The sequence below is a fragment of the Cytobacillus sp. OWB-43 genome, assembly GCF_034651445.1.
Taxonomy (GTDB): Bacteria; Bacillota; Bacilli; order Bacillales; family Cytobacillaceae; genus Cytobacillus; species Cytobacillus kochii.
In genome coordinates, this window is the sequence record NZ_JAYEFF010000006.1 from 115,343 (window position 1) to 173,013 (window position 57,671).

Below are 57,671 nucleotides of genomic sequence, written 5' to 3' on the forward strand. Positions count from 1 at the left end.
TGACCATCTTTTGTATGGGTTGAAAACATTGTAAACATGAGCTGAGCTTGGCTACGAATTGTTTTTGAAATGAGGTGGGGTAGCCTACTAGAGGCTGAACTTCTCCCAATAATTAAAACACCTAATAAACCAATGATACTGCCTATAAAAACATCAATTATTCTTGCTTGTGCGAAATAAGTAAAAGCAAAATCACCTGGCGTTACTGTTTCTGCCATCAACAGCGCATTAGGTGTAAAAAAGATTGCCGCTAATCCATAGTTTTTCACAATAAATAATTCTGTAATAAAGGTAAGTAAAAAGATTAATAAGGCAATGACAAGTCCAGTAGGGTGAAAACTAAGTATAAAGCTAGCGATTAAGATTCCCACTATTGTTCCAATTCCACGTTGAATTGCACGATGATAAGTGGCAACGACTGTTGCTCCAGACATGACAGCTACACAAGAAAGAGGTACCCAAAATGAACGTTCAAAATGAAATTGGTAAGCGATAATCCCTGCAATGATTGTCATAATTCCAATTCTCAAAGCAGACAGTAATACAATCGAGTTCTTATCAAATGAATGAAGTAAAGCTTTTCTAACAGTGGGCTTAGAAAGCTCTATTTCTTCTTTCACATGCGAAGAAATATCTTCTGTATCCCAATCGAGGCGTTTAATAATTGCATATAATTGCTTATACTTGGCGTGCCAGCCTCTTACTTCATCTTCTTCGATTTCAATTATATCCAATCTATTTTTATCAACTGAATTCGATAAAACTTGAAGCTGTTCTATTAATTTTTGTGGTGGCGCTGTTCTTTCATTTAAAAAGTTTTTAATCACCTCTAGAAAAATGCGATTCAAATGATCATTTAACACATATAAACGATCATATCTCTTCTTCCTTCTAAGAGGTAGGTAGCCAGCAATTAAGATATCCTCGACATCATTTAAGGAGGACATGACTTTATATCTCTGTTCATCAAACTGCTCTGTACCAATGCTTTTTATCAAAATGGTTAATTCATTATAAGCCCTTTTAACGACATCTGTTTCAGGTCCAAAAGGATTCACAAACCAGCCTGCCATCGCAATCAACCATGACAGTGCACCACCTAAAAACACAAACCCAGCACGCTGAAACGCTAGCTCAGGCTCTGTAGGCATTCCAGAAGTCATTGCGAACACTAATACAAAAAAGATCGCACTTGGCCCGGTAAAGCGTAACGCTCCAAAGACAAACGTGGCCATTGCAGCAATTATACCCATAATGATTGCAACAGCAAGTGGAAACGGTGCAGCAATTGTCCCTAAGAAGGATGATAAAGTAATTCCTATGGCAACGAAAAATAGTTTTTTTGCTCTTTGGGCATAAGGGATATTAAATACATAAAGATAGGTAAACCCACCCATACCTGTTAATAAACCATACTCTAGCTCTCCAAAAAGGATACCAATAATAACTGGAAGACCTGCAGCTAATCCAGCTAGAAAAGCCTTTACCCATGGAAAAGGTTTTTTGTTCACCTTTAGAGCTTGTTGAAGAAGGGATGCATTTCCTTTATCTGTATTTCCACTCATTTATAAAACCTCACTTAAAACCTTAAAATAAAAACAATAAAGAGCATCTATTCACACTAGATGCCCATGTTCTATAGAACGTAAATAAATCCCTTTAAAAGGGAATTTCCTGACATATATATTAGTATAACATATTGCCAAAATACTTATGTGGCAATCCTCATGGTACATTTTCACTTTACTACTTGTATGAATATTTCGTATACTTTTATTGATTGTAGAAAAAGTAAGGAGTGTGGTTGCTGTTGAAAGTACACCAAGCGTTGTTAGCTGATGTAGATGATATTCTTACTTTGCAGAAAGGGATCGTTGAAGAAAATCGATTTTTCATTACTACAAACGAAGAATTTTTAGCAAATATAGATGAAGAAAGAAAAAGATTATCTGCAATCATCACAAATAGCAAAAAACACTCGGTTGTCTTTGTCGCTAAGTCTGATCAAAGAGTCGTTGGATGTATTATATTTCGCTCATCATCCATAGCCCGACTAGCTCATCATGGTAGTTTTAGTATATATGTTGACTCAAGCTATCGTAAAAAAGGCATTGGTATGCAATTATTGCAAACACTGATTAAATGGGCTGAAGAACATCCTGTCATTGAAAAATTATCTTTAGGAGTGTTTTCTACTAATTACCCTGCTATCCATCTTTATGAAAAAATGGGCTTTGTGGAAGAAGGACGAAAAATAAAAGATATTAAACTTAGTCATGATGTGTATGTTGACGATGTTTTAATGTACAAGATGGTTTAAAAATATTACGAGGTGATTCCGTTGATAAGACGTCATACTGTTCTTATGAATCAATTACACACGTATCGTGAGGAAGTGCTATTAATCCTCAAGAATGTATCTGCATAGCAAGCAGAAATCATTCCTGCCGGTTTCCGCAATAACATCAGATGGCATATGGGGCATATTTACCTTGATCAGTTTTTATGGATACAATCGTTAACAAGAGAGGTTAGCATAGACTTATCAGCCTATCATTCATTCTTTGGTTTCGGTACAACACCAACTGATTTCAATGAATGCACCCCTTCTTATGAAGATCTTATCAGATTACTTCGTGACCAACCGACAGTTATTGAACAGCATTATGGTGATATCTTAAATCGCGAATATCAACCTATTGATATGGGTATGTGCACCATTGAGGATGTCCTCATCAGAACCATCTGTCCTGAGGGAATCCACATGCAAACAATCAATATAATTATCCGTTTAATTAAGGAAGGTTCCTATGACCAATATTCGAAAAATTAAGCAGAAAGATAACTTAAAGATTGCAGCAATTATAAAAGAAGCATTAGAGTCAGCCAATTTAGCTATTCCAGGAACGGCTTATTACGATCCTCAATTAGATTCGCTCCATCAATACTATGAAGAAACCCCAGGCTCAGCCTATTGGATTGTTGAAATGGAAAAAGAAATCATTGGAGGTATCGGCATTGCTCCTTTTGACTTAGACGAAGGAATATGTGAATTACAAAAACTATATGTATCACCTAAAGCTAAAGGACTGGGCTTATCCAAAAAGTTAATGGATACTGCGCTGACATTCGCAAAACAACATTATCAATATTGTTATTTAGAAACACACAATACACTAACAATTGCGGATCGCCTATACCAATCATATGGGTTTGAATTACTTCATGAGCCACTAAAAGGGTCAGAACATTCAGCTATGGATCGTTGGTACATAAAGCCACTGTAAATGAAAAAACGAACAAATTGTTCGTTTTTTCTATTTCACCAAACTAACCAGCTTTTTCATTCTGAAACCCATCTCTTATAAAGTAATAAATACTATGTGTAATCTTTATATCGTGAAGAATGATAAGCAATACAAGTGTGACTGGACCAATAAATAAGCCAAATGCTCCGAATAATTGGAGACCAACAAAAAGAGAGATTAACACAGCAACCGGATTTAAATCCATGCTGCTCGATAAAACTTTGGGCTCTAACAATTGTCTTACGACTAATGTCACACCATAAACAATGGCAATGCCAACCCCAAGTCTGACATCTCCTGTAATGAGAAGATAAACACTCCAAGGAATGAGGATTGTCCCTGTGCCTAAATAAGGTAGAAGTTCTGCGATACCTATAATAACCGCTAGTGTAAATATATTTTCTACTCGCAAAATAGCTAGACCAATGAAGACAATAATTCCTGTTGCGATCATTAGAATAAACTGCGCTCGTATAAAACCAAACAGTCGGTTTCTTATGGCAAAGTTAAACTCTTTTGCCTTCACTCTCACACGAAAAGGGAGGATTCTCCTGAAAAAACTTCTATATTGTCCCCAATCTTTTCCCATAAAGTAAATGCTTAATAAGAAAAAAATAAAGGCAACAAAAAAAGTAGGCAAGCTGAGTAGCAACTGAGATAACCAATCAACAACCCCTTGACCAATATCTCCTAAAATAGAACCAACCTGTGAACCAAGTTCCATTATTCCTTGCTTCATGGCCTGATTATTACCCGAACCAATTGAGTTAAATAACCCTGACGCATCTTGCCAAAAAGGTAAAATAACCGTATTAAAAAAGTGTTGCACATTAATAGAAGCGCCCTCTATCCAGTTAGGGATTTGCAAGAAAAAGGTTTTAAAATTGGCAATTAGTAAGAACAGTAGGCCAGTAATCATACCGCATATAACAAGAACACCGCCTAACAAGCCAACGAAGCTTGCCCATCCTGAAGAAAAGCGTAATTTACTTTGTAATAACCGAACAAGGGGCTGTAAAAACCAGGCAAATAAGGCAGCCAACCAGAAAGGATAGGTAAGGGTGAATGTTTTTATGACGAACCAGCCGACCAACACCAAAGTGAGTATAAGCACGCCAGCTCGTACAATCATCCAAGCATGACTTCTTTTCATAAAACATCCTCTTTTCATTCAATTCTACTGTTTATTTCATGTCATAATTATATACTAGTCCTCTGAAAGAACAAAAAGTCTACACTCGAAAACCATGAAAAATTTGGTACGTTTTTTTGAAAAGTGCTGGATATTTAGAGATATTAAAGTTAGTAACTTTACAATAATGTCCTTGAAAGTGAAAAATTCCTTGAGCATCTCTATGCAGCTAAAGAAACAGCCCCACGCCCATTCTTCATATTCATGAAGACGATTAATGATTTGTGTGCAATCAAGAAAGGTATTAGCTGACTTTATTCATGAAAAGGCCCTGCTAGCAATAAAAAAGCACCTCCACTTGTAGATACCGTCTAACAAGTGGGGTGCAGTTTTTGATATTACTTATGGTTAGAAAGAATTCTACTTCCCTTTATATTGATATCCCTTACACTGTCGTTGTTAAGCTTCCGCATTCGCTTTCAATCGCTGCATCAAATAATCCTTGAATTCTCTTTGTTAACACGCCAGGTACACCTTCACCTACTTGTTTTTCGTTTATTTGAATGATAGGTGTAATTTCTGAAGTTGTGCTAGATAAAAATACTTCATCCGCTGTATTTAAATCATTTAACGAGAACGGCTCTTCCACTACCGGAATACCATCCTTTTCACAAACCTCAATCATTTTACGACGAGTGATGCCATTTAAAATCAGATTGGAAGCAGGATGTGTGTAAAGTGTTCCATCTTTAATAATAGAAATATTAGATGAGCTACCTTCTGTTACAACTTCGCCACGATGTTGAATCGCTTCATAACATCCTTTTGAGATAGCCTCTTGTTTAGCCATTACATTACCAAGTAAATTTAAGCTTTTAATATCGCAAAGTAACCAGCGAATATCTTCTTTTAATATGGCTTTGACACCATTTTCTAAATTCGCAAGCGGACGCGCTACTTCCTTCGTATAAGCCACAAATGAATGAGCTACATCAGAAGAGGGGTATGGATGATTACGTGGAGCTACTCCTCTTGAGAATTGCATATAAATCGTTCCATGCTCTAATGAATTTTTTGTTATTAATTGTGTTAACAGCTCTTTCATTTCTTTAACAGTATAAGTTAACTCCATGCCAATTTTTTTTGCGCTTAAAATAATTCGCTCCAAATGTTCTGTCGCTGTAAACATTTTGCTATTATAGACGCGAATGACTTCATACACTCCGTCACCAAATTGGTAACCACGGTCTTCAATATCAACATTTGCTTCCGATCTTTCAATGATATTGCCATTAAAAATGACATAATTCATGATAGAGCATCTCCTTCAACGATTTCATTTTTCCTTTAAAGTGCTAAACTTCAACGCTATCTTATCAAGGAAAACAGCATTTATCAATAGATTATTTTGTTAATTCGTATATTGCTTCTGCATAGATGGCTGTTGCTTTCAATAAATCTTCAATATACATATATTCATCTTTCTGATGGGCTACATCTTCTCTCCCAGGGAATAACGCACCAAAAGCTACTCCAGCTTTTAATGAACGCGCATAGGTTCCTCCACCTATCGAAAGTAATTCAGCTTCTTCCCCAGTCTGTTCTGTATACACTTTTTTTAATGTTTGAATGAGGAAAGAGTCACCATCTACGTGATGTGGTCTTGAATCATCTAGGTTTTCAAATAGCATCCCCAATGTTTGAGCTTTTTGTTCAATTTTCTTCAATGTAGATTCAATATCAGTAGTAACTGGATATCTCATATTTAAACCCAATCTACCTCCAGTTTGTTGTTTGTAATAGATTTTACCTACATTGATTGTCAAGTCTCCCGTGATATCGTCCGAGAAGGCAATACCTAACTGATTACCTCTAGAATCATTAGCAAAATGCTTCGCTATGAAACCGATAAATTGGTCTGCTTGTTGATCTAGCTTTAAACTTGAGAGAAAATCTGCTAATAATAGTCCGGCGTTTTTACCCAAATTCGGCTCCATCCCATGTGCAGATACACCTTCAAGCTCAAGAATAAGTTCACCATTGTCCATATAATATTTACCTTGAAGTTCTTTTTCCTTTAAAAAGTCAACATACATTTGTACAACTTCAGTTGGCTCATATTGAACCATAAGTGATGCTTTAGCAAAGTCAGGAACCATATTGTATCTTTTACCTGACTGGAGTGAGAGCACTTTTACTTGTGAGGAAGCGACACCGCGAATAATTTCTTTTTGCACAAGGTCAAAGTCAGCAATGCCCTTTTCTGCATAAATAATAGGAAAATCTGCATCTGGGGCAAAACCTAAAGTTGGCATTTCTTCTACTTCAAAGTATCGATCCACACAACGCCAATCACTCTCTTCATCCGTACCAATAATCATCCTTACTCGCTTGTTCATATCCAGGCCTAACTCTTTGACAATTTTCATTGCATAATACGCAGCCATTGTTGGTCCTTTATCATCAATCGCTCCACGAGCAAAGATTTTACCATCTCTTATTTCGGCACCATAAGGATCACTGGACCAGCCATCTCCCTCAGGAACAACATCGACATGACAAAGAATACCGAGTAACTCTTCACCTTGTCCAAACTCTAGGTGACCAGCAAGATTCTCAACATTTTTTGCTATAAATCCATCGGATTCACCTAAATTCAATAGATAGGTTAACGCTTCTTTTACCTCTTTACCGAGCGGTGCATCAGATGTGGCATTTTCCTCATCTAGCACACTTTTAATTTGCAATAACTTTTGTGTATCTTTAATTAAGTCGTCCTTCCTTTTCATAACTTCTTCTTGCCAATTAATATCACCCAATGTAAAAACCTCCTGCTATATGTAATCAACATCCTTCTCTTTTAAAAGGATTAATAAAGTAAGTGCTTTCATGGTTATTATAACACTACCCTTAAAAATATAACGATAAGTACGGTGTTCTTATATTCATTATTGATTATTTCTTTAATAAACGTTAATAGTCCGAACAACACATCACATTGTTCGGACTTTCTTATCTTTCTTGTTCGCTACTGGATAAGACCTTTCTCTTTTAAATATTCTTCTGCTACTTCTTTGGCACTTATCCCATCAACATTTACTGCATAATTCATTTTTCGCATCTCATCGTCTGTTATCTCCCCTGCCAACTGATTGAGAGGATCAACAATTTCCGGATATTTCTCAATTGTTTCTTGTCTCAATAACGGTGCACCTTGATAAGGAGGAAATAGTGATTGATCATCTTCTAGAACAGTTAGTCCATACTCTTCTAACTCAGAATCAGTTGAGTAGGCATCAACAAGATTGATTTCACCATTTTCCAAAGCGGTATACCTTAATTTAGGCTCCATTGTCACCACTTCAGAAAAACTTAAGCCATACAACTCCTGAATACCGATGTAACCATCTTCTCGATCAGAGAATTCGAGTGTAAATCCTGGTTTCATCATGCTTTCAATTGCTTTTAAGTCGGATATTGTTTGAAGTTCATGTTCTTCGGCAAATTCATTAAGCACAGCTAATGCATAGGTATTATTATATTCCATTGGTTCTAATAGAACTAAATCGAATTCCTCTTGAATTCCTTCTTTCGCTTGTTCATAGACGGCTGTTTGGTCTGTGCTTACTGCTTCTTCCTTTAAAAACTCAGCAATCACTGTACCAGTGAATTCAGGATAAATATCAATACTACCGGAAGTTAAAGCTTTAAATACAAAAGAAGTCTTACCCAGTCCTGGCTGGAGCTCAACCGTTAAGTCTGTTTCTTCTTCAATCAATAATTTATACATATTGATAAGAATCTCAGGTTCTGATCCAAGTTTTCCGGCAATCTTCAAGTCTTTCTCTTGTTGAAAGATATAAGGAGACACCGTTACAAACAAGGCAATTATAGCTCCAATACTGACACCGACCATCGCTTTCTTAAATGATAATTTCTGGAACCTTCTTAAAATAAAATCAAATAAAATAGCTAAAAGGGCCGCTGGAATAGCGCCAATCACAATTAGTGTAGAATCATTGCGGTCAATCCCTAGTAAAATAATATCTCCTAGGCCTCCTGCACCTATAAGTGCTGCTAGAGTTGCCGTTCCTATAATTAGAACCATACCTGTACGGATTCCAGCCATAATGACAGGTATCGCTAGAGGGAGTTCGACTTTCATCAACCGTTGTGCAGATTTCATTCCCATCGCACTGGCCGCCTCTATTAAGGCTGGATCAACTTCTTTAATTCCTGTATATGTATTTCGTAAGATTGGTAAAAGAGCATAGGCAACTAAAGCAATAATAGCTGGGATCTTACCAATACCTAATAAGGGAATTAATAAGCCAAGTAAGGCTAAAGAAGGGATTGTTTGAATAACTGCCGCAATGCCAAGAATGGGTTCTGCTACCTTTTCATTCCTCGTTAAGATAACCCCTAATGGGATTGCAATAATCACGGCAAATAATAAACTAATAAACGAAATTTGCATATGCTCAATTAATGCACTGAGCAATTGGTCTTGTCTCTCTGATAAAACGTTAATAAGTTCATTCATACTCTCCACCCACATCTTTCGCTTGAGTGGCTAAAAACTGAATGACACTCTCCCTTGTAATCATCCCAACGATAACACCATTTTCTTCCACTGCTATTTTTTCATGTGTGACCAGTTGATCTAGCACTTGCTCTTTACTTATGTTTGACGTTACTGTTTCAGTGATTGATACATCGCTCGTATCAAAAGGAATCATCACATGATTAATGGCAAATCGATCAACTGTTTGGTCAGTTGAAGTGATGAACTCTTCAACAAATTGACTTTCAGGTTGATACCTCAGCTCTTCTGGTGTACCAATTTGGACCATTTTTCCTTCATTCATAATAGCAATGCGATCACCTAGCTTTAGCGCTTCTTTCATATCATGTGTCACAAAGACAATTGTTTTATTTATATTTCTCTTCATTAACAATAAATCATCTTGTAGCTTCACTCTCGTAATCGGATCAAGCGCACTAAATGGTTCGTCCATTAATATCACTTCAGGATTGGCAGCTAAAGCACGGGCGACACCTACTCTTTGTTGCTGACCACCAGATAGCTCAGCTGGCTTTCGGTTCCGATACGTACCTGCATCCAGTCCCACTAAGTCTAATAATTCTGTCACACGTTGATGAATTTTGCTTTTTTTCCATTTTTTTAATTCTGGTACAATGGCTATATTCTCTTCTACTGTCATATGCGGAAAGAGAGCTATCTGTTGCAACACATAGCCGATGTCATAACGTAAATCATGAAGAGCATAATCACTAATATTCCTTTCATTTATTGTAATTGATCCACCACTTGTTTCTTCTAAGCGGTTAATCATCTTTAGTGTTGTTGTTTTACCACAGCCGCTTGGACCTATTAATACAAATAGTTCGCCTTTTTCTATGGAGAAATCCAAAGAAGTGACGACTTCTTTTTCTCCAAAAGCCTTAGACACACCAGCAAATGTAATCATGAGTTTCCTCCAACTAGATAATTTCAATCTATAATAACTTCCCTAACATTTCATTCTTTAAACCAATAAAAAAGTTTTTTCTTTTATTTTTTTTGAATATTTAGAACATAAAACAGGCTCCTTTAGCCATATATATGATGTTAAAAAGAATGGAGGATGCTTTTGTATATTTAGGAGGAAAAAGAGAAAAATAATGTAAAATCATGCAAGTGACTAGAAATTATCTGAAAATAGGTTTACAATATTAATAATTAGTATGACATCTTGATTATTTCTTCTGTTAAACCAAAAAAGGAGTTGTCTCGGGAAAAAGAAGACTACATATAACTGAAAGGACATGTTTCTTAAATGAAACTGTCGGTTGCAGGCACTTGCCATGGGTTTATAAATTGGATAGGGAGTGGTTTTTTGAAACCTTCGACTAACCGGATGTTAAACCGTATCAAATCCGTTTATATGTTTATTCGGAAAAACGGAACTGTAACAACTCAGGAGCTTGTAGAGGAATTCGGTATCACTCCTCGTACGATACAGCGAGATTTAAATGTTTTAGCTTATAATGACTTGGTGAAAAGTCCAAGCCGAGGAAAATGGACTATTACACAAAAGAAAGTGAAGATGTCATCATAAGAAAATGACAAGCGAAAAAAAGAAGCTCTTATTCAGGCTTCTTTTTTTGTTACAAAGTATATTTTAGTACTTACATTTCATTACTTGGATCATAAGATAATAATTCTTCTAATTCTTCATCCGTTAATTCTCGATATTCTCCTAACGCAAGAGAATCATCAAGTTGAAGCGGACCCATTGTAAGCCTTTTTAAATAAATCACCTTTTTATTTACTGCCTCAAACATGCGTTTGACTTGATGAAACTTCCCTTCTGTAATCGTTAAATAAATTTCAGAGTTTGTCTCACTTTTTAATATTTCTAGTTTTGCTGGCTTCGTTTCATAACCATCATCAAGCTTCACACCTTTAGCAAAGGAATGAATATCAGCCTCTGTTACTCTATCATTAATAATGGCATAATATGTTTTTGGCACATGTTTTTTTGGTGACAATAACTGATGACTAAGCTTCCCATCATTCGTTATTAGTAATAGTCCCTCTGTATCCTTATCCAGTCTACCTACAGGAAATGGAGAATAAACGATATCTTCCAGCTCTAATAGATCAATGACAGTTTGATGCATCGTATCTTCTGTGGCAGAAATTACCCCGTTAGGCTTATTCATCATTAAATATATGTATTCTTTATACTCAATTATCTCCCCATGAATACCCACTTCGTCCTGTTTTGGATCAATATGTTGTTTAGCATCTTTAATCTGCGCCCCATTTACCTTTACTGCTCCTTGCTTTAATAATTGCTTTACTTCTTTTCTACTTCCATAACCTAAGTTTGCTAACATTTTATCTATTCTCATCTTACTTACTCCTTTTATATCATCGTTCCTACGCACATATTGCTCTTATCAACATAGACTAACATCATAGTTTATCGATAAAGGAGTGCAAGAAACATGTATTACTATCGTCAACAACCAACGTTTTTCCCTACTCCAGGCTTCCCGCCGAGCAACACCAACCGTAGAATAGAGCGTTTAGAAAATCAAGTACAACGCTTAGAGCAACAATTCGATCGTTTAGAAAGAAGATTAGAAAGAGTGGAACGACGCATTGGTATTAGTCATCCGCCACCCTCTCCTCGCCCTTATTAAGGAAGGAGGAAAGACCAAGAGGAAGTTTTTCCTCTTTCTACATATCCTCTTTATGTCAGTTACTCCTAGTATATCATCTACCTAACATAATGTAACTTACACATACATCCTGGCTCATACACTCTTACTATTTGTTAGAGGACCTTTCTCTATTTCTTTGTTATCTCCATGCTTTTGTCTGTTTTCATTTAAATGACAAAGGGAACCTAATTTCTGTTGCCCATAGTGATGTGACATGTGTTTTTTCCTGTTAACTAACATTTTCCTCACCTCTTCATTCAGTTTTATTAAATATTCTATGTAAGTCCTTCAATAAGTGATTAAAACAATAGAAAATGAAACAAGACTGCATGGTTTCATCATGCAATCTTATGCTTATTTTACTTCCTCCAAATAAATGATAATGTCTTCTTTATCAACAGAAGGTGAATCCTTTAAGGTCTTAAAAGCAATCGATCCATCCTTTTTACGAACACATAAAGGATAACCGCCCACTTGTGCTTCCTCTATTTTTTCATAATTGTCGTTAGCTTGCTTACTTTCTATCGAATAAGTTGTATTTATCTTCTTATTTAACTCTGTGAACACATGCTCTTCGTCAAAAAGCATATGAGCTTTCACAGTTGTGGGAAACCCTCCATCCTTTTCCTCATCCATCCGCTCAGTCGCAATGGTAAACGTTTTATTATAGCCAAACTCCGGAAGAAATGACTGTGTAACCAGGGCATTATAATTAGGGTCATCAGACAATACCAGGATGAATTCGTAAGGAGTTAAGTCGATTTCGAATTGACTATGCTCATCTAGAATTTGTCCCGAGTAAGTTTCAATCCCCTTTTTTCGGATAAGCTTTAACTTGCCACTTGATGTGTCACTAATCAGTACAGGATTACCCAACTCTTTTAACTTGTATGCTAAAGCAATTGAAAAACTACTTGCTCCAACAATCAGTACACCTGGCTCTGATTCAGATGCTAATTTTAATTTTTTTGCCAGCGGTGCTAACGTAAAACCATGAGCACAAACCGTAATAAAAACGAGAGCAAAAGTTAATGTTGTAAGTAATCCTGCTTCTCGATAACCATCATCCATTAATATAGTTGCGAAATAACCAGAGACCGTTAATGCCACAATTCCTCTTGGGGCAATCCATCCAATTAAAGTTTTCTCTCGGTTGGTTAGCTCTGTCCCTATTGTTGATATCCAAATCGATAGTGGACGAACAACAAATAACATCACGATTACAAAGCCAATAATTTGGATACTAAACACTTCTGCAATCGTCTCTCTTGTTAAAGAAGCTGTTAATAGAATAAATATTGTAGATGTTAAGATTACAGAGACATTTTCAATGAAGTGACTAATATTCCCAAGGGCAGATACTCTTTTCTTCTCTCTAGCTAGCACAAGTCCCATCACTGTCACAGCAAGCATGCCTGTTTCATGCATAATCACTTCACTTATGCCAAAACAAATGAACACAAGAGATAAAGTAATAGGGGATTTCAAGTATTCTGGAAACAACCCTTTGTTAGCCATCCAGCTCAAAACCTTTGCAAATATGTAACCGATCACTATCGCTAATAATGAAGCTAACAAGAATTTTCCGAGTTCCATCATGCCTAATGTATCACTTACTAATACTTTAATAACCTCATAAGCAAATAAGGCTAGAAGTGGTCCTGCTGGGTCGACAATAATACCTTCCCATTTTAATAAAGCACTCACTCGTGGTTTAAGTTTGGACTGCCTTAATAAAGGGATTATAACAGTTGGCCCTGTAACGATAAATAATCCACCGATGATAAAAGCCACCTCTAAACTCAAGCCTGCGATATAGTGAGCTGCCAAAGATCCAAGTATCCAAGCAAGAAAAGCCCCAACAGTAACTACCCGAAAAACAGATTTGGAAATACTACGAACTTCACGAATATCAAGCGTTGTACTACCTTCAAATAATATGACAGCTACAGCTAAAGAAATAATAGGGCTATAAAGACTTCCTAGATCTTGTTCTGGGTTCAATAGTCCGAGCGCTGGACCGATTACTAATCCAGCAATCGACATAATCACAATTGAAGGCCATTGAATTTTCCATGATAACCACTGAGAAAAGACCCCTAAGGCAATAACGAGAATAATTCCTAATAATCCAAATGATTCCATTTTATTCACTTCTTTCAACGAAATACGCGAAGGATACACTTCTCTCCCTTTTTAGTAATTACAATTCATTTTGTTTTTCATTCACATTATCAATAAAAAGTAGGAAGAATACTTTAGTTAGAAAATATTAAATATACTGAAAATTTACTGTTGACAGTATACATTTATATTCTTATGATAAGTACATATTGAATACGCTTACATTTTTTTGTTGAAAGGAGTGGTTTACTTGATTTCCATTATGAGAGAAACATTAACTGTACAAGTGTATCAGCATTTAAAAAAGAGATTATTAGACGGATATTATCCTGGAGGGGAAAGATTAATAGAAGTAAAAATCGCTGAAGAATTTAACGTTAGCCGAGGGCCAGTACGTGAAGCATTAAAAATGCTCATCCAAGAAGAATTAGTTGTACAAAACGAAAACACCCTTAAAGTATTTAGCCCTTCTCTTACGGATATGATACAAATTTATCAAATTAGACAGCAATTGGAGTCGTTCGCAGCAAAATTATCTGCTAAAAATATTGAAAATTCCGACTTAGAACTTTTAGAAAGCATTATTGATCAAACGAAACAAGCATGGTTATCTCAGGCGAAAGAGGATGTCGTAAGACTTAGTATACAGTTTCATGAAATCATCTTAAGCTCATCTGGAAATGATCATTTAGTTTCATTAACTAATACCATTCGTGATAAAGTAACCTATTTCAGAAATAGTGGGATTAAAATCGGCATACGAGACGAGAGTTGTATCGAGGAACACGCTCAAATTCTAGCCGCACTTAAAGAACGAGATAGCTTAAAAGCAGCCAATGAAATGTACAATCATATTGAACAAGATTTACTCTCTTTACAAGCAATCTATAAGTAAATTTATTTATTAATCATAGAGGTGAAAAAAATGTCCAATAAAGCGTTATCTGGTTTAAAAGTTCTTGAACTGGGACAGTTAATCGCTGGACCCTTCGCATCGAAATTATTAGCTGAATTCGGTGCAGATGTCATTAAAATTGAACCTCCTACAAAAGGAGACCCTCTTAGAACTTGGAGAGTAATAGAAGATGAGACTAGCCTTTGGTGGTATGTGCAATCTAGGAATAAGAAATCAATTACACTGGATTTAAAAAAAGAGGAAGGTCAAAAAGTTCTCCGCGCATTAGTAAAAGAAATTGATATTCTAATTGAGAACTTTCGTCCAGGTACCCTAGAGAAATGGGGTATTGGATATGAGGAATTAAAAAAAATTAATCCACGATTGGTTATGGTACGAGTGTCTGGTTATGGACAAGATGGACCCTACAAAGATAAACCTGGGTTTGGATCAATTGGAGAAGCAATGGGTGGACTTCGCTTTATAACGGGCTATCCCGACCTCCCTCCAGTGAGGGTAGGCATAAGTATAGGTGATTCCCTATCTGCTCTATATGCAGTAATTGGTGCACTAATGGCGGTTTATCACCGTGACGTAACTCATTCAAAAGAAGGACAAGTCATTGATGTCGCCCTTTATGAATCAGTGTTTAGTTTAATGGAAAGCATCCTACCTGAATACGGAAGAAATGGGGTAATCAGAGAGCGTACGGGTAGCACACTACCAGGTATTACTCCTTCCAATACATACCTTTGTTCGGATGGCAAATATATCGTCATTGGTGCGAATGGAGATACGATTTTCAAAAGGTTAATGAAAACCATTGGCAGAGAAGAACTTTCAAAAGATTCTCGCTTTGAAAATAATATCGGTCGCTCTAAACATGCAAAGTATTTAGATCAGCTGATTGAAGCTTGGACGAGTCAGCACCCACTACTTGTAGTCAAAGAGCTCTTAGATGAGGCTGGTGTACCAGCTGGGTCGATTTATTCAATTGAAGATATTGTAAATGATCCACATTATCAAAACAGAAATATGATACAAGAAGTACCTATTGATGGAATCGGAACTTTGAAAATGCCAGGAATCGTACCGAAAATGAGTAAAACACCTGGTGAGATTAAGTGGGCCGGTCCAAACTTAGGGTCGCATACAGAAGATGTTTTAATGTCAGAATTATCGCTCACAAAAGAACAAATCGCAAAATTAAGAGAAAAAGGGATTATATAGAAGTAAAACACATCAACTTATAAATAAAAAAGGAGTGAATGTAAACGTGCTATCTCTATTAGGCTTCTGCATGATGATATCTTTTCTTCTTTTAGTTCTGACTAAAAAACTTTCACCTGTTGTTGCTTTTGTCTTTGTTGCAGTTGCTTTTGCCATTATCGGAGGATTCAGCAACGAAATGGGCCAACTGATGATGGATGGGATTATCCAAGTAACCCCTACAGCGATAATGATTGTTTTTGCGATTCTATATTTTGGATTAATGATTGATGTAGGGCTATTTGACCCAATGATTTCACGTATTTTAAAGTATGTCAAAGGGGATCCATTAAAAATAGTGATAGCTACAGCTCTTATTACAATGATTGTTGGTTTAGACGGGGATGGCTCATCAACTTTCATGATTACCATATCAGCGATGCTACCTCTTTATAAGAAGTTAGGCATGAACCGCCTTATTTTGTCATGTGTTGTTGCCTTAGCTGCAGGGGTAATGAATATGATACCTTGGGGAGGTCCTTTAGTTAGAGCCGCTGCTAGTTTAAATGTGGAAATGAGTGATTTATTTATCCCTCTCATCCCAGCGATGATCGGCGGACTAGTCTGGACATTTTTCTCTGCTTATATTCTAGGTAAAAAGGAAAGAGAAAGAATCGGTGTCATTCAAATATACACTGAGAGTTTCACAGAACAATCGAGTACAATAGAACAGAAAAAAACGTCCCCCACATTATTCTGGTTTAATTTACTTTTGACAATCGCATTAATGATCATGCTTATTATGGACGTATTGCCATTACAAATTTTATTTGCCATTGCTTTTTCTATCGCACTTTTTGTCAACTTCCGGGATCCGAAAGCGCAACAAGAGCAAATTTTAAGTCATGCAAATAACTTTGTATTAATCAGTACATTAATCTTTGCTGCAGGGATATTCTTAGGTGTCCTAAATGGAACGCAAATGATGGACGCGATGGCTGTTTCCATTGTTTCTGTCATACCTGAAGGCCTTGGCCCTTACCTCCCTGTCCTCGTTGCGATAACGAGTTTACCGTTAGTATTTGTTTTCCCACCTGATGCTTATTACTTTGGCATTTTACCAATTATAAGTGAAACAGCAGCCAACTTTGGCATCGACCCAGTGGAAATAGGTAGAGCAGCATTACTCGGTCATTCAACAACAGGCTTCCCTCTGTCTCCTTTAGTTCCTGCGACCTTTATTCTCATCGGGCTATCTGGTGTAGACTTTGGTGAGCATCAGAAGTTCCTATTTAAGTGGGCGTTTGGGACCACGATTGTGATGACGATTATTGCCGTACTTACGGGTGCCATTTCCTTTTAGTAAAGATTTTCAGTATTTCCCAACTTCTATGAAACTTCCATCTCATCATTCCGTCTACTCATAAAAAGGGGAATGAACTTGATGAAAAAAACATCTCGTCTACTGCTATTTCTATTACTACTCTTCTTAAGTAGCTGTTCAGCAGCACCAGAACCTAAAATTTCCGAACAACAAGCCAAGTCCATCGTTATTGAAAAAAACACAAGAACAATTGGGAATGTAACTATCGTTTCAATTGAACAGAAAGGGAATAAATATATAATCAAATGGGAGAATCCAGAGAATTGTGAAAGCGGGGTTGAACATATGAACCACCAAAGCGGTAAAATCATTACAAGTGAAGTTACTATCTGTTAACTGAAGCCGTTAAAAGCTAAGGATATATTGATTGGACCTACTCAAAGTCTGCGACAATTATACCCCTATTCGCTTATCTTTTTGTCAAAAGGCTACATTAACAAACACAATGGCACCCAGTATACATACGCCGGGTGCCTAAAAAAATTACTATTTCTTCAACTTCAATTTAATTAAAATCCGCTCGATTCTGTCTCCGAATAATAAGGGCAATAGACGAATCCTATTTGCAAGATAGAAGTATACACTTGCACCTACTCCTCCACAAATAAAAACAATCATTATCGCATGCCATCCGGATGTTGGATCTAAGAAAATCATTAGCATTTGATACAATAGCCAAGTAATGACCGTCATAACCAACGTAAGAATGACAATTAATAAACTGCGTCTGAATACTAATCTAAATTGATAGCCTGAGAATATTTTAATGACAATTAAGTTAATCAAGATCGCCACAGCATAACCAAGTGCTGTTGCTAGAACTGCTCCCTCTGTTTCTAACCACTTAATCAGGGGTATATTTAATGCAAGCTTAACTAAAATTCCTACTAATAAACTAAGAATGGTAAAGCGCTGCTCATTGATCCCTTGTAGAATAGCAGCTGTCACTGCATAAAGGGCAAATAACATCGCCACTGGGGCATAAGCTCGAAGTACAGCGGTACCTAACTCACTATGCTCATAGAACAATGTGTATACTGGTTCTGCCAGTAATGCAAGACCAACAACTGCCGGTAAAATTAAAAACAAGATCACTTGAAACGTTTGATTCAACTGACGATTCATCGTCAAGCGATCATTTTTCATAAAGGAATTCGTAATCGTTGGCACAAGTGTTAATGAAAATGCTGTTGCTAACGTAACAGGAATCATCACTAATTTATGCGTTTGATAGTTCAATACGGAAAGGGCTTCTCCTGCTTCTTTACCAGAGTATCCTATCGATTGCATCGCTTTATTAAACGTTGATAAATCAATCATTTGGAATAACGGATTAACCAATGCGACAAGGACAAACGGAATCGAATAAAGAATGATTTCTTTATACATATCTGTAAGAGAGATATCCATTGTACCTTTATCTTTAGCTAATAATTGATCTAAATAAGGCTTTCTTTTGTACCAATAAATAAACAAAACAGCTAAACTACCGATACCACCTATGAAGGCTGCAAAAGTAGCTACACTGACTGCTGTAACTAAATCGCCATCCATTACATAAAGGACGACAAATGCCCCAGCAAGTAGAAAGGCAATTCGTACAATTTGTTCAACGACCTGAGATACGGCTGAAGGTCCCATGGATTGATGACCTTGGAAGAATCCGCGAATTAAGCTCATAAACGGAATAATGATTAAGGCAAAGCTGACCGCTCGAATAACGGAGACAATATCTTGTAGCATTGCTACATCTTCTGGGTCCACAAAAATCTTTGCTAGAGTAGGCGCTCCCATATACATGATTAAGAAACAGACAATTCCGCTACAAAGCATAATAATTAAACCGGATTTGAATAGCTTCCTACCAACTGCATACTCCTCTAATGCGTTATACTTTGAAATAAACTTTGAGACGGCAAGCGGTACACCCGCAGTCGCCACACTGATAAAGATTGTGTATGGTACATAAGAATAGTTATAAAGGATTGTTCCTTCGTTTCCAACGATTTGATAAAATGGAATCACATAAAATAATCCAAGAAACTTAGATATGAATGTACCAAGAGTTAAAATAAATGTTCCTCGTAAAAGCTTAGACGACATATAATCCCTTCCTCTATTGTCCAAGCGCTACCAAAAGCGTGGTGTTTTCTATCATTCGCAAAATTAAACTATACAACTTCTCATTCTACCATATGTTACGACAATAATAGACATATTTTTATCTCAGAAGACCCTTTTCATTCTTGATGATTTTTTAAGAAGATGTTTAGATGTTTTATCTTTTGCTTTATAATAGCAAAGGTATGCTATTTTCATTGAAAGGGAAAAAGTTGGTGAAGAAAATGAAACAAACACAATATGATGTCATTGTCATTGGCGGTGGACCATCTGGACTAATGGCTGCCATTGGTGCTGCAGAGAATAAAGCAAAAGTATTACTTATTGATAAAGGCAATAAATTAGGTAGAAAACTGGCGATTTCAGGTGGTGGTCGTTGTAACGTGACTAATCGGCTGCCAATCGATGAAATCATTAAACATATTCCTGGTAACGGTCGCTTTCTACATAGCGCCTTTTCTATTTTTAGTAATGAAGATATCATCCGTTTTTTCGAGGACCTAGGCATTGCTTTGAAAGAAGAAGACCACGGTAGAATGTTCCCAGTAAGTAATAAAGCACAATCCGTTGTCGATGCACTACTTATGCGACTAGACGAATTGAAAGTAACGATAAAAACAAATAGTCCTGTTGCTGATATTCAATTCCAACCGGAGAAAAGCCATACAGTCCAATTACATTCCGGTGAACAGTTTCATGCAAAAGCAGTTGTGCTAGCAGTGGGAGGCAAATCTGTTCCTCATACAGGATCTACAGGAGATGGCTATGGTTGGGCAGAGAAAGCTGGACATACGATTACAGACTTATTCCCTACAGAAGTCCCGTTAACGTCAAGTGAATTATTTATTAAGAACAAAGCGCTACAAGGACTCTCTTTACGCGATGTAGAAGTAAGTGTATTGAACCCTAAAGACAAGCCGTTGATTACACATCAAATGGATATGATATTCACCCATTTCGGGCTGAGTGGTCCTGCGATTTTAAGATGTAGTCAATTCGTTGTCAAAGCCATGAAAAAATGGAAGCTAAAAAAGGTAAACGTACGCATCAATGCCTTACCTGGGCAAAATGGCGAGAAAACCTTCCAAGAGATCATATCACTAAAAAAATCAGAGCCAAAAAAGAGTATCAAAAACTTGCTAAAAGGGATCGTTCCAGAGAGATATCTTCTCTTCCATTTAGAAGAAGTGGGTATTGATCCGACGGCACAAGCAGTGAGTATCACGAATGAACTGCTACGTTTATTCGTTAGCCGTCTACATGATTTCCGTGTTGAAATCGATGGGACATTACCATTAGAAAAGGCCTTTGTAACTGGTGGCGGCGTTTCTGTTAAAGAAATTGAACCACAAACAATGGCGTCAAAAAAAATGACTGGTTTATATTTCTGCGGAGAAATTCTTGATATTCATGGCTATACCGGTGGCTACAATATTACCTCAGCCCTTGTAACTGGACGTTTAGCTGGCAGTAATGCGGCTCTATGTAAAAGCGTAACTACTTGATAAGTAAAAGTAGTTACGCTCTATAAATGACCATCGCCGAAAAACAGTAAATTTGCTCTTCACCCTCTTCTTGCATCGCAGCAATATTATACTTAATATCAACAAGCTTTTGTTCTTCCACCTTTTCTAAAAAACGGTTCATCGCAACCTCTAAATCTTTTTCATGCTCTTGGTCGAATAACTTTACCTTGATCATTTGATGAAAACTCCCTTCATGGGAATAAGTATTTTTATTTATTATTAACAGAAAATTCATAATATATACATAGGTAGGAGGTGATGAAATGAGCGTCGTTAAACGAATACTTTTAACTACCATTTGTCTTTATGGCTTGTGGGTAATTGGAGATATCAGTAATTCAATTACTAAATACAATGGTGCTGGTTTTATCGACGCCATTTTGATAAAAGAAAAAGGCATGATTTACTTTATCGACGAAGAAAAACGGCCCACTGTCCAGATAAATGAAGAGGCATCATCTAACACGACCTATCAACCTGACTATATACCGAATGGACCGACATTTTTGCTTGATTACCACTCATTCGATTCAGGGGATCAAGTTCGCATTTGGTATACAAGCATTTTAGAGTCTTATCCTGGAAGAATAAATATCGTAGACGTAGAAAAAATTGATTAATCTCCGTCATTTTTTTCTCTTAACATGGTAAGAATCTTTTTTGTATCTGCGATTGCTTCTTTTAAAGATATTAATAAGCGATCAGTAACATATACAATATCCTCCTGATTTTCTGATATGTTCAATACCTTTCTGACATGAATTGGATGAGCCATTTTTGCTTGTTGGACTAGGCGTAAAATAGATGCATAAGAATAATGAGCCATCCTTAATACTCGAATCACCTTTAGCATATTAATTTCCTTTTCTGTAAAAACACGATACCCCTTTTCATTACGAGGAATAGTAATTAGTCCGTTTCTTTCCCAATTTCTTATTAGCTCTGGATGAAGTTGAATTTTTTCAGCTACTTGTTGTCTGGACAATCCTTCACTTTGTATTTCCTTAGGTGAATATAACCAACTCTCTGCAATCTCAGCTGCTTCAACCGCTCTTTCATATTCCTTGTTTAAATGCAGTAAATGCTTTTCAGCCTGCTCGTACGCTTTCAGAAATTGCTTCTGACCACTAAGGAGCACAATCTCTCTTGCACTTTTACGAATACTGCCTTGAATGATTTCACACCGAAAAGCGAACCTCGCTATTTTTAATTGAAAAAGATGTATGTCATCATATTGTCTGTATCCATTATCAGCACGAGGAGCAGGGGAAAGATATCCCCATTCCTCGTAAACTCTCACAGTATTAGGATGAACGCCCATACTATCAGCGATTTCTTTAGTTGAATAAACCAAGATATCTCACTACTTCCATCTAAAATATTTAATCGAAAGGAATCCACTAATGAATACACAAGCCATCATTGTCACTATTGGAAAAATCATGTCGCTTAGAACTCCGCCTAAACTTACTTCCTTAAGCAACTGAATACCTTGTGATAAAGGAAGGAATGCAAAGACATTCTGTAAAATTTGTGGAAAAATCTCAAAAGGTATAGTAGCACCTGAAAAAAGAAGCATGCCGAAATAGGCTAACGACCCCCATAAATTCGCTGCTTTTTGATCTGGAACAATACTCCCGATGAGTATGCCAATGCTATACATAGCCATTAAAACAAATAAATAACTACAAAGAAACAAACCAAAGGAACCAGCCATTTCATAATTGAAAACAAAAAGATATACCGCAGTCACCCCTAGGAAAGACAACATAGAGGCAATAAACTGAACCAATGCCTGCGCACAAAGCAAAGTTAAAGGCGAAGCTGGGGTCACCTGAAACCTTTTTAAAATATGGCGATGACGGTAATCAGCAATGGTAAGGGGCAGTCCCATTACACCTGTAGCTAATATACTAATAGTTACAACTGCCGGATAAGAATGGAGGAACATAGTATTTCCTTGGGTAAACAGTTCATTATTCATAATATAACCAAATAATAAGGCAACAATGATTGGAAAAATGATACCGAAGATCAGTATATCTAAACCTCTCCAAACGAGTTTCGCTTCTATTTTTGTTAAAGTATAGAATGTCATCATCCTTCCCCCTCTTCATCTGTTAAAGTTAAATAGGCAGCTTCCAACGAAGCTTGTCCTGAATAATTGATCACTTCTGCTATCGTTCCTTCGCATATGATATGTCCGCCCTTTAAAATCATAATGCGGTCGCAAAGTGCTTCAACTTCATCCATATAGTGAGAGGTAAGGATAATAGATAATCCCTCACGCTTATAATTTCTTAGCGTTTGCCACAATTTTTTTCTTGCTTTCGTATCTAAACCCGTAGTCAATTCGTCTAGAAAGACTAATTCTGGGTTGGGTAACAATGCTAATAACACCGCTAATCTTTGCTTTTCACCGCCTGACAATGATTTAACTAATGATTTCTCCTTATCTTGTAGGCCAAATTTGGTCAATAAAAATTGATATGGCGCGGTTGCCTTGTATAACACACTCCATTGCTGACATGCTTCAGAAACGGTCATTTTATCTGGAAAATGCGATTCCTGAAATTGCACACCCACTTTCTCAAAAACTTGCTTTCTATTATGAATTGGAGATTGTCCTAATATAGCGACTTCCTTATAAACAGCAGGCCTAATTCCTAGCACAGCTTCTATCAACGATGTCTTTCCTGCGCCATTTTCTCCTAGTATTCCGAGTACCTCTCCTTTTTGAAGGGAGAAACTAATCTTATCAACTACCGTTTTCTCTCCATAACTAACGGACAATTCTTTTACCTTCAGAACCATCAACTCACTCCCTTTTCTAAGAATAGATTCACATCATAGCAAAAGAAATGAAGGGTGGTGGTATATTGGAGGGTTTTTAAAACTTTTTTATTTATTTTCTGATAATAGGATATCGATGATTTGTGTGAGTGGTTCTTTATCTAGGACTCTATAAAAAGTAGGTTTTTTGTTTTTGTAGTGAATGGCGATTGCTTCATCATATACGCTAACACTTTTTCCAGCTGTTTTCGTTACAAAACCAATTCTATACAGTTCTTTAGATGCTGTGCGATGATATCTTTTTAATTCAATATCTGCCAAAAGTGAGCGAATTTCTTTTAGTTGCTTATCATGATCGTCCTTATTTAAAGATACAGTTTCTGTTGTTTCACTAGTAGCTATAATGATGGACTGTAGATTTTCCTCCGATATCAGTACGACCTCATTAAACCCCAGCTTTTTCTGAGAAAGATAAAATTGATATACACCCATGGACAAAAATAATAGAACAATTACCGATAAAAAAGGAATGATTTTTTTACTCATTCTTTCTCCTTTCGCATCTATTTGAACGATCGTCTGAAGTAAATAAATTGAATTTTTATAATATTATACCTATAATAGAGTAAATTGTTAACAGGTGGTGTAAATATGCAATACGCAATTTATGGTGGCACAAGCGTAAGCAAGGAAGCGATAATCGCTCTTCCACCTCTTGGTGAAAGAAAGGAAATTTTCTCCTCTCTTGGCAGTGTGTTAAGTGGCCATCGTATCATTTCATTTGACACAACTCTGAGAAACCCACCGTGTTAGATAATATTCAATTGATCAACACATTTCATGACAAATTTGGCATATTGTAAAAGCAAACTGAAAGTTATGTAAACAACTCGTGATTCTTACATACTAATGGTTATACGATAACGAAAAAAAGAAGACCTCCTAAAAAGAGGCCTTCTTCATAAGTACCAATTATTTTGTTTCGCCTTCCCACTCAAGCATACCCCCGACCATATTGGTCACTTGATAGCCTTGTTCTTGCATAAAACGACAAACTTGTCCACTACGATTCCCTGAACGGCAAATCATAATATACTCTTTGTCTTTATCAAACTTATCTAGGTTTTCAGGAATTGTGCCCATTCTAATATGCTTCGCACCAGGAATAATTCCTTGAGCTACTTCGTCATCTTCCCTTACATCTACAAGTTCAAGTTGTTCTCCAGCTTCTATCTTTTTCAGTAATTCTTCTGTTGTGATTTCTTTCATTTCAGTCATCATCAACCACCCTTTCCATTATCATTATCTTTATTCTAAAGAAGTGTTGATCGAAATGCGAATATTACAGTCTCATAGGGAAAGGGTAGCTCTTTTCATTAAGCTACCTCTTTTCCTAAATAATCTTAATTAGCGACAATATTCACTAGCTTCCCAGGAACAGCAATTACTTTTCTTACTGTTTTGCCATCAATTTGTTCTTTGATTTTATCATCTTCCATGGCAATTTGTTCTAGCACATCCTTTTGTGCATCAACGGGTACCATTAATTTAGCCTTCACTTTACCATTGATTTGGATAACGATCTCCACTTCATCATCTGTCATTTTCGCTTCGTCATATGCTGGCCAAGCTTCATAAGAAATGGTTCCTGTGTGACCAAGTATCTCCCATAGTTCTTCAGCAATATGTGGAGCAATTGGAGCCAACATTTTTACGAACCCTTCTGCATAAGCCTTTGGAAGAATATCAGCTTTGTAGGCTTCATTGACGAAAACCATCATTTGTGAAATTGCTGTATTGAAGCGCAAACCTTCAAAGTCCTCTGTTACTTTTTTGACTGTCTGATGATACACTTTTTCCAGTTGAGACACTTCTACATCCTGCACTTTGTTGCTTAATGTATGATCTTCTTCAGCAATTAAACGCCAAATACGGTCTAAGAATCGTCTAGAGCCATCTAATCCATTTGTAGACCAAGCAATTGAGGCATCAAGTGGTCCCATAAACATTTCATATAAACGAAGCGTATCCGCTCCATGGCTTTCTACAACGGCATCAGGATTAACAACATTTCCTTTTGACTTACTCATTTTTTCATTATTTTCCCCAAGAATCATGCCTTGGTTAAATAATTTTTGGAATGGTTCTTTCGTATCAACTACACCTATATCGTATAATACTTTATGCCAGAAACGAGCATATAATAAGTGAAGAACCGCATGTTCAGCGCCACCAATATAAATATCAACCGGTAACCACTCTTTTAATTTTTCGGCATCAGCTAATGCCTCACTGTTTTTCGGATCAATATAACGTAAATAGTACCAGCAGCTACCTGCCCATTGTGGCATCGTGTTGGTTTCACGGCGACCTTTTTTACCTGTTTCAGGGTCAATAACATTAACCCACTCTTCAATATTAGCTAACGGTGATTCACCTGTACCAGATGGCTTAATCTCCGTTGTTGTTGGTAAAATTAACGGTAACTCTTCGTAAGGAACTCCCGTCATTGTACCATCTTCCCAATGAATAACAGGAATCGGTTCACCCCAATATCTTTGACGACTAAATAACCAATCACGTAAGCGATACGTCACTTTTTTCGTCCCAATCTCTTTCTCTTCTAGCCAAGCGATCATTTTTGTAATTGCTTCTTCTTTACCTAAGCCATTTAAGAAATCAGAATTAATATGTTCTCCTTCACCCGCATAAGCTTCTTTAGAAATATCTCCACCAGCTACGACTTCTTTAATAGTCAAGTTAAATTCTTTCGCGAAATCATAATCACGCTCGTCATGAGCTGGAACAGCCATAATGGCACCTGTACCATATGAAGCAAGCACATAATCAGCAATCCAGATAGGCATTTTTTCACCGTTAGCAGGGTTAATTGCATAAGCACCTGTGAATACACCTGTTTTTTCTTTGGCTAAATCTGTTCTTTCTAAATCACTCTTTGTTTTAACTTTTTCAATATAAGTCTCAACTGCATTACGTTGCTCTTCTGTTGTAATTACATCAACTAGTTTATGCTCTGGGGCAAGGACAGCATATGTCGCACCAAATAATGTGTCTGGGCGTGTCGTAAACACTTCAAACGTACCTTTGTCACCTTCGATATGGAAAGTCACTTCAGCACCTTCAGAACGACCAATCCAGTTGCGCTGCATATCCTTCAAGCTTTCTGGCCAATCAAGTAAATCAAGATCTTCTAGTAAACGGTCAGCATAAGCTGTTATTTTTAACATCCATTGGCGCATCGGTCTTCTTTCAACAGGATGGCCTCCACGTTCACTTTTCCCATCAATTACCTCTTCATTAGCTAGCACAGTTCCAAGTGCAGGACACCAGTTCACTGCTACTTCATCGATATAAGCAAGACCTTTTTCATAAAGCTTTAAGAAAATCCATTGCGTCCATTTATAATATTCCGGATCTGTTGTGTTAATTTCACGATCCCAGTCATAAGAAAATCCTAATGATTTAATTTGACGGCGGAATGTATTAATGTTTTTCTCGGTAAATTCAGCTGGGTCATTCCCTGTATCAAGGGCATATTGTTCAGCAGGTAAACCAAATGCATCCCATCCCATTGGGTGAAGAACATTATACCCTTGCATTCTTTTCATACGGGCAAGAATATCTGTTGCTGTATATCCTTCAGGGTGTCCTACGTGTAAACCTACACCAGACGGATAAGGAAACATATCTAACGCATAGAACTTTCTCTTCCCTTTTTCTTCACCCGTTTTAAATGTTTTTTGTTCTTCCCAATAGTGTTGCCACTTACCTTCAATTTGCTGATGATTAAAGCTCATCTTCTTTCCTCCTAAAAATGCTACGTTTTTAAGTATAAAAAAACCCCTCATCCCTCAAAAAGGGACGAGAGGATTATGTATATCTCCCGCGGTACCACCCACATTAACAGTTTACGGTTAACTGTTCACTTCATTCATCCTTAACGCGGAGTACGGCAAGCATTACTGTCATTTTCACACTTGCTGCTCAGTAGGTGAGTTCATGAAAGGAGCTGACTAGCTTACACCAACCGCTAGCTCTCTAATATCAGGCTTCCTAGCATTACTATTCCTCATCATTGCAGTTATAAAATATTCATATTGACATTGTAATCAATTTCAATGGTTGATGCAAGTAGGCTTTCACAAGTTACTATAGATAAGTATAAGCTATTCAAGAAAAATGAAAACGTGTCAATTTTTTAATCCATGTATTACTCTTCCTTATTTTGCCCATAACTATAGTAAAAAATAAGGAAAGGTGATTTCATATTATGAAAGGTATCGCTTTTATTAATGAAAAGTGGATTATGAATGATTATAAAACGCTAGATGAAAGCCTTGAAGTTCAGAAGCAATCCATCCAGACGTTCATTGAAAATAACCAAATGAAAACCATTAAATTAAATCCTTATCAATTACATGATTACTACACCATTCCACATGCCTTATATTATGATTTAAAACAAACCAAACCGAAGTTAGATTGCCTGATACTCTACTCCGAAAAAGTCATTGAAAGTTTTATCGAGGCCTATCCCGCTCGTTGGTTGATCTTGAAAAGTTTCTTTCATAAAGTCATTTTTCTAGATGAAGTTCAATCACATCATTACCAGGATATTATCTGAATGGTTAAGTAGAGAGCCCCTGGATTTTTTATCTACGGGGCTCGCTTTTTATGAAGGTATAGCTGGCAAAACTTTTTTCTTTTTAAGCTTCTTATCATAAACAACTGTTGTATATACGGAGATGAGCAGTAATGCCATTAATATACCGAAAAGCATCTTCACACCGTATACATCCACGAGTACGCCCCCAAGTAATGGCCCAATCATTCTTCCTCCTGTAGAGACACTGTTAACAATCCCTTGATAGAACCCTTCTTTACCTTTAGGTGCTAAGTCATTAGCAATTGTAGGTACCGCTGGCCATACGAGCATTTCCCCAATGGTTAAAATAATCATTGCTGTGACAAAGCCGGAAAAGGCAACTGCATTTCCTACAACAGCAAAAGAAATAGCAAAAATAAAAATACCAATAATAATTTGTACTTTTAATGATTTTATTCTTTTAACTAGAAGACTAATTAATGGTTGCGCAAGTACAATCATGGCGCCATTTATTGTCCATAGCATACTGTATTGTTTTAAAGAAATCCCAATTTGTTGAGTATATGCTGAGATAGTCGATTGCCATTGCACATAGCCAATACAACATAATAGATAACCGATTAATAAAACGAATAAAGCGTTTAATTTAGGATTACCGCGAAATTTTTGTGCTGTTTTTATTTCATTTGGTTGACTAACAGACTTTACTTCCATTTTTCGATAGCTAGTAATAGCTATCAAGAAAAACAAGATATACATTAGACAATTAGCGATAAAGATATAATTGAAAGAAAATGAAGCTATATACCCTGCCATTGCTGCACCTAATGCTACACCTAGATTTGTCGCTACATACATCGCATTAAACGCTTTTCTGCCGCCCTCTTTCCATACACTTCCTGCCAATGCATACATAGAAGGAAACACGATCCCTGAGCCAAAACCTAAAATCGTCAATAATACAATGTATTCCGGCCATCCGTGTTTAAAGACCATAATAATGAGTGAAGATAACGAAATGACTATGCCTAATAAGATCGAACGATAGCCACCTAATTTATCAAACAGCACACCACCAACTAGATTGCCTATGACTGTTGCTGCTGAATTGATCATTAAAACAATGCCGGCAATCGATAAAGACTTTCCTAATACTTCATGCATATAAATGGTGTTTAAAGGCCATAAAAAAGAGGAACCTGTTACATTAACAGCCATTCCAATTACTAATAACCACAAAGCTCGAGGCATCATCCATACCCCTTTCAAATTCTATTCATTTCATTCCATTTCGAATTCCAAAATAAATTCTATTCGTTTTTTATGATGGATTCAATACTAATTTTGTGACAGATTTAGACATCTATCTAATCTATACATATAAATGAATAATTACTCTTGAATCTAAGCATAAACGGAAGGAATGGATGAATTTATGTATGAAATATACAGAAATATTTTTTAATTTATCATAACCATACACAAGCAAACTCCACGAGAATTGCTTGTGTACAGATCATTTACTAAATACATATTATTTATTCTGGATGAAATTTAGATTTAACGGGTTGCCCACCTGTTTCCTCATATTTCTTTTTAGATCGTGGGATCACATTGGCACTACCGAATTCTACCTCTTGGTTATTGATACCATTTCTTGTTTTTTGCTCTGGATTGTTTTGTTTTGACTTTTTTCTAACCAATTGTTATTCACCTCTTAATGGGGAGTAATGATCATTTGATTTTGTAACTGCTGTAGCTGTAATCTCATTCGATGAAGTTCTTCCCTCTGCGCATCTGTAGCACTATGAGACATCGTCATCAAATCATTGTAGGCTTGTTCGATATGAGCAAGCGCTTTAGCATAGTCTTGATCGTTATAATGTTCTTGCATTTGCCCATCTTTAAACTGCATGTTAGCAAATTCAATGACTTCTTCACATTGTTGCATTAATTGTTGTACGGAATCACGGGTTGCCATAAAAGCCTTCCCCCTCTTTTTTAATGAAATGTACGAAGCAAATACGCCTCAATGATAGTATTTACCGAGTGTTCGATTTCTACTAATTGAAATGTTATCAATGTGTAATTGAGTTGATGATTTCTTTCATGATAATATTGAATTTGTCACAGTGGTGACTTTAGGAGGGCTGACTTTGGATTTACTGACTCAATTTCCATATACAAATGATCAAAAACGTTATCATACATGGAACTTTCATTTAAAAAAACATTTCGGGCACAAGGTCTTTAAAGTTGCTTTGGATGGAGGCTTCGATTGTCCTAATCGGGATGGTACTGTCGCTCATGGTGGCTGTACATTTTGCAGCGCAGCAGGATCAGGTGATTTTGCCGGTAATCGTGCAGAACCATTAGACGTACAATTTATTAAAATCAAGGATAGTATGCATAAGAAATGGAAAAACGGAAAATACATCGCCTATTTTCAGGCATTCACAAATACCCATGCACCTGTTGAAGTACTAAAAGAAAAGTATGAATTTGTTTTAAAACAAGAAGGGGTTGTTGGCTTATCTATTGCCACAAGGCCTGATTGTTTACCAGATGATGTCATAGATTATTTAGCTGACCTTAATAAAAGAACATACTTATGGGTTGAATTAGGCCTACAAACCGTTCATGAAAAAACAGCCCAATTAATTAATCGTGCACATGATTATGATTGCTATAAAGAAGGAGTAAAGAAACTTCGTCAACATGATATACGTGTCTGTTCTCATATCATTAATGGTTTACCTGAAGAGTCACCTGAAATGATGATGGAAACAGCACAAGAGGTTGCAAAATTAGATGTACAAGGAATTAAAATACACTTATTACATCTATTAAAAGGAACACCGATGGTTAAGCAATATGAAAAGGGAATGGTTTCATTCCTTAGCCGAGATGAATACATTCAGTTAGTTTGTGACCAATTAGAGATTTTACCTAAAGAGATGATTGTTCATCGCATCACTGGCGATGGTCCCATCGACCTTATGATTGGTCCTATGTGGAGTGTGAATAAATGGGATGTGCTAAATGGCATTGATCATGAACTGAAGCAAAGAGATAGCTGGCAAGGTAAATATTATCAACCATTTACCGAGGAGGTGAGCTCTTGAAGCTAGAACGTATTCTACCATTTGCGAGAGAACTACTACAGAAAGCAATTGCACCAGGAGACGTCGTGGTTGATGCTACACTTGGAAATGGACATGACACATTATTTTTAGCTCAGCTCGTTGGCGAACATGGCAGAGTATATGGATTCGATATCCAAGATGAAGCCATACAGTCTACCCAAATAAAACTTGATGAACATGAACTTTCTAATCGTACTGTTCTATTCAATCGTGGTCATGAGCATGTGACTGCTTGCATTCCACCAATCCATTTCGGCCGTATCACTGGCGCTGTTTTTAATCTCGGGTACTTACCTGGTGGAGACAAAACGATTGTCACAAGACCGAGAACAACCATTTCCGCGATTGAACAGTTAATTGATATGATGGCACCTGAAGGCATCATTATTTTGGTGATTTATCACGGCCATCCAGAAGGTGCTGTTGAGCGTGACTATATTTTGCGTTACTTGAAAACCATTGATCAAAATACTGCTCATATTTTGCAATATCAATTCATTAACCAAGCTAACCGTCCACCTTTTATTGTTGCGATTGAGAAAAGGTAAGTTAAGACAAAGAAACACTCCCGAACAGACAAGAACAAATTTGTTCTTGTTTTTTTTATTCTCGTTTACTTTTGTTTGAATCGAATCTGAGTTATCCTAGTCTACTTGTAGCCTTTTCTTAATGGTTGACTAGATGCCGCTTGCGAGTCAGATTTTTCCGAGTTAGAGTATCCTGTTCCTGCTTTTCTCTTGTTTTCTGGATTGATTCCGATTTATTGAGCTAGAAGCCCCTTACTAATGTTCCACGATGATGACAAGTTTTATGGGCTGGAGAACTTTATTCTGCAAATTTTATCGTTAGACATGATTTTAAGCTATTAACCGCGCGATTCATGAACGCACAACCCCCTGCCTACTTTTTAATGCGCGATAGGCACGACCATTAATATAAAAAAAGAGGCTTGAGAATCCACCAGATTTAATCATCTTTCTTGCTAGTTTTTTCATTTGTTGTCCTCTCCCGACTTTTTCATCCGATAAGTATAACCCTAATAATCCTCGATTAATTAAAAGGTGAAATCGTTTATGAGGAAGCTTGTCCGTATGCTCATCTGCACACTTTACAAAATAACGTATGCGCTCAAATAATTCTTTTTCATCTTCATAATAAAAGCAAAAGTTTAAATCTCCGGCTTCCTTATCTTCCTCTTGATCAATGTAATAGTCTAATAAAATGTGCAGACCTTGTATATATGGAAAATACCCATTACGTATAATCTCCCCGTAACTTTCCTTATAGTCCCTTCTCGTTGCATAAGCAACTAAGCAAAAAATACCGAGTGTAGAACCCGAACAAGCAGAAAATTCATACCAGCTCATAGGTGGGATGATATCTTGATGTTCTTTATGCCAACATTGCAGGCGAGAAACTCTTTCCTCAATTGCCACATGTTTATGTATTTGCAAATCACAATAATAACGACAAAGCTCTGTCAAATAAGTTTTGATCAATGAATAATTTTCCATAGAAGCTAAAACTTTACGGCAAGTCATCACTAATGCTAACAGATAGCCACCATCCTCCTGGTCATCCCGATAACGATAATAATTCACCTTAGGTAACTGCTCATCGATTAACAATGAGTGACGCATCGCTTCATGTATTGCCGTAAAATCTTTAGGGTCCATCGATGTACTTCTATCACATAGATTATCTAAGTAATCACTAATGGTTTGATAGGCAACAATAAACGTTATGACTTGACGATAGTCATCAACGGCCAAAAGTGACATGATGGCCCCACCCTCACAATGAAAGGTTTTATCTTTTATGCTAGAAAGTGCTTGTGACTTTAATTCATCATTGGGGATTGATTCCGCCAATTTGCGCCATTTGTTTAACTCCTCATTCACAGCAGGCATCACTTTTTTATATGCATTTGTCATTAAGCTGATCGGCATTGTTGGAACATTCATTACATGGACTCCCTTTACTCTTTACTATACGATATACCCGATAGACCGCAAACTACTCATTACAAAATCCTTTGCGTAATCAAATACATCTTCCCTCTCCGGCTCATTAAAGATTTCATGATAGCATTTTGGCCATTCTTTAAAACGTTTCTCAGTAAACGGAGCTTTATTGAACCATTGTTTAACAGGAACTTTATTAACGATTTTGTCATCCCCACCTTGCATAACCAGTAAAGGAACATCTTGCACCTTTTTTATATCTTCAAATGCCAAATTGATTGTTTGGTGTAGTTCACGAAACCATCGTACAGACACTTTGGTAATATACAGTGTGTCATTTACATCCATTTCTCTTACATCAGCATTCCTTGTTGCCATATCAATAGTTAACCCCGAATTGACTCTCAATGTAGGAGCAATTTTATTTAAAGGATACGACGCAAGCTCGAGTAGCTTTGGTGGATTTTTCATAAGCCCTAAACATGGAGATGAAAGAATGACGCCCGCAAGCTTTAATCTTTCTTCTTGTAACAAGCGTATTGTTATTAAACCACCCATACTATGACCTAAAAGAAAAACAGGTAAATCAAAGGTGTAAGCAGCTTGTATCCAATCCTTTACTTCAATAAGATACTCTTGAAAAGAATCAATATGCCCTCTTCGTGATCTAGTCGTCATTCCTTGACCCGGAAGGTCACCCATAACAACGTGAAATCCTGATACTCTCCACATTTCTATTAACCAACCATACCTGCCGTGATGTTCCATTGCCCCATGAACCATCACAATCACACCTTTTGCCTCACCCTCAGCTTCCCATTTCCACATCGTCTGATCCTCCTAAAAACAATTCTGTTTCGTTCAAGTTTGTTACCCTTTATTATATCCTACCTTTTAAAAATCTTCACGATTTCTCATGATTTCTCCATGATATAATATTAAAAAAGAACAGAATGGCTAGAAAACAGTCATTCTAAATTGACTAAGGTAAAAAGGAGCTATGATAACAATGATTTATCCTTTTCATGACAAACAACCCAAAATTGCTGATGATGTATTTATTGCTGATTATACAACTATTACGGGTGATGTAGAAATTGGCGAAGAATCAAGCGTTTGGTTCAATACAGTCATCCGCGGTGATGTTGCACCCACTTATATTGGAAAAAGAGTGAATATACAAGACAATTCAGTTCTTCACCAAAGCCCTAATAACCCACTCATCCTGGAAGATGAAGTAACAATTGGACACCAAGTTATCTTACATAGTTGTAAAATAAGAAAAAAAGCATTAATTGGCATGGGTTCTATCGTCTTAGATGGAGCAGAAATTGGTGAAGGTGCATTTATCGGAGCAGGTAGTCTTGTTCCTCAAGGTAAAATCATCCCTCCAAACACTTTAGCATTTGGTCGTCCAGCAAAAGTAGTGCGTGAATTAAATGACGATGATAAAAAGGATATGGAACGGATTATACGAGAATATGCTGAGAAAGGGCAGTATTACAAAGCACAAAAAAAAGAAAGGCAATAACTTCTGATAAATTCTGCTCAATCGCCGATAATAAGTGGAAGACATTTTTTAGGTGGTGTAATTGTTGAAATTTATTATTGTATTGGCATTAATTTTGTTAGTTTATTTATTTATTAAACTGCTAAAAAATGGTGCTAAACAACTGCTTATCCTTCTTCTTATTTTAATCTTCCTTCTTCCTTCTCCGAAAGCAACAACGGAACACGCTGATGCTGCCCTTTTCCGAGAGAACAAATGGGCGGAAGGAACAAACAATGAAGAATTTATCGTAAAAATAAAACAACAAGTATTATTAGACATTCCGGTCATATCACAATTTCCAGAACTCCCTCGCGGATGTGAGGTTACAAGCCTTGCGATGTTACTCAACCACGCAGGCGTAACTGTGGATAAAATGACTTTAGCTAAAGAAATTAGGAAAAACCCTGCAACCTTTGAAAAAAAAGATGGCAAGATTTATTATGGTCACCCCAATGACGGTTTTATTGGCGATATGTACTCTTTTAACAATCGAGGTCTCGGTGTTTACCATACGCCTATTAAAGAGCTGGCAGAAAACTATTTACCAGAGAGGATTCATGATTTTACTGGTGATGACTTTTCGTCAATCAAAACACATCTCTCTAATGAGAAGCCTGTCTGGGTGATCATTAATACGAAATACAATGAACTGCCTGATGCTTATTTTCAGACATGGCACACACCAAGCGGCGTAATTGACATTACGTATAAAGAACATTCCGTTTTAGTGACTGGATACGATGAACAATATATATACTTTAATGACCCCTTCTCTAATATAAAAAATAAGAAAGCACCTATCAAAGAGTTCCAGGCCGGTTGGGAACAAATGGGCAGGCAGGCAATTACTTATTTAAATTAGTAAAGTACAGTTAAGACATTTAGAATTTTTTTACTTTAACAACAAGAAAACCCGAACTCAGTTCGGGTTTTCATTCTTTTTCACAGTTGTTGACTTAAAGGTGTGCTGTTGTTGCTGAAATAAATTGCTTTTCAAAATCATATTTCTTTTCAATAAACACATCATGCCACACAATAAACATAAGTACCGTCCAGATTTTCCTACTATAATCTGCTTTTCCTTGTGCATGCATTTCAAGTAAGTTTACTACATACTCTTTATTAATTAAATAATCTGTATGACTTTCTTTAATTAACGTTTTCGCCCAATCATACATCTCATCTTTTAACCAATGACGGATAGGGACCGGGAAGCCTAACTTTTTACGATTCAACACATGTTCCGGCACAATACCTTCCGCTGCCTTACGAAGGATATATTTCGTTGTTTGATGAGACGTTTTTAAATGAGTTGGGATGGTTGAAGCCACATTAAAGACCTCTTTATCAAGGAATGGTACCCTCAATTCTAATGAATGTGCCATCGTCATTTTATCTGCTTTTAAAAGAATATCTCCGCGCATCCAAGTATGAATATCAATATACTGCATTTGATTAACCGCATCATAGGCTGCACTTTCAGCATATAATGGACGGGTAATATCTTTAAAATCATTCTTCTCATTATAAACCTGCAATAATTCTCTTTTTTCATGTTCTAAGAACATTTTCGCATTGCCAATGTAGCGTTCTTCCATTGGCGTCGTTCCTCGTTCAATAAAGCTCTTACCCCTCATCCCCTCTGGCATGATTCGAGAAAGGGTACGCAATAACTTTCTTCCTGCCGAAGGCATTTTACTAAAAATTTCCAAATCCTGTGGTTCACGATATATATTATATCCACCAAACAATTCATCAGCACCTTCGCCTGATAATACCACCGTTACATGTTTTCTTGCTTCCCTTGCGACAAAGTAAAGTGGAACGCAAGCAGGGTCCGCTAATGGATCATCCGTGTGCCACATAATTTTTGGAACTTCTTGCATATATTCTTCTGGAGAGATGATATAGCTTATATTTTCAACACCTAGTTTTTCAGCTGTTTCTTTAGCCACATCCACTTCACTAAAACCATCTCTTTCAAAACCTACTGAAAACGTTTTAATATTAGGGTGAAACTGTTTTGCTATTGATGCAATAATAGAAGAATCAATCCCGCCGGATAAAAACGAACCTACGGGTACATCACTGCGCATATGCATTTTAACTGAGTCAGTTAAAACATCTTGAATCTCTTTAATAAACTGAGATTCTTCTTTTTGTACAGGTTGGAAATGTGCTTTCCAATAACGCTGGATATGCATAGATCCACCGATTTTCTTCTTGAAATAATGACCTGGCTCAAGTTTCTTTATACCCACCGACATTGTCATCGGTTCAGGTACAAATTGATAAGTCATATAATACTGCAAAGCATCATAATTAATGACATCGTTTTTTAATGCCAACAGGATACTTTTCTTTTCAGAGGCAAAATAAGTGGTTTCACCATCTTCAAAATAATAGAATGGTTTGATTCCAAAAGGATCTCTCGCTCCAAAAACTTCTTGCTTTTCTTTATCCCAAATAACGAAGGAAAACATACCTCTCAGCTTTTCTGCCGCCTTCTCCTTGTAATAACTGTACAAAGCAATAATCACTTCAGTATCCGAATTAGTTTCAAAAGTTAGTCCTTTATTGATTAATTCCTCACGTAGTTCAACATAGTTATAAACTTCTCCATTAAAAATAATCCAGTATTTACCATTGTCATAAGTCAGTGGTTGATGACCACTTTCAATGTCTATAATACTTAATCGACGGAAGCCAAATTGGATATGGTCTGCACGATAATATCCTGAATCATCTGGTCCACGATGAGTAATAATGTTATTCATATTCTCAAATTGCTTATCTGCTTCTTGTACTTTTTGTGCTTGATCATGTATACAACCAATAAAACCACACATTATGTACGTCACCTACTTTTTATTTCATCTAGTTTGTATTTTTTCCCATACCTTGTATAGACGATAAGTTATTTTAAAAAGTTTCACCTTTCGAAAAAAAAATGGAATGATTTATGCTAGGCAGTATGTTCATGTTTACTTCTTCATATACTTAAGGATGTTTATTCTTTACCCTCAATTTAAGACGAAAAGATGACAATTATTTTAATTTTATATGAAATCGTTTCCTTAAGGGTTTTTGTCCATTATTAGGGGGCTTAAAATATTATATTTATTTGCTACTGTAATATCTAAAAAAACGACTTTTACTCTTCTATCTTTGGCTATTCCACTTCTTGAAGTACGAGCTAATCGCTTTGGCTCAATTGTACGTTTATTAAAATTTAACGATAGCCCCTTTTCCACATAAAAAAACTGTAGAAAACTCATTAAAGGAGTTTTCTACAGCCATAATTTTCTAATTTATTTTAAAGCTTCCTTACGCAATTCTTCCGCTTTATCTGTGCGCTCCCAAGGTAAATCAATATCTGTACGACCAAAATGTCCATAAGCGGCTGTTTGCTTGTAAATCGGACGGCGTAAATCAAGCATTTTGATAATGCCAGCAGGACGGAGGTCAAAATTGTTTCTAACAACTTTAACTAAAACATCCTCAGATACTACTCCAGTTCCAAATGTATCAATACTGATGGATACCGGCTGAGCAACACCAATTGCATATGCTAATTGTACTTCCGCTTTGTCAGCTAGTCCAGCAGCAACGATATTCTTTGCTACATAGCGAGCTGCGTAAGCAGCTGAACGGTCAACTTTCGTTGCATCCTTACCAGAGAATGCACCACCACCGTGACGTGCATAACCGCCGTATGTGTCAACGATAATTTTTCTACCAGTTAAGCCAGCATCACCTTGAGGTCCACCAATAACGAAGCGACCTGTTGGGTTGATGAAGTATTTTGTGTTTTCATCAATTAATTCAGTAGGAACAACTGGGTTAATTACATGCTCTTTTAAATTGCGTTGAATTTGCTCTAAACTAATTTCTGGATGGTGCTGCGTAGAGATAACAATTGTATCAATACGTACAGGTTTGTTGTTTTCATCATATTCTACTGTTACTTGTGTTTTACCATCTGGGCGAAGGTAAGGTAAGATTTCCTCTTTTCTTACTTCAGCTAAACGGCGAGAAAGTTTATGAGCTAATGAAATAGGTAATGGCATAAGCTCTTTTGTTTCATTACATGCAAAGCCAAACATTAAACCTTGATCTCCAGCACCAATGGCTTCAATTTCTGCATCAGTCATCTGTCCTTCACGCGCTTCTAATGCTTGGTCTACACCCATAGCAATATCAGCTGACTGTTCATCAATAGAAGTTAATACAGCACATGTTTCAGAGTCAAAGCCATATTTTGCACGTGTATAACCAATTTCCTTAATGGTTTCACGAACGATTTTTGGAATATCTACATATGTGGATGTAGTGATTTCTCCTGCAACCAATACAAGACCTGTAGTAACAGACGTTTCCGCAGCAACCCTCGCATTTGGGTCCTGTGATAAAATAGCATCTAATATTGCATCAGATATTTGGTCACTGATCTTATCCGGATGACCTTCAGTTACTGATTCAGAAGTAAACAATCTACGTTTTGTTGACATCTGACTTCCTCCTTATTTATCGAATCAATAAGACTTTATTATAGTCTTTATTTTTGATACGGAACTCATTCCCTTATTTGAATCTTCATTATTTATGGGCCAATGTTTATCTCATACCCTTAATAACCTATGCGCTAACTTGGAATATTGAGAATAAAATGGTTGGTCTTTTTCCCATACATAAATAGTACATTCCAAAAGCCGCTCCTCGTATTCGCCAACATCATGTTAAAAAGCATGAAAAAAAACCTCTTCTCTGATTTAGTGAAAAGGTTGAAGCAAAATGATTCGCGCCTTTCACTCTTATCGTTCAAGGATAGTGAGTAATAAATCCTTGCATCAGGTTAGCACCTTTGCTCATGAAAATGTAGTTGGCAGGTTGCTGGGTTTCATAGGGCCTGTCCCTCCACCAGCTCGGGATAAGAGAGTATCCGTTCAAGGATTCATCATAACTTACACATGGAATATAGTCAAATGTTTTTCATTAACAATTCAATGTAAAAATTGTCATATCCGACTCTATAAACTTTAGTTTTGATAACGGATAATTTTAGTTAAGATCATACCGTTCTTTTTCCTTAATATATATAAAAATTACATTAAATTTGCTGATTATCCTTTTTAAATTTGCAAAAGCTATTTATAATGAATACTGCCTGTATTTGTGACAATTTCATTAATTATATAAAAATGATTTATATAGTATAGACTGAATGAATAAATGTGTTATACTATTTTTGAAGAAATAATCACAAATAGCGACTGAGATGCATATCTCTTAAATAATATTATATAAAGGAAGGTATTCATCAGATGAATTCTGTATCGATAACTGAGTTAAATGATTTACTAAAAGGCGAAAACATCCAAGTTCAATTATCTGTGCCGCAACTAGTTGAAAAAGTATTAAACAGAAACGAAGGTGTTCTTACATCTACTGGTGCAATTCGCGCGACAACAGGTAAGTATACAGGTCGTTCACCTAAAGACAAATATACTGTTGAAGAAGCAAGCTCTAAAGATAAAATTGACTGGGGAAGTGTGAACCAACCAATTTCTGAAGCAGTCTTCAATAACTTATACAACAAGGTGATTGCTTTCTTAAAAGAGAAAGAAGAAGTTTTCGTATTCAAAGGATTTGCTGGTGCGGATAAAAAACACCGTATGCCAATCCAAGTAATTAATGAATATGCTTGGCATAACCTTTTTGCACACCAATTGTTTATTCGTCCTACAGAAGAAGATTTATTAGATCACGAATCTGAATTTACAGTTATTTCAGCACCTAATTTCAAAGCAGACCCAGCAGTTGACGGTACAGCTTCAGAAACTTTTATCATCGTTTCATTCGAACGCCGTATTGTACTTATTGGTGGTACTGAGTATGCTGGTGAGATGAAAAAATCTATTTTCTCTGTTATGAACTACATGCTTCCTGAAAATGGAATTCTCCCTATGCACTGTTCAGCCAATGTTGGCCGCGAAGGTGATGTTGCTTTATTCTTTGGCCTTTCCGGAACTGGTAAAACAACATTATCAGCTGATCCCAACCGTCGTTTAATCGGTGATGATGAGCATGGCTGGTCTCCAAATGGAGTATTCAACATTGAAGGTGGCTGCTATGCGAAGTGTATCGACCTTACACGTGAAAAAGAACCACAAATTTTCGATGCCATCCGTTTTGGCGCTGTACTTGAGAATGTTGTATTAGACAAAGAAACACGCGTAGCAGATTATGCGGACAATACGCTAACGGAAAACACGCGTGCGGCTTACCAATTACAAGCAATTGACAATATTGTTGACCCGAGTATTGCAGGTCACCCGAATACTATTATCTTCTTAACAGCTGATGCTTCTGGTGTATTACCTCCAATCTCTAAATTGAATAAAGAACAAGCAATGTATCACTTCCTAAGTGGATACACTTCTAAGCTGGCTGGTACTGAGCGTGGTATTACTTCACCACAAGCGACTTTCTCCACTTGTTTTGGATCACCATTCTTACCATTACCAGCTCAACAGTATGCAGAAATGCTTGGTAAAAAAATTGACGAGCATAACGCGAAAGTATTCCTAGTAAACACTGGTTGGACTGGTGGAGAATATGGTGTAGGAAGCCGTATGAAGCTTGCTTATACACGAGCAATGGTTGAAGCTGCTCTAGAAGGCGAACTAAATTCTGTTGAGACAGTAACTGACCAAGTATTCGGTTTAGAAATTCCTCAACATGTAACTGGTGTTCCAGATGAAGTACTATTGCCTAACAAAACTTGGCCAGACCAAGATGCATATAATGTAAAAGCAAAAGAACTTGCTAATGAATTCCGTGAAAACTTCAAGAAATTCGGTAATATCTCTAGTGAAATCGCTGAAAAAGGCGGTCCTATCGCTTAATTAAAAAAACCTTCGAGCATCCGACTCGAAGGTTTTTTGTTTCAATAATTTCACTTCACTCATCACTCACTGTTTATTTTTGAGGGTCAAAATACCGGTTCAACCGGCTTCGATTTCTAATAAGTGCGATTAACTTAAGTCAATCGATTAGCTAATCTCACCAAGTTGCAATCGACGGCTTGTTTCATATAGCCACCACTCACTATCTTTCCTATGTATCCAATATTCGCCCTTTATGAGTCTACAAATTAGCTGCTAACTTAAGAAACGATGATCTTTTGTTGATGGACACCGATTAATAAATACTTATATTCATGCAAAGTTTCAATAGACATTTGTATACAAAATAAGCCCAACACTGCAAAAGCAGTCGGGCCAATTTTTAATTTGTAGTTTTTAGCGAAATCAGTTGATAAAAGATTTTCGTACAATCATTTTCCATTTCTAACTTTTGGATGCTTCCCATTCCACTGATTTCACCGTCTCTTGTTTTCTTTACTTCAAGTGGAATATTTAGTGGGTAGAGGCGGTATCCTTCTTTTGTTAATGTAAAAAGGTTTTCATTTAGCCTCTCTTCTCTTCCTTTCGTAACGATCATTGTATTTAATTCTAAAGGCATACCCATAATTGTTTTGCTCCTTGTTCATCGAGTTTTATATTACTATTGTATCTTACAATCTCTATACAATAAAGCTTATTGTTCTTTCATCCACCGCCCAAGATCACGGACAATTTGTCTATTAATAGCTGGCGGAAAATAATGCGTATATTCTTTGAAATACCATGTATCTACAGGTTTACCTAACTCTTTTAATCGCTTCTCTAAGCGGAAGGCATGCTCGACAGAAACATTATGATCTAAGACACCATGAATAATTAATACATTTGCTTGCAGTTGATTAAGTTCATATAATGGTGTGCGATATTCATATCTTTCTGGGTATTTATGAGGCGTTCCACCGATGACTCGTTTCATCATTTTACGCAAGTCCACTCTTTCTTCATATGTGAGGAACATATCGCTAACACCACCCCACGTAACAACTGAAGCCGCTTTAGGCATATGTAAGGCTGTTAATAACGCCATTACACCTCCTCTAGAAAACCCAAAGACATGTACCCTTTTAACCCGAGGGTGTTCTGCTAAAAGTTGAAAAGCTGAAAAAGCGTCATAACGATCATCACCTGCAAAATCTTCATTTCCCTCCCCTCCTTGATTGCCCTGATAAAAAGGCGCAAATACAATGAAACCTTGGAGGGCAAACTGTACAATCCGACTAGGGCGCACTTTACCGACGTTCTTAATCCCACCTCTTAAATATAGAAAACCTTCTGATACGTTTTTATTTTCTGGTTCAGCTAATAGACCTTTGATTTTTAGATCATTAGATAAGTATGTAATGATTGATAATTTCACTTGAGGATGCGGAGATGGAAACCGCCATTTATCGATTATCAATGCTTTTCCCTCCTTTACATATAGTAAAAATTTCACATGGGCAATCACACAAATTTGTCACCCTCATAAGATAGTTTAGATGCAAAAATCTAAGAAACATTGAATGAGGAGGTTCTCAAATGAAAAAATGGCTTAAATGGAGCTTCATGCTTCTCTGTATTTCTGTTCTACTCATTCCTCTTGCAGCTTGTGGAAAAGAGGATGTGACAAAAATACGTATCGGTGAGGTCACAAGATCTCTTTTTTATGCTCCCCAATATGTTGCAATTGAAAAAGGTTTTTTTAAAGAGGAAGGTTTGGATGTTACGTTAACCACCACTGCCGGCGGCGATAAAACGATGACTGCGCTATTATCCGATAGTATTGATATTGCTCTTGTTGGCTCTGAAACATCCATTTATGTTCAGGCGCAAGGAGCAAATGATCCTGTCATAAATTTTGCCCAACTGACGCAAACAGATGGCACCTTCCTTGTTGCAAGGGAAGATATCCAAGATTTCACTTGGGATATGGTAAAGAAGAGTACCTTCCTCGGGCAAAGAAAAGGTGGCATGCCGCAAATGGCTGGTGAGTATACGTTAAAAAAACATGATATTGATCCACATGCTGACTTAGAGCTAATTCAAAATATTGATTTTGCCAATATCGCTCCTGCCTTTTCATCTGGTACTGGTGAGTTTGTACAATTATTCGAACCGACTGCGAGTGTGTTTGAAAAAGAAGGCATTGGACATATCGTCGCTTCCTTCGGTGAAGAATCTGGCCATCTTCCTTATACAGCATATATGACAAAGGATAGCTTCATCAATGAAAACGAAGAAACAGTAGAGAAATTTACACGTGCCATCTATAAAGCGCAACAATGGGTAGATGGACATTCAGCAGAAGAAACAGCTAAAATCATTACAAAATACTTTGATAATACAGATTTAGAAATTTTAACCATGTCAATTGATCGTTATAAAAGTCAAGGGTCCTTTGCGACCGATCCTATTTTAGAAAAAGAAGAATGGGAGAACTTGCAAAATATTATGGATGAAGCAGGTGAACTGCCTGCTCGAGTGGATTATGAAACTCTTGTCAACACATCCATTGCTGAGAAAGTGATTAAAGAATAGTACTATGTGGAGCGGATAGAATGATTCTGTTCGCTCAACCATCCAGAAAAAAAAAGAGGAGACTGCAAGATGACATTCTTAAAAGTGCAAGATATTCATCATACTTACTTTACGAAATCAAATGCAGTGACGGCTCTCTCTAATATCTCACTTCAAGTGAATGAAGGAGAATTCATTTCATTTTTAGGACCGAGCGGATGTGGCAAAACAACCTTGTTATCTATCATTGCTGGTCTTTTCCAACCAACGGAGGGCCGTGTAGAATTAGAAGGAAAACAAGTAGCTACATTGAAAAGTGAAATTGGATATATGTTGCAACAAGATTATCTATTCCCTTGGAAAACCATTGAGGAAAATATTCTTTTGGGTCTAAAGATCAATCATCACTTAGATGAAGAAAGAAAAGCTTATGCAAAAGATTTATTATTACAAATGGGCTTATCAGATGTCGAGTCATTGTATCCAAAACAATTATCAGGCGGCATGCGACAAAGGGTAGCACTTGTAAGGACGCTGGCAACCGAACCTAAACTTCTCATGTTAGATGAACCATTTTCCGCTCTCGATTATCAAACAAAATTGCATTTAGAAAATCTTGTATCTGACACATTAAAATCATTTGGAAAAACAGCTATTCTTGTGACACATGATATCGGCGAAGCAATTGCGATGAGCGATCGCATCTATTTATTCGCACCAAGCCCTGGTAAGATTCATAAAGTATTTGAAATACCTGAAGAATTAAGAGAATGCTCTCCATTCGATACAAGAAACCACCCAATGAATGCAGAAATTTTTCAAACGATTTGGAAGGAGATGGAGTCCCTTGGATCACAAGAGTCACACAAAAGCACTCCATAATGCGTATATCCGCTCCCTTAAGAAAGAAAAGTATTGGGTACGATTTTATCAACTCGTTATTTTTCTTATTTTCTTCTCAGGCTGGGAGATTGCCAGTAGAAACAAGTGGATTGATCCTCTCATTTTCAGTTCACCTTCAAAAGTATGGGAGCTCTTTTTAATTAAAGTTCAAGATGGTACGCTGTTTTTTGATTTAGGTTTTACTTTATCAGAAACCATACTCGGTTTTATTTTAGGGACATTATTGGGAACGATATTGGCGGCGATTCTATGGTGGTCACCGTTTCTCTCTAAGATTCTAGATCCTTATCTCGTCATTTTAAACAGTATGCCGAAAGTGGCTTTAGGACCGATTTTAATTGTCGCTCTTGGACCTAGCTTCACGTCGATTGTAGCAATGGGAACGATTATTTCCGTTATTATCACAACCATCGTCGTTTATACATCTTTTAGAGAGGTAGATCCAAATTATATAAAAGTGCTTCAAACCTTTGGTGGAACCCGCTTCCAAATATTTAAGGAAGCCATTCTTCCGTCATCCTTTCCTGTAATTATTTCCACACTTAAAGTCAATGTCGGCTTATCTTGGGTCGGGGTGATCGTCGGGGAGTTTCTCGTCGCCTCTAAAGGATTAGGTTATATGATTATTTACGGATTCCAAGTATTTAACTTTACTTTAGTTATGCTCTCTCTGCTTGTCATAGCTGTATTAGCTACCATTATGTATCAAGCAGTAGAATTTTTAGAGAAGAAATTAATAAAAAACAACTAAGGGCTTGCATGAGCGTGCAGCCCTTTATTTCAAGCGATTTTGTAGATAAGCTACACTTCTCTCTACTACACGATCTTTCATTATAAAACTATAATTGGGTTGATGAATCTCCCTCATGAGCTGATTAATCGCTACCCATTTTGGACCATCCGTTTCGAAATAATGGTCTACTTTTTGTAAATAATCAACCTCTGCAAACATGATAGCCTTTATAAAGGAACGATGTTTTTCCATTACTTGATATGTACCAATATGTTCAATAGAAGACAAGACTGCTCCGGTTTCTTCCTTTACTTCTCTCTTTGCAGCTGTATATATATCTTCTCCTTCCTCAGCCTTTCCACCGGGAAACTCCCACCCTCTTTCTTTATGGTTCGTTAATAACCAGTCATCGCCTTTTTTACATAACACCAACACATGACGCGGCTCCATTTCAAATCCTTCTTCATTAAATGAGAGTGCTACACGATTCCCGTTTTGATCGATAAAATATTCCATTTAATCCTCTCACTTTACATATACTTATTGGTATATTTTACTTGGAAAGAAACGTAACGTACAGGAAAAGGTGAAAACACCGTCAATATTTATAACGGTGTTTAGAGCACAGTTTTATTGTTGTTCAGGGGGAAGAATCCCCATATTGACAATATGATTTTTAGCTTCTTCATCGCCTAATCGATAAATGGCGCTATATATTTGCGTCAAACCATCATCATACTTATCATTTTGCCTGTCGAAATGATACTGTAAATAAGGAACATGAGCCCGGAAAAAACCTTCCCATTCTGTTGAGTAATTTTGATCAAACAACTCTCTCAATTCGATAATTTCATCATCAGTTGCCTCTATTTTAAAATTCCATGATGAGGAAGTAGAACTTTGTGAGATTTCACCATCATTCACCGTAATATAATAAGTTTTCTTCTGATCCACACTTTCAGCCCCTTTCTTCTTATTATTTGTTTCCCTCATTATGAATGAATTTATACGAAAAATGAGCAAAACCATGAACTTAACATATACTAAACGTAAAATAAGATGAAAATGGGCAGGTGCAAATAATGAAAATTATTGATGAACTGTACGACTATTATCGTAACAAGCTTACAGGGGACGAAGAAGATATTGATATGCTTACCTTTGCTTTCTTAGAGGAAATGTCCCGAGAAGATATCCTTACATTAATTGAAGAACTGGATAACCAAGAACTATATAATTTAATGGGGCTTTATGTTATTGAATCCCTTAAAGGAAAATTTGCAGAAAGTGATTTTACAAAGCCTCAAAATTATCATTGAGTCTACATAGGCTTCTGATAAAAAAGTGGCATGTTACAGAAAGTGGTGGATTGGGGAAATAAGGATAAACTTGGTGGCATGTTTAAAAGTGAAGCTGAATATTCACCCATTTAACTTGCTATATTTTCCAAATTAATTAGTGGCATGTTAGAAGCATCTTGGTCTTCTCTCACTTGATATTGATTCAAATAAATGATGGAATTACGACTCATCTGGATGGGGATGCAGAGTTGAGTCGGGCAGATGATGGAATCGCTACTCATCTGGACGGCGAAACAAAGTTTAGTCGGGCAGATGATGGAATCGCTACTCATCTCGACGGAGATCCACAGATTAGTCGGGCATTTGCCCGAATCCCTACTCATCTCGACGAAAATCTACAGTTTAGTCTGGCATTTCAACGAATCGCTACTTATCTCGACGGTGAAACAAAGATTAGTCGGGCAACTACTCATATCCCTACTCATCTCGACGGAAAAACAAAGTTTAGTCGGGCAACTACTCATATCCCTACTCATCTCGACAGAAATCCACAGTTTAGTCGGATCAATGCTGGAGTTCTCGGTTCTTTACACTTTCTTGTGTTCGTATTCCAGTTTAACAACTATTCTCGGCTCTTTTCAGCCCACTAAAGTTCGCAATTTCAGATTTCCTTTTCATTCGGCTCTTTTCATATTCCACATTCTTTCATATCGTCTCTCCCTGCACGTTTTATATTTCCCAAAATTAAAAAAGACCTCTTAAAAGAGATCTTTTTCCGCTTATCCTAAAAATGCTTTAAGCATCCAGTTATGTTTTTTCACACTCTGTTTAACTGCAATCAGCATATCACCAGTGGCTTCATCTTTCGCTTCATCAGCTAGTTCAATACCTTCTTGTAGTTCATCTAACATTTTATCGAAGTCACTCCATACAGATTGTACCATGTCTCTTGCGTCTTCTTTACCTGTTGCTTCTTCAATAGAAGCCGTATCCAAGCAATCCTTCATTGTTGCTACAGGATTTCCACCTAAAGCAAGTATTCTTTCCGCTAATTCGTCAATATGGTCATTAGCTTCGTTATATAGTTCTTCAAATTTTTCATGTAATACGAAGAAGTTGCTTCCTTTAACATACCAATGGTAGTTATGTAACTTCACATACATTACAGTCCAGTTTGCTACTTGTTTGTTTACTGATTGGATTAATTTTTCGCTCATATTTATCAACCTCCACTTATAAGATACCCGCTTATCCAATTTTCAAACACATAACTATCGGATAAGGAAAGATATTTTAGTTCAGATTAAAAGAGAGAAATGGTAAAATAGCTTTTGTAAAGGGGGAGACTATTTATGACTTATATTATTGTCATTATGATATCAATTATTATTGTCTTTACAATCCTTATTTTAAGTGTAATGACAACATCCAAAGCTTACACATTCAAACATACCGTAGATCCTCTACCGAAACCTCTTTCAGAAGAGGATAAGGCACCCAATCAAGAGGACAAGGATATAAAGTAACACTAATACTTTTTGAGAGGAATCTGCACTTCTATGGATATTTACTCCATATTTATTGGACTCATTTACCTTTTAAATATGATTCTTGCCATTGTCGTTATTTTTCTTGAACGAAAAGACGCCGCATCCACATGGGCGTGGTTACTAGTTTTGTTCTTTATCCCGCTACTCGGGTTTGCCATTTACTTATTATTCGGACAAAACTTCTCCAAAAAGAAGAAAATGTTTCAATGGGAAGATCGTAAGAAAATAGGCATTGATGAAATGCTCAAAATGCAAATATCAGCGCTTCATAATCGCAGTTTGCCTGCAGAGAATGAGCAAGTTCAAAATCATTATGACCTCATTCATATGCAATTAGTAAATAATGATGCTGTACTTACGCAAGATAATGCTATACAAATGTATACAGATGGCAAAGACAAGTTCGATGCCCTATTTAAAGATATAGAAGGCGCTACTGACCATATCCATCTGCAATACTATATCTTAAGAAGGGATGCATTAAGCAAAAGGCTAATCACACTTCTGAATAAAAAAGCCCGTGAAGGTGTGAAGGTCCGCATTTTATATGATGATTTAGGATCAAGAAGTTTAACCAAACGGTTTTTTAAGAGCTTACGTGAGGCTGGTGGAGAGGTTGAGGCGTTCTTTCCTTCTAAATTCCACTTTATTAATTTACGGTTAAATTATCGTAATCATCGCAAGCTAGTAATTATTGATGGCAAAATTGGCTATGTTGGTGGCTTTAATGTTGGAGATGAATACTTAGGTTTAAATAAGAAATTCGGTTATTGGCGAGATACACATTTAAGGATAGAAGGAAGCGCAGTTTATGCGATACAAACACGCTTTATACTTGACTGGAATCAAGCTTCACATCGTCATGATATTCACTATTTACCGGAGTATTATCCCCCTATCACTACAAAGGGACGTATCCCTATGCAAATTGTAGCAAGTGGACCAGATAACGAACTCGAACAAATCAAACTTGGTTATATAAAAATGATTATGTCCGCAAAAGAAACCATCCTTATTCAAACTCCTTATTTTATACCTGATGCTAGTGTTGTTGATGCGCTTAGGATAGCTGTTTTGTCAGGTGTGAATGTAAAAATTATGATTCCTAACAAACCTGACCATATGTTTGTTTATTGGGCTACCTATTCGTACATTGGCGAATTATTAAAACTTGGAGCAAAAGTGCTAATTTATGATAATGGTTTTATTCATGCGAAAACAATCGTAATTGATGATGAAATTGCATCTGTTGGGACAGCCAACATCGATGTTCGAAGCTTTAGGCTCAACTTTGAGGTCAATGCCTTTATTTATGACCGCAAGATAGCTGAGGAAGTAGCAGCTAGCTTCTATAATGATGTAAGAGTATCACGTAACCTTACATTAGATGATTACAATAACCGTTCCTTTTATATTAAGTTCAAGGAATCTATATCGCGCCTACTATCACCGATTCTGTGAGTCGGTGGTTTTTTGTATAGATTTATGGTGATCTATAACATAAAATAGGAATATATGGATAAAAAAGGAGTCTTGTTGATGAAGATAAAGTTTTGTACTATTTTCCTCATTACCTTTGCCATCGAAACAGGTATCACTTATTTTCTCTCTTCTCAGTTTTCTGTGCGCTTTATTGAAGTCATATTCTTTACGGGCATTGTATTTCTTATCACAAGCATTTACTTTTCTGGAGGGCTCCCTTACATCAAGGAGCAACAAGATGCTAAAACTCGTGCAGAAACGGGCTTTACACCATTTGTAGAACCACCAACTATATTTAGACGAGGACCATTCTTTTTCGCTTCCCTCACTTTTTTTCTTATCGGACTTATATTTTTCATCTTGCTGTTAACTGAAATTATTCCTCCAGTATCTCTATAAAATATAGATTAATTTTCAATAGAAAAAATGAGTTTTTTCATAGAATTTTTTTAAGAATAAGCTATGTTAAATAACTCTATTGATATCTGAATAAAAAGAACTCTTGTTCTATAATGAACGTAAAATAAGACGAGAGCGAGTTGTTTAGAATGGCATTGAAGGACATCATGCTAGAAATCCAAAAGTTTAGTACAGCAGACCAATACCGCCGGAAAGAGTTCATTGTTACATCCTTAGCTTCCTATACCGCTAGTGAGACTAAATATAAAGAGGTTTCAGAGCGGAAGCATAAAGACGGATTCACTTGTTCTCATTGCGATTCCAATAACGCATTTCGGTTCGGAAAATACAACGTGAAAATGGGTACTCGCACAATTGTACGCCAACGATACCGCTGCAAGGTTGTGCTAAGATATTTACTAACCTAACGAATACTCCTCTTCACGGTACTCACCATCCTCACAAATGGTTGGAGTTCGTTCAGTGTATGATAGAGGATTACTCACTTCGGAAATCGTCAGAACTCTTAGGGGTTCACTATGTAACTTTGTTCTATAGACACAAGCTCCTTTCAGCTATTAAACAAATGATTTTGACAGATTTGAAAGTATCGTGGAGATGGATGAGACTTATTTTCTGTACTCAGAAAAAGGGAAACGCAAAATTGATGGTCGAAATGCACGTAAACGAGGTGGTTCGTCTTCACAACGAGATATTAGTAAAGAACAAGTTTGTGTATTGGTTGCAAGAGCACGTCAGAAGGCAACGTATTCGAAGGTCGTTGGTCAGGGTCGAATTGTAAAACCCCGACTGGAAGAGGCAATTGGCACTATACTGTCTCCTGCAAATGTTCTATGTACCTATGCTTGGCGGGTATTTATGACTTACGCAAAAGAAAAAGACGTTTGAGCACTATAGGTTTAAATCTGATGGAAAAGAACGTGTCCGAGGCGTTTATCATATCGAAAATGTGAATAGTTATCATAGTCGTTTGAAGGGCTGGATAAATCGGTTTAATGGCGTGGCAACGCAATAACTCGACCATTATTGGAGTTGGTTTCAATTTCTAGACCAAATTAAACATCGAAATGACGACACGACGGTTAGCAAGATAATTGTTGAAAGTTGTCTGTTTTTAACGGATGCTGCCTATGATAAAATTAGTTTATCAGAATTTTCCAAATGGGTAACGAAGCGTATTTAGTTATAGGACATATTAATTAAACAAAGAGGTGGAGGGATTATATGATTTTACATACAAATATTACAGGTGAAGGTGAACCCTTAGTTCTCATTCACTCTGGAGGAATGACTGGCTTGACCGAGTATCAGGAACAAAGTGAATACTTTTCAGCTAGGAACTTTAAAGTAATTAGACCTGATTTAAGAGGACACGGAAAGTCTGTTGGAGAAATCGATAATTACTTTAATCGTTGTGTCAAAGATTTAAATGATACCTTGGAATTTCTGAATATTGAACAATGTCATATTGCAGGAGTTTCAATAGGTGGAATCGCTGCTTTGCTTTTTGCTAAAGTATATCCTAATAAGGTTAAGTCTCTCAGCTTTTCTGGGATATTTCCAGTAGAGCCTGATAACTGGACAGAACTTTCAAGAGAAGAAGCTGCATCCTATGAACAATTGTTTAATAACGAAGAAGCCGTAGCATTCTTAAACGAAATTCACGGAGAAAGTGATTGGAAATTGTTACTTCAATCTTTCAATGATGAAGATTTCTACCCCTTTGATAAAACAGGTGATGTATCTGATATCAAAATCCCAACATTATGTATTGTTGGCGAAAAGCAAGAAATAGAAGTTTCCGCCGCTATAACCTACAAGCAATTAAATTATAATATTAATATATCTGTTATTCCTTTTTCTGGTCACTTGGTACATAGGGAACAACCAGATTTATATACTAAAACTTTACATACATTTCTTAACAAGATTATCAGTCTGTAAAAGTAATATAATTTACATTCTGGTTAGAAAGTTGATGAGTTATTTAATCTTCTTGAACTTATACGGAATAAGGGAACTCCTAGCGAATATAGAGTTCCCTTGTATATTTTATAATATCAACATTATCATTTAACATAGCTTAAGAATAAAAATAAGAGTTGAAAAGGAAATGACCTGTAAGAACTGAAGTGGATATTCATTTATACGAGCGACAGATTTAATTCCTCTTCGTCTTTTAGATTTAAAATGGCTCTTGGTTCAGAGAAGGTTTATACTTTCTGTTTGCGTGGGTGAAGTAACAAATCACTTCAGTAAAAATAAAAAACCTTCCATCAAATATGATGGAAGGAGAACCACTTAAGCAAATACTTGCTTTAATTCTTCTTTTGATTGAGAAAGCCAATATTTCATTAACTTCTTTGCACCTTCTAGGTCGTGTAGCTTCGCTTGACCACATTGTTTTTCATTTGCTGCTGGTATTTCTACAATTTCAACAGCATCTTTCATTGTTGCATCTAAAAGGTCGATAATTTCTTCTACTGTTGGCTCACCACTTACAACTAAATAATAGCCTGTTTGACAACCCATTGGCGAAATATCAATAATATCAAAATGATCATATTTCTCTGCGTGTGTTCTAATGTTAAACGCAAGTAAATGTTCAAGTGTGTGAATAGAATCTGGCTTCATAGCCGCTTTGTTTGGCTGACAGAAACGAATGTCATATTTGTTGATCTTTCCGTCTGTTCCTACTTTATGCACGCCACAATGTCTCACATATGGAGCCTTGACAGCGTTATGGTCTAATTCAAAACTTTCAACTGATGGCATAAAATACACTCCTTTATCATCATTGCCTTTATTATACTATAAAATCCGACTAATTTCATCAACTTTAAATATATAGTCAATGATTTGGACTTTTCACCCTATTATATGATATCTTGGTGCTAAAAGAGCAACTTTTTTCAAAGGAAGGTCCATATGTTACAAAAAATCATGCTTGGATTTTTTAAATTCTATCAAGTAGCCATTTCACCCATCAAGCCACCTACTTGTCGTTTTTACCCTACTTGTTCCAATTACGGATTAGAGGCAGTTAAACGATTTGGTGCAATAAAGGGCGGATATTTAACTATTAAAAGAATCTTAAAATGTCACCCATTCCATCCTGGTGGGGTTGATTTCGTGCCAGAAGAATGGCCAACTCGCAAACAAAGCAAATAACTTATTTCTTCTCATATCCATCCACGACTAAGTCCAGTTTGCCCGTACTAGGATCGATGACAAGACCATGTACTGGTACTGCTGGAATCAGCGGGTGGTTCTTAATCATATCTACACTATGTGCGACACTGTCCTCTACTTTATTAAAGCCTTCTAACCAGCTCTCAATATCAATACCGGAATAATTCAAAGTAGAAATTGTTTCTTCTGAAATGCCTCTTTCCTTCATATTTTCAATCATTGCATTGGCATTCATGCCACTCATCCCACAATCATGGTGACCGATAACTAATACCTCGTCTGCTTTTAATTGATACAGCGCAACGAGAATACTTCTCATAATACTGCCAAATGGATGACTCACAAGTGCCCCTGCTGTTTTGACGATTTTTATATCACCATTTTTTACATTTAATGCTTTCGGTAATAGTTCCACCAATCTTGTATCCATACATGTTAAAATAACCATTCGTTTGTTTGGATATTTCGTTGTGGCATATTCACGATATTGCTCTGTTTCCACAAACTCCTTATTAAATGCTAATACCTCTTGTAAAAGACTCATTATTTTCATCTCCACTACGTATATTGTTAAATATGTGTTAAATCGCTTGCTCTTCTTTTATGATACAAAATAGTATCCATTTTAACAAATTTTATACTTGATTTTTCGATTTAGTTTTTGTATGATTACATATGTGAATCGGAACGGTTACGTATTAATACGAAAAATAAATCGTAATAAATACGATTTGATACATTAAGGGGAGAAACATATGAAGAAATTATCTATTTTACTTATTCCTTTTATTTTCATCCTTGCTGCATGCTCAAATTCAACAGCGAGTGACAAGGAGACAACACAATCATCAGAAGAAGTTTTAACTGTTTATACTACAGTCTACCCATTACAATATTTCACAGAAAGAATCGGTGGAGACCTTGTTGATGTAAAAACTGTTTACCCTCCCGGTTCTGATGAACATACTTACGAACCTTCACAAAAGGACATGATTAAAATGGCCGATTCTGATTTATTTATCTATTTGGGCCTTGGTTTAGAAGGATTTGTTGATCAAGCGAAAGATATCTTAAGTAATGAAGGCGTTAAAATGGTTGCCGCTGGGGAACATCTTGCAATAGAAAAAACAGAGCAGCACGAACACGATGAACATGATCATGAACATGATCACGACCATGATGGTCATAGTCATGATGGTCACGATCATGGCGATGTTGACCCCCATGTTTGGATTGATCCAGTATACGGACAGCAATTAGCAGAGGAAATCCAAACACAATTAATTACTGCCCTTCCAGAGCATGAAGAAGAATTTACTGCAAACTTTGATAAACTAAATGAAGAACTTAATGAATTAAATGATAACTTTACTTCAATGGTTGAAAATGCAGATAAAAACAAATTCATCGTTTCTCATGCAGCCTATGGTTATTGGGAATCGCGTTATGGATTAGAACAAATAAGTGTGGCCGGGCTTAGCACATCTAGTGAACCCTCCCAAAAACAATTGCAAAATATTATTCAAACAGCAAATGAAAATACCTTAGACACGATTTATTTCGAACAAAATGTTAGCTCTAAATTAACTGAAATCGTTCAATCTGAAATCGGTGCCGAGAGCTTACAGCTTCATAATCTTGCTGTCTTAACTGAAGCAGATATTAATGAAGGAGAAAACTATTTTACATTAATGGAAAGAAATATTGATAACCTGGAAAAAGGTTTAAACTAACTAATAGTAGGACCAGAGCAAATAAATGCTTTGGTTCTTATTTTTTCTTTAAGAGGAAATTGTATTAGGTTTCGGACTAATAAAGCATGTAACTACCTATATCTGAGTTAGAGATAATTAGTTTACTCTCCCTTTTTTTGAAAAAACTTATGATTATATCATCAGCCAATTATGGTAAGAATAGTGATGATGGTGAAACCCATCTGAAGATTTTTCTAAAAGGAAGTGAAAATGATGGCAAAAGATGTATTGTGTGAAGTCAATAATTGTACTTTCTGGGAAAAAGGCAATCTATGTGGTGCTGATCAAATTTATGTAGTCAGCCATCGAGACCAGGCATCTACGAGCAAGGAAACTGACTGTAAAACATTTGAACCTCAATAAGAAATAGCCTATAGACGCTTTTATATGTAATTTTCGTACATATAAAGGCGCCTTCATTTTTCTAAAAAAAATAATTATTGCTATTTTTCAAATAGCATTATATACTAAAGCTACTAAATATTGAAAGTAGGTGAGCATGATGAATCTAATTGACTTTTTCATACCGAAGCAATTAAAGTTTTCATATTTATCATGCTCATTGGAAATAGGTTAATACCCTATTATTCATTTCTTTCATTTATGTGCGGATAAACCTTATGATCCTTTAATTGCGGGTCATAAGGTTTTTTATTTATCACAAAAATGGAGGAAAAGAATTTGAAAAAAAAGCATGAAAAACAACTCATCGGGCGAATTGCTATCGCCTATAACCATATGTACAAAATATTGACAAAAGAGCAAACCTTTTTACCCGCTAGCCTCCCTGGCAACTATCACTTTCAAGTTCAACATGAGGCAGACTATCCAGCGGTTGGTGATTGGGTTGTGTTTCACCAATTACCAAATGAAGATAAAGCAATGATCAAAGAAGTTTTACCACGAACGAGCAAGTTTTCAAGAAAAACTGCCGGAGTTGCTGTGAAGGAACAAATTATCGCTACTAACATTGATTATTTATTCATTGTTACAAGCATGAACGAAGATTTTAATATAGCAAGAATCGAGCGCTATTTAGTTGCAGCACAACATTCTGGAGCTTTACCTATTATTGTCTTAACAAAAGCTGATCTTTGTGAAGATAAAGGATGGATTTTGGATCAATTATTACTACTTGGCGTCGATTTCACAATGGTTAGTATGTTTCAACCTGAATCTGTAGAGGTCATTAAAGATTACTTAATTGGAGGCAAAACTGGTACATTTGTGGGATCATCTGGTGTCGGGAAATCTACACTTATTAACTTACTAACGAATGAGGAACGGATGAAGGTGGGCAATATTCGTGAAGATGATCAGAAAGGTCGTCACACCACAACCCATAGGGAATTAATTCAATTAGGTGACGGATATATCATCGATACACCAGGTATGCGTGAATTTCAACTTTGGGAAGATGATATAAATATAGGGGAGAGCTTTACAGATATTCAAGCACTAAGTGAGCAATGTAAATTTAGAAACTGCTCTCATCATAAAGAAGTGGGATGTGCCGTACAACAAGCAATTGATGAAGGAAAAATAACTGAGAAGAGGCTTAGCAGCTACTTTAAACTAGAACGAGAGTTAATCATGCTCGAGAAACGCCGTGCGAAACAAGAAAAGAAACGTATGAAAACAACGAATAAGAAAAAGAGTGCACGTTATGAGTGAAATTCATTTAACTGCAATCACAAAAGAGAATTGGTACGAAGTTGCATCATTACATGTTACAACAGAGCAGAGTAAATTTGTGGAAAGTAATGCTACCTCTATCATTCAACAACAGTTTGAACCAACTTTACAAACCTATGCGATTACAGTAAATCAGCAAATCATTGGCTTTGTTATGTAT

General features: G+C 36.5%; 62 protein-coding genes, 1 pseudogene, 1 riboswitch and 1 other annotated feature (2 of these 65 running past the window's edge). Of the genes and pseudogenes, 33 read left to right on the plus strand and 30 right to left on the minus strand.

Going from position 1 to position 57,671, the window contains the following annotated elements; all coding sequences use genetic code 11:
* Window positions 1-1,565 carry the 5' portion of an FUSC family protein gene (locus tag U9M49_RS18640; protein WP_322910363.1) on the minus strand. Its footprint begins 373 nt before the window's first position, so only the first 1,565 of its 1,938 coding nucleotides appear in the window; the start codon lies at window positions 1,563-1,565; the stop codon falls past the left edge of the window.
* 245 nt (window positions 1,566-1,810) lie between these two features.
* On the opposite strand from U9M49_RS18640, the gene U9M49_RS18645 reads away from it, so the two are divergent.
* The 3 genes from U9M49_RS18645 (at window position 1,811) to U9M49_RS18655 (ending at window position 3,287) form a co-directional block, all read left to right on the plus strand.
* On the plus strand, window positions 1,811-2,320 hold the full coding sequence (locus U9M49_RS18645) for a GNAT family N-acetyltransferase (RefSeq protein ID WP_307316704.1): 510 nt from the start codon (window positions 1,811-1,813) through the stop codon (window positions 2,318-2,320).
* A 156-nt stretch (window positions 2,321-2,476) separates the two neighbouring features.
* Entirely contained in the window at window positions 2,477-2,833 is a 357-nt protein-coding gene (locus tag U9M49_RS18650) for a DinB family protein (RefSeq protein WP_307316702.1), read from the plus strand.
* Window positions 2,811-3,287, plus strand: coding sequence for a GNAT family N-acetyltransferase (locus U9M49_RS18655; RefSeq protein ID WP_095372199.1), 477 nt, complete (start codon window positions 2,811-2,813; stop codon window positions 3,285-3,287). Before U9M49_RS18650 ends, U9M49_RS18655 begins: the two co-directional genes overlap by 23 nt.
* A gap of 43 nt (window positions 3,288-3,330) precedes the next feature.
* Here U9M49_RS18655 and ytvI read toward each other — a convergent pair whose 3' ends face one another.
* From ytvI to U9M49_RS18680, 5 genes are all read right to left on the minus strand, one after another.
* On the minus strand, window positions 3,331-4,461 hold the full coding sequence (gene ytvI / locus U9M49_RS18660) for a sporulation integral membrane protein YtvI (protein WP_095372198.1): 1,131 nt from the start codon (window positions 4,459-4,461) through the stop codon (window positions 3,331-3,333).
* A gap of 424 nt (window positions 4,462-4,885) precedes the next feature.
* Complete coding sequence (gene dat, locus U9M49_RS18665; protein WP_307316696.1) at window positions 4,886-5,752, minus strand: D-amino-acid transaminase; 867 nt, start codon at window positions 5,750-5,752, stop codon at window positions 4,886-4,888.
* Window positions 5,753-5,843: 91 nt separating this feature from the next.
* The gene (gene pepV / locus U9M49_RS18670; protein WP_095372196.1) at window positions 5,844-7,259 is read right to left on the minus strand and encodes a dipeptidase PepV; all 1,416 of its coding nucleotides are present in this window, start codon (window positions 7,257-7,259) and stop codon (window positions 5,844-5,846) included.
* Between the two features lie 209 nt (window positions 7,260-7,468).
* A complete protein-coding gene (gene opuFB / locus U9M49_RS18675; protein ID WP_322910364.1) occupies window positions 7,469-8,983 on the minus strand; it encodes an osmoprotectant update ABC transporter permease/substrate-binding subunit OpuFB in 1,515 nt (504 codons plus the stop codon).
* Complete coding sequence (locus tag U9M49_RS18680; RefSeq protein ID WP_095372194.1) at window positions 8,976-9,932, minus strand: ABC transporter ATP-binding protein; 957 nt, start codon at window positions 9,930-9,932, stop codon at window positions 8,976-8,978. The genes opuFB and U9M49_RS18680 overlap by 8 nt, the downstream gene beginning before the upstream one ends.
* A gap of 408 nt (window positions 9,933-10,340) precedes the next feature.
* Here U9M49_RS18680 and U9M49_RS18685 point away from each other — a divergent pair, with 408 nt between their 5' ends.
* Window positions 10,341-10,562 (plus strand): DeoR family transcriptional regulator, encoded by a 222-nt coding sequence (locus tag U9M49_RS18685; protein ID WP_095372193.1) that lies wholly within the window; start codon window positions 10,341-10,343, stop codon window positions 10,560-10,562.
* A gap of 70 nt (window positions 10,563-10,632) precedes the next feature.
* Here U9M49_RS18685 and U9M49_RS18690 read toward each other — a convergent pair whose 3' ends face one another.
* Window positions 10,633-11,361 (minus strand): pseudouridine synthase, encoded by a 729-nt coding sequence (locus tag U9M49_RS18690; RefSeq protein ID WP_095372192.1) that lies wholly within the window; start codon window positions 11,359-11,361, stop codon window positions 10,633-10,635.
* A 96-nt stretch (window positions 11,362-11,457) separates the two neighbouring features.
* Here U9M49_RS18690 and U9M49_RS18695 point away from each other — a divergent pair, with 96 nt between their 5' ends.
* Complete coding sequence (locus U9M49_RS18695; RefSeq protein WP_322910365.1) at window positions 11,458-11,655, plus strand: hypothetical protein; 198 nt, start codon at window positions 11,458-11,460, stop codon at window positions 11,653-11,655.
* 375 nt (window positions 11,656-12,030) lie between these two features.
* On the opposite strand, the gene U9M49_RS18700 is transcribed toward U9M49_RS18695, so the two are convergent.
* Window positions 12,031-13,821 carry a cation:proton antiporter gene (locus U9M49_RS18700; RefSeq protein ID WP_095372190.1) on the minus strand — a complete coding sequence of 597 codons (1,791 nt, stop codon included), beginning with the start codon at window positions 13,819-13,821 and terminating at the stop codon, window positions 12,031-12,033.
* 229 nt (window positions 13,822-14,050) lie between these two features.
* Between U9M49_RS18700 and U9M49_RS18705 the strand changes: the two genes are divergently transcribed.
* The 4 genes from U9M49_RS18705 (at window position 14,051) to U9M49_RS18720 (ending at window position 17,624) form a co-directional block, all read left to right on the plus strand.
* Window positions 14,051-14,695, plus strand: coding sequence for a GntR family transcriptional regulator (locus U9M49_RS18705; RefSeq protein WP_322910366.1), 645 nt, complete (start codon window positions 14,051-14,053; stop codon window positions 14,693-14,695).
* A 21-nt stretch (window positions 14,696-14,716) separates the two neighbouring features.
* Window positions 14,717-15,925, plus strand: coding sequence for a CaiB/BaiF CoA transferase family protein (locus U9M49_RS18710; protein ID WP_095372188.1), 1,209 nt, complete (start codon window positions 14,717-14,719; stop codon window positions 15,923-15,925).
* Between the two features lie 46 nt (window positions 15,926-15,971).
* On the plus strand, window positions 15,972-17,267 hold the full coding sequence (locus U9M49_RS18715) for a CitMHS family transporter (RefSeq protein ID WP_095372187.1): 1,296 nt from the start codon (window positions 15,972-15,974) through the stop codon (window positions 17,265-17,267).
* Between the two features lie 81 nt (window positions 17,268-17,348).
* Window positions 17,349-17,624: a hypothetical protein gene (locus U9M49_RS18720; protein ID WP_307316683.1), complete on the plus strand. Its 276-nt coding sequence runs from the start codon at window positions 17,349-17,351 to the stop codon at window positions 17,622-17,624.
* A gap of 150 nt (window positions 17,625-17,774) precedes the next feature.
* Here the strand turns inward: U9M49_RS18720 and U9M49_RS18725 are convergent, their stop codons facing one another.
* Window positions 17,775-19,391: a putative polysaccharide biosynthesis protein gene (locus U9M49_RS18725; RefSeq protein WP_095372185.1), complete on the minus strand. Its 1,617-nt coding sequence runs from the start codon at window positions 19,389-19,391 to the stop codon at window positions 17,775-17,777.
* 242 nt (window positions 19,392-19,633) lie between these two features.
* On the opposite strand from U9M49_RS18725, the gene U9M49_RS18730 reads away from it, so the two are divergent.
* The gene (locus U9M49_RS18730) at window positions 19,634-20,914 is read left to right on the plus strand and encodes an NAD(P)/FAD-dependent oxidoreductase (RefSeq protein ID WP_322910392.1); all 1,281 of its coding nucleotides are present in this window, start codon (window positions 19,634-19,636) and stop codon (window positions 20,912-20,914) included.
* A gap of 13 nt (window positions 20,915-20,927) precedes the next feature.
* Here the strand turns inward: U9M49_RS18730 and U9M49_RS18735 are convergent, their stop codons facing one another.
* Complete coding sequence (locus U9M49_RS18735) at window positions 20,928-21,110, minus strand: sporulation protein Cse60 (protein ID WP_322910367.1); 183 nt, start codon at window positions 21,108-21,110, stop codon at window positions 20,928-20,930.
* Between the two features lie 88 nt (window positions 21,111-21,198).
* Between U9M49_RS18735 and U9M49_RS18740 the strand changes: the two genes are divergently transcribed.
* Window positions 21,199-21,555 carry a hypothetical protein gene (locus U9M49_RS18740; RefSeq protein ID WP_322910368.1) on the plus strand — a complete coding sequence of 119 codons (357 nt, stop codon included), beginning with the start codon at window positions 21,199-21,201 and terminating at the stop codon, window positions 21,553-21,555.
* Here U9M49_RS18740 and U9M49_RS18745 read toward each other — a convergent pair.
* The 4 genes from U9M49_RS18745 to U9M49_RS18760 all read right to left on the minus strand — a co-directional run bounded on the left by U9M49_RS18745 (window position 21,552) and on the right by U9M49_RS18760 (window position 24,274).
* A complete protein-coding gene (locus tag U9M49_RS18745) occupies window positions 21,552-22,289 on the minus strand; it encodes a MerR family transcriptional regulator (protein WP_322910369.1) in 738 nt (245 codons plus the stop codon). The genes U9M49_RS18740 and U9M49_RS18745 overlap by 4 nt on opposite strands.
* 9 nt (window positions 22,290-22,298) lie before the next feature.
* Window positions 22,299-23,033: an ABC transporter permease gene (locus tag U9M49_RS18750; RefSeq protein WP_233435207.1), complete on the minus strand. Its 735-nt coding sequence runs from the start codon at window positions 23,031-23,033 to the stop codon at window positions 22,299-22,301.
* Entirely contained in the window at window positions 23,033-23,749 is a 717-nt protein-coding gene (locus U9M49_RS18755) for an ABC transporter ATP-binding protein (RefSeq protein ID WP_307316675.1), read from the minus strand. Before U9M49_RS18755 ends, U9M49_RS18750 begins: the two co-directional genes overlap by 1 nt.
* Window positions 23,750-23,836: 87 nt before the next feature.
* Window positions 23,837-24,274, minus strand: coding sequence for a hypothetical protein (locus U9M49_RS18760; protein WP_307316674.1), 438 nt, complete (start codon window positions 24,272-24,274; stop codon window positions 23,837-23,839).
* A 105-nt stretch (window positions 24,275-24,379) separates the two neighbouring features.
* Between U9M49_RS18760 and U9M49_RS18765 the strand changes: the two genes are divergently transcribed.
* A complete protein-coding gene (locus tag U9M49_RS18765; RefSeq protein ID WP_322910370.1) occupies window positions 24,380-24,541 on the plus strand; it encodes a hypothetical protein in 162 nt (53 codons plus the stop codon).
* A gap of 159 nt (window positions 24,542-24,700) precedes the next feature.
* Here the strand turns inward: U9M49_RS18765 and U9M49_RS18770 are convergent, their stop codons facing one another.
* The gene (locus U9M49_RS18770) at window positions 24,701-25,006 is read right to left on the minus strand and encodes a rhodanese-like domain-containing protein (protein WP_095372177.1); all 306 of its coding nucleotides are present in this window, start codon (window positions 25,004-25,006) and stop codon (window positions 24,701-24,703) included.
* A gap of 125 nt (window positions 25,007-25,131) precedes the next feature.
* The gene (leuS, locus tag U9M49_RS18775) at window positions 25,132-27,546 is read right to left on the minus strand and encodes a leucine--tRNA ligase (RefSeq protein ID WP_095372176.1); all 2,415 of its coding nucleotides are present in this window, start codon (window positions 27,544-27,546) and stop codon (window positions 25,132-25,134) included.
* Window positions 27,547-27,603: 57 nt separating this feature from the next.
* Window positions 27,604-27,834: a binding site (T-box leader), on the minus strand.
* A 185-nt stretch (window positions 27,835-28,019) separates the two neighbouring features.
* Between leuS and U9M49_RS18780 the strand changes: the two genes are divergently transcribed.
* Entirely contained in the window at window positions 28,020-28,373 is a 354-nt protein-coding gene (locus U9M49_RS18780) for a hypothetical protein (RefSeq protein ID WP_191809793.1), read from the plus strand.
* 48 nt (window positions 28,374-28,421) lie between these two features.
* Here the strand turns inward: U9M49_RS18780 and U9M49_RS18785 are convergent, their stop codons facing one another.
* From U9M49_RS18785 to U9M49_RS18795, 3 genes are all read right to left on the minus strand, one after another.
* Complete coding sequence (locus U9M49_RS18785; RefSeq protein WP_322910371.1) at window positions 28,422-29,606, minus strand: MFS transporter; 1,185 nt, start codon at window positions 29,604-29,606, stop codon at window positions 28,422-28,424.
* A gap of 287 nt (window positions 29,607-29,893) precedes the next feature.
* A complete protein-coding gene (locus tag U9M49_RS18790; protein WP_095372173.1) occupies window positions 29,894-30,058 on the minus strand; it encodes a glycogen biosynthesis protein GlgD in 165 nt (54 codons plus the stop codon).
* A 14-nt stretch (window positions 30,059-30,072) separates the two neighbouring features.
* A complete protein-coding gene (locus U9M49_RS18795) occupies window positions 30,073-30,336 on the minus strand; it encodes a YtzC family protein (protein ID WP_095372172.1) in 264 nt (87 codons plus the stop codon).
* Between the two features lie 175 nt (window positions 30,337-30,511).
* Here U9M49_RS18795 and U9M49_RS18800 point away from each other — a divergent pair, with 175 nt between their 5' ends.
* Both U9M49_RS18800 and U9M49_RS18805 read left to right on the plus strand, forming a co-directional pair.
* Window positions 30,512-31,480: a TIGR01212 family radical SAM protein gene (locus U9M49_RS18800; RefSeq protein ID WP_095372171.1), complete on the plus strand. Its 969-nt coding sequence runs from the start codon at window positions 30,512-30,514 to the stop codon at window positions 31,478-31,480.
* A complete protein-coding gene (locus U9M49_RS18805) occupies window positions 31,477-32,049 on the plus strand; it encodes a class I SAM-dependent methyltransferase (RefSeq protein ID WP_095372170.1) in 573 nt (190 codons plus the stop codon). Before U9M49_RS18800 ends, U9M49_RS18805 begins: the two co-directional genes overlap by 4 nt.
* Window positions 32,050-32,379: 330 nt before the next feature.
* Here the strand turns inward: U9M49_RS18805 and U9M49_RS18810 are convergent, their stop codons facing one another.
* Window positions 32,380-33,465, minus strand: a complete 1,086-nt coding sequence (locus U9M49_RS18810; RefSeq protein ID WP_322910372.1) for a tetraprenyl-beta-curcumene synthase family protein — start codon at window positions 33,463-33,465, stop codon at window positions 32,380-32,382.
* A 24-nt stretch (window positions 33,466-33,489) separates the two neighbouring features.
* Entirely contained in the window at window positions 33,490-34,293 is an 804-nt protein-coding gene (locus U9M49_RS18815; RefSeq protein ID WP_095372168.1) for an alpha/beta hydrolase, read from the minus strand.
* Between the two features lie 181 nt (window positions 34,294-34,474).
* On the opposite strand from U9M49_RS18815, the gene U9M49_RS18820 reads away from it, so the two are divergent.
* Together U9M49_RS18820 and U9M49_RS18825 are read left to right on the plus strand one after the other, a co-directional pair.
* A complete protein-coding gene (locus U9M49_RS18820) occupies window positions 34,475-34,996 on the plus strand; it encodes a gamma carbonic anhydrase family protein (RefSeq protein WP_322910373.1) in 522 nt (173 codons plus the stop codon).
* A 64-nt stretch (window positions 34,997-35,060) separates the two neighbouring features.
* Window positions 35,061-35,879 (plus strand): C39 family peptidase, encoded by an 819-nt coding sequence (locus U9M49_RS18825; protein WP_322910374.1) that lies wholly within the window; start codon window positions 35,061-35,063, stop codon window positions 35,877-35,879.
* A 94-nt stretch (window positions 35,880-35,973) separates the two neighbouring features.
* Here the strand turns inward: U9M49_RS18825 and asnB are convergent, their stop codons facing one another.
* Window positions 35,974-37,866, minus strand: coding sequence for an asparagine synthase (glutamine-hydrolyzing) (gene asnB, locus U9M49_RS18830; RefSeq protein ID WP_095372166.1), 1,893 nt, complete (start codon window positions 37,864-37,866; stop codon window positions 35,974-35,976).
* A 462-nt stretch (window positions 37,867-38,328) separates the two neighbouring features.
* A complete protein-coding gene (gene metK, locus U9M49_RS18835; RefSeq protein ID WP_322910375.1) occupies window positions 38,329-39,528 on the minus strand; it encodes a methionine adenosyltransferase in 1,200 nt (399 codons plus the stop codon).
* A 300-nt stretch (window positions 39,529-39,828) separates the two neighbouring features.
* Window positions 39,829-39,954, minus strand: a riboswitch (SAM riboswitch).
* A gap of 387 nt (window positions 39,955-40,341) precedes the next feature.
* On the opposite strand from metK, the gene pckA reads away from it, so the two are divergent.
* Entirely contained in the window at window positions 40,342-41,925 is a 1,584-nt protein-coding gene (pckA, locus tag U9M49_RS18840) for a phosphoenolpyruvate carboxykinase (ATP) (RefSeq protein WP_095372164.1), read from the plus strand.
* 382 nt (window positions 41,926-42,307) lie between these two features.
* Here pckA and U9M49_RS18845 read toward each other — a convergent pair whose 3' ends face one another.
* Both U9M49_RS18845 and U9M49_RS18850 read right to left on the minus strand, forming a co-directional pair.
* Window positions 42,308-42,550 carry a DUF2584 domain-containing protein gene (locus U9M49_RS18845; RefSeq protein ID WP_095372163.1) on the minus strand — a complete coding sequence of 81 codons (243 nt, stop codon included), beginning with the start codon at window positions 42,548-42,550 and terminating at the stop codon, window positions 42,308-42,310.
* Between the two features lie 69 nt (window positions 42,551-42,619).
* On the minus strand, window positions 42,620-43,384 hold the full coding sequence (locus U9M49_RS18850; protein ID WP_095373622.1) for an alpha/beta hydrolase family protein: 765 nt from the start codon (window positions 43,382-43,384) through the stop codon (window positions 42,620-42,622).
* Window positions 43,385-43,503: 119 nt separating this feature from the next.
* Between U9M49_RS18850 and U9M49_RS18855 the strand changes: the two genes are divergently transcribed.
* From U9M49_RS18855 to U9M49_RS18865, 3 genes are all read left to right on the plus strand, one after another.
* Window positions 43,504-44,502: an ABC transporter substrate-binding protein gene (locus U9M49_RS18855; protein WP_322910376.1), complete on the plus strand. Its 999-nt coding sequence runs from the start codon at window positions 43,504-43,506 to the stop codon at window positions 44,500-44,502.
* A gap of 69 nt (window positions 44,503-44,571) precedes the next feature.
* Window positions 44,572-45,363 (plus strand): ABC transporter ATP-binding protein, encoded by a 792-nt coding sequence (locus U9M49_RS18860; RefSeq protein ID WP_095372161.1) that lies wholly within the window; start codon window positions 44,572-44,574, stop codon window positions 45,361-45,363.
* Complete coding sequence (locus U9M49_RS18865; RefSeq protein WP_224938834.1) at window positions 45,329-46,135, plus strand: ABC transporter permease; 807 nt, start codon at window positions 45,329-45,331, stop codon at window positions 46,133-46,135. The genes U9M49_RS18860 and U9M49_RS18865 overlap by 35 nt, the downstream gene beginning before the upstream one ends.
* A 24-nt stretch (window positions 46,136-46,159) precedes the next feature.
* Here U9M49_RS18865 and ytkD read toward each other — a convergent pair whose 3' ends face one another.
* Both ytkD and U9M49_RS18875 read right to left on the minus strand, forming a co-directional pair.
* Complete coding sequence (gene ytkD / locus U9M49_RS18870) at window positions 46,160-46,633, minus strand: RNA deprotection pyrophosphohydrolase (RefSeq protein ID WP_095372159.1); 474 nt, start codon at window positions 46,631-46,633, stop codon at window positions 46,160-46,162.
* A gap of 114 nt (window positions 46,634-46,747) precedes the next feature.
* A complete protein-coding gene (locus U9M49_RS18875) occupies window positions 46,748-47,110 on the minus strand; it encodes a hydrolase (protein WP_095373621.1) in 363 nt (120 codons plus the stop codon).
* 89 nt (window positions 47,111-47,199) lie between these two features.
* On the opposite strand from U9M49_RS18875, the gene U9M49_RS18880 reads away from it, so the two are divergent.
* Together U9M49_RS18880 and U9M49_RS18885 are read left to right on the plus strand one after the other, a co-directional pair.
* On the plus strand, window positions 47,200-47,436 hold the full coding sequence (locus U9M49_RS18880) for a DUF6154 family protein (RefSeq protein WP_095372158.1): 237 nt from the start codon (window positions 47,200-47,202) through the stop codon (window positions 47,434-47,436).
* Window positions 47,437-47,666: 230 nt separating this feature from the next.
* Window positions 47,667-48,068: a hypothetical protein gene (locus U9M49_RS18885; protein ID WP_322910377.1), complete on the plus strand. Its 402-nt coding sequence runs from the start codon at window positions 47,667-47,669 to the stop codon at window positions 48,066-48,068.
* A gap of 129 nt (window positions 48,069-48,197) precedes the next feature.
* Here U9M49_RS18885 and U9M49_RS18890 read toward each other — a convergent pair whose 3' ends face one another.
* Complete coding sequence (locus tag U9M49_RS18890; RefSeq protein ID WP_095372157.1) at window positions 48,198-48,635, minus strand: Dps family protein; 438 nt, start codon at window positions 48,633-48,635, stop codon at window positions 48,198-48,200.
* A gap of 135 nt (window positions 48,636-48,770) precedes the next feature.
* Between U9M49_RS18890 and ytzI the strand changes: the two genes are divergently transcribed.
* The 5 genes and pseudogenes from ytzI (at window position 48,771) to U9M49_RS18915 (ending at window position 52,814) form a co-directional block, all read left to right on the plus strand.
* Window positions 48,771-48,944, plus strand: coding sequence for a YtzI protein (gene ytzI / locus U9M49_RS18895; protein WP_095372156.1), 174 nt, complete (start codon window positions 48,771-48,773; stop codon window positions 48,942-48,944).
* Between the two features lie 33 nt (window positions 48,945-48,977).
* A complete protein-coding gene (gene cls, locus U9M49_RS18900; protein ID WP_095372155.1) occupies window positions 48,978-50,429 on the plus strand; it encodes a cardiolipin synthase in 1,452 nt (483 codons plus the stop codon).
* A gap of 78 nt (window positions 50,430-50,507) precedes the next feature.
* Window positions 50,508-50,849: a hypothetical protein gene (locus U9M49_RS18905; protein WP_322910378.1), complete on the plus strand. Its 342-nt coding sequence runs from the start codon at window positions 50,508-50,510 to the stop codon at window positions 50,847-50,849.
* Window positions 50,850-50,998: 149 nt separating this feature from the next.
* Window positions 50,999-52,053 (plus strand): annotated as a pseudogene (locus U9M49_RS18910) (IS1595 family transposase).
* A gap of 41 nt (window positions 52,054-52,094) precedes the next feature.
* Window positions 52,095-52,814: an alpha/beta hydrolase gene (locus tag U9M49_RS18915; RefSeq protein WP_322910379.1), complete on the plus strand. Its 720-nt coding sequence runs from the start codon at window positions 52,095-52,097 to the stop codon at window positions 52,812-52,814.
* Window positions 52,815-53,171: 357 nt separating this feature from the next.
* On the opposite strand, the gene U9M49_RS18920 is transcribed toward U9M49_RS18915, so the two are convergent.
* Window positions 53,172-53,645 (minus strand): S-ribosylhomocysteine lyase, encoded by a 474-nt coding sequence (locus tag U9M49_RS18920; RefSeq protein WP_095372153.1) that lies wholly within the window; start codon window positions 53,643-53,645, stop codon window positions 53,172-53,174.
* 153 nt (window positions 53,646-53,798) lie between these two features.
* Between U9M49_RS18920 and yidD the strand changes: the two genes are divergently transcribed.
* Window positions 53,799-54,041, plus strand: a complete 243-nt coding sequence (gene yidD / locus U9M49_RS18925; RefSeq protein WP_095372152.1) for a membrane protein insertion efficiency factor YidD — start codon at window positions 53,799-53,801, stop codon at window positions 54,039-54,041.
* 1 nt (window position 54,042) lies between these two features.
* Here yidD and U9M49_RS18930 read toward each other — a convergent pair whose 3' ends face one another.
* Window positions 54,043-54,606, minus strand: coding sequence for a beta-class carbonic anhydrase (locus U9M49_RS18930; RefSeq protein ID WP_095372151.1), 564 nt, complete (start codon window positions 54,604-54,606; stop codon window positions 54,043-54,045).
* Between the two features lie 211 nt (window positions 54,607-54,817).
* Here U9M49_RS18930 and U9M49_RS18935 point away from each other — a divergent pair, with 211 nt between their 5' ends.
* The 4 genes from U9M49_RS18935 to U9M49_RS18950 form a co-directional block, all read left to right on the plus strand.
* Window positions 54,818-55,795 carry a metal ABC transporter solute-binding protein, Zn/Mn family gene (locus U9M49_RS18935; RefSeq protein WP_322910380.1) on the plus strand — a complete coding sequence of 326 codons (978 nt, stop codon included), beginning with the start codon at window positions 54,818-54,820 and terminating at the stop codon, window positions 55,793-55,795.
* 234 nt (window positions 55,796-56,029) lie between these two features.
* Window positions 56,030-56,179, plus strand: a complete 150-nt coding sequence (locus U9M49_RS18940) for a DUF1540 domain-containing protein (protein WP_095372149.1) — start codon at window positions 56,030-56,032, stop codon at window positions 56,177-56,179.
* 318 nt (window positions 56,180-56,497) lie between these two features.
* Window positions 56,498-57,490 (plus strand): ribosome small subunit-dependent GTPase A, encoded by a 993-nt coding sequence (gene rsgA, locus U9M49_RS18945; protein ID WP_322910381.1) that lies wholly within the window; start codon window positions 56,498-56,500, stop codon window positions 57,488-57,490.
* Window positions 57,483-57,671, plus strand: partial view of a GNAT family N-acetyltransferase gene (locus U9M49_RS18950; RefSeq protein WP_322910382.1) — the start only. The gene runs 261 nt beyond the window's last position; 189 of the gene's 450 nt are visible here — the first part of the coding sequence; it begins with the start codon at window positions 57,483-57,485; its stop codon lies off the right edge, out of view. Before rsgA ends, U9M49_RS18950 begins: the two co-directional genes overlap by 8 nt.

What these genes read in the sequence shown, in the direction of transcription:
- U9M49_RS18650 (WP_307316702.1), top strand. Translation starts at nt 2,477, where the DNA reads ATGGGGCATATTTACCTTGATCAGTTTTTATGGATACAATCGTTAACA.
- U9M49_RS18655 (WP_095372199.1), top strand. Translation starts at nt 2,811, where the DNA reads ATGACCAATATTCGAAAAATTAAGCAGAAAGATAACTTAAAGATTGCA.
- ytvI (WP_095372198.1), bottom strand. Translation starts at nt 4,461, where the DNA reads ATGAAAAGAAGTCATGCTTGGATGATTGTACGAGCTGGCGTGCTTATA.
- dat (WP_307316696.1), bottom strand. Translation starts at nt 5,752, where the DNA reads ATGAATTATGTCATTTTTAATGGCAATATCATTGAAAGATCGGAAGCA.
- opuFB (WP_322910364.1), bottom strand. Translation starts at nt 8,983, where the DNA reads ATGAATGAACTTATTAACGTTTTATCAGAGAGACAAGACCAATTGCTC.
- U9M49_RS18680 (WP_095372194.1), bottom strand. Translation starts at nt 9,932, where the DNA reads ATGATTACATTTGCTGGTGTGTCTAAGGCTTTTGGAGAAAAAGAAGTC.
- U9M49_RS18690 (WP_095372192.1), bottom strand. Translation starts at nt 11,361, where the DNA reads ATGAGAATAGATAAAATGTTAGCAAACTTAGGTTATGGAAGTAGAAAA.
- U9M49_RS18695 (WP_322910365.1), top strand. Translation starts at nt 11,458, where the DNA reads ATGTATTACTATCGTCAACAACCAACGTTTTTCCCTACTCCAGGCTTC.
- U9M49_RS18700 (WP_095372190.1), bottom strand. Translation starts at nt 13,821, where the DNA reads ATGGAATCATTTGGATTATTAGGAATTATTCTCGTTATTGCCTTAGGG.
- U9M49_RS18720 (WP_307316683.1), top strand. Translation starts at nt 17,349, where the DNA reads ATGAAAAAAACATCTCGTCTACTGCTATTTCTATTACTACTCTTCTTA.
- U9M49_RS18725 (WP_095372185.1), bottom strand. Translation starts at nt 19,391, where the DNA reads ATGTCGTCTAAGCTTTTACGAGGAACATTTATTTTAACTCTTGGTACA.
- U9M49_RS18730 (WP_322910392.1), top strand. Translation starts at nt 19,634, where the DNA reads ATGAAACAAACACAATATGATGTCATTGTCATTGGCGGTGGACCATCT.
- U9M49_RS18735 (WP_322910367.1), bottom strand. Translation starts at nt 21,110, where the DNA reads ATGATCAAGGTAAAGTTATTCGACCAAGAGCATGAAAAAGATTTAGAG.
- U9M49_RS18740 (WP_322910368.1), top strand. Translation starts at nt 21,199, where the DNA reads ATGAGCGTCGTTAAACGAATACTTTTAACTACCATTTGTCTTTATGGC.
- U9M49_RS18750 (WP_233435207.1), bottom strand. Translation starts at nt 23,033, where the DNA reads ATGACATTCTATACTTTAACAAAAATAGAAGCGAAACTCGTTTGGAGA.
- U9M49_RS18755 (WP_307316675.1), bottom strand. Translation starts at nt 23,749, where the DNA reads ATGGTTCTGAAGGTAAAAGAATTGTCCGTTAGTTATGGAGAGAAAACG.
- U9M49_RS18760 (WP_307316674.1), bottom strand. Translation starts at nt 24,274, where the DNA reads ATGAGTAAAAAAATCATTCCTTTTTTATCGGTAATTGTTCTATTATTT.
- U9M49_RS18765 (WP_322910370.1), top strand. Translation starts at nt 24,380, where the DNA reads ATGCAATACGCAATTTATGGTGGCACAAGCGTAAGCAAGGAAGCGATA.
- U9M49_RS18770 (WP_095372177.1), bottom strand. Translation starts at nt 25,006, where the DNA reads ATGACTGAAATGAAAGAAATCACAACAGAAGAATTACTGAAAAAGATA.
- leuS (WP_095372176.1), bottom strand. Translation starts at nt 27,546, where the DNA reads ATGAGCTTTAATCATCAGCAAATTGAAGGTAAGTGGCAACACTATTGG.
- U9M49_RS18780 (WP_191809793.1), top strand. Translation starts at nt 28,020, where the DNA reads ATGAAAGGTATCGCTTTTATTAATGAAAAGTGGATTATGAATGATTAT.
- U9M49_RS18785 (WP_322910371.1), bottom strand. Translation starts at nt 29,606, where the DNA reads ATGCCTCGAGCTTTGTGGTTATTAGTAATTGGAATGGCTGTTAATGTA.
- U9M49_RS18795 (WP_095372172.1), bottom strand. Translation starts at nt 30,336, where the DNA reads ATGGCAACCCGTGATTCCGTACAACAATTAATGCAACAATGTGAAGAA.
- U9M49_RS18810 (WP_322910372.1), bottom strand. Translation starts at nt 33,465, where the DNA reads ATGAATGTTCCAACAATGCCGATCAGCTTAATGACAAATGCATATAAA.
- U9M49_RS18815 (WP_095372168.1), bottom strand. Translation starts at nt 34,293, where the DNA reads ATGTGGAAATGGGAAGCTGAGGGTGAGGCAAAAGGTGTGATTGTGATG.
- U9M49_RS18820 (WP_322910373.1), top strand. Translation starts at nt 34,475, where the DNA reads ATGATTTATCCTTTTCATGACAAACAACCCAAAATTGCTGATGATGTA.
- asnB (WP_095372166.1), bottom strand. Translation starts at nt 37,866, where the DNA reads ATGTGTGGTTTTATTGGTTGTATACATGATCAAGCACAAAAAGTACAA.
- metK (WP_322910375.1), bottom strand. Translation starts at nt 39,528, where the DNA reads ATGTCAACAAAACGTAGATTGTTTACTTCTGAATCAGTAACTGAAGGT.
- pckA (WP_095372164.1), top strand. Translation starts at nt 40,342, where the DNA reads ATGAATTCTGTATCGATAACTGAGTTAAATGATTTACTAAAAGGCGAA.
- U9M49_RS18845 (WP_095372163.1), bottom strand. Translation starts at nt 42,550, where the DNA reads ATGGGTATGCCTTTAGAATTAAATACAATGATCGTTACGAAAGGAAGA.
- U9M49_RS18855 (WP_322910376.1), top strand. Translation starts at nt 43,504, where the DNA reads ATGAAAAAATGGCTTAAATGGAGCTTCATGCTTCTCTGTATTTCTGTT.
- U9M49_RS18860 (WP_095372161.1), top strand. Translation starts at nt 44,572, where the DNA reads ATGACATTCTTAAAAGTGCAAGATATTCATCATACTTACTTTACGAAA.
- ytkD (WP_095372159.1), bottom strand. Translation starts at nt 46,633, where the DNA reads ATGGAATATTTTATCGATCAAAACGGGAATCGTGTAGCACTCTCATTT.
- U9M49_RS18875 (WP_095373621.1), bottom strand. Translation starts at nt 47,110, where the DNA reads ATGAGGGAAACAAATAATAAGAAGAAAGGGGCTGAAAGTGTGGATCAG.
- U9M49_RS18880 (WP_095372158.1), top strand. Translation starts at nt 47,200, where the DNA reads ATGAAAATTATTGATGAACTGTACGACTATTATCGTAACAAGCTTACA.
- U9M49_RS18890 (WP_095372157.1), bottom strand. Translation starts at nt 48,635, where the DNA reads ATGAGCGAAAAATTAATCCAATCAGTAAACAAACAAGTAGCAAACTGG.
- ytzI (WP_095372156.1), top strand. Translation starts at nt 48,771, where the DNA reads ATGACTTATATTATTGTCATTATGATATCAATTATTATTGTCTTTACA.
- cls (WP_095372155.1), top strand. Translation starts at nt 48,978, where the DNA reads ATGGATATTTACTCCATATTTATTGGACTCATTTACCTTTTAAATATG.
- U9M49_RS18905 (WP_322910378.1), top strand. Translation starts at nt 50,508, where the DNA reads ATGAAGATAAAGTTTTGTACTATTTTCCTCATTACCTTTGCCATCGAA.
- U9M49_RS18915 (WP_322910379.1), top strand. Translation starts at nt 52,095, where the DNA reads ATGATTTTACATACAAATATTACAGGTGAAGGTGAACCCTTAGTTCTC.
- U9M49_RS18920 (WP_095372153.1), bottom strand. Translation starts at nt 53,645, where the DNA reads ATGCCATCAGTTGAAAGTTTTGAATTAGACCATAACGCTGTCAAGGCT.
- yidD (WP_095372152.1), top strand. Translation starts at nt 53,799, where the DNA reads ATGTTACAAAAAATCATGCTTGGATTTTTTAAATTCTATCAAGTAGCC.
- U9M49_RS18930 (WP_095372151.1), bottom strand. Translation starts at nt 54,606, where the DNA reads ATGAGTCTTTTACAAGAGGTATTAGCATTTAATAAGGAGTTTGTGGAA.
- U9M49_RS18935 (WP_322910380.1), top strand. Translation starts at nt 54,818, where the DNA reads ATGAAGAAATTATCTATTTTACTTATTCCTTTTATTTTCATCCTTGCT.
- U9M49_RS18940 (WP_095372149.1), top strand. Translation starts at nt 56,030, where the DNA reads ATGGCAAAAGATGTATTGTGTGAAGTCAATAATTGTACTTTCTGGGAA.